At 42.4% G+C, this 57369-nt stretch carries 65 protein-coding genes (1 of these 65 only partly in view); 32 read left to right on the top strand and 33 right to left on the bottom strand.

Annotated elements, in window-relative coordinates:
• The 10 genes from nosZ to P0M28_RS30645 form a co-directional block, all read left to right on the top strand.
• A protein-coding gene (gene nosZ / locus P0M28_RS30690) for a Sec-dependent nitrous-oxide reductase (protein ID WP_302211014.1) crosses the window boundary here: on the top strand, positions 1-1457 show its 3' portion. Its footprint begins 568 nt before the window's first position; 1457 of the gene's 2025 nt are visible here — the last part of the coding sequence; the start codon falls outside the window, past its left edge; the stop codon is at positions 1455-1457.
• 76 nt (positions 1458-1533) lie between these two features.
• Positions 1534-2160, top strand: a complete 627-nt coding sequence (locus P0M28_RS30685) for a hypothetical protein (RefSeq protein ID WP_302211013.1) — start codon at positions 1534-1536, stop codon at positions 2158-2160.
• Between the two features lie 16 nt (positions 2161-2176).
• Positions 2177-2587 carry a hypothetical protein gene (locus tag P0M28_RS30680; RefSeq protein ID WP_302211012.1) on the top strand — a complete coding sequence of 137 codons (411 nt, stop codon included), beginning with the start codon at positions 2177-2179 and terminating at the stop codon, positions 2585-2587.
• Position 2588: 1 nt separating this feature from the next.
• Entirely contained in the window at positions 2589-3842 is a 1254-nt protein-coding gene (gene nosD / locus P0M28_RS30675; RefSeq protein WP_302211011.1) for a nitrous oxide reductase family maturation protein NosD, read from the top strand.
• Positions 3829-4566, top strand: a complete 738-nt coding sequence (locus P0M28_RS30670) for an ABC transporter ATP-binding protein (protein WP_302211010.1) — start codon at positions 3829-3831, stop codon at positions 4564-4566. The genes nosD and P0M28_RS30670 overlap by 14 nt, the downstream gene beginning before the upstream one ends.
• Positions 4538-5305 carry an ABC transporter permease subunit gene (locus P0M28_RS30665; protein ID WP_302211009.1) on the top strand — a complete coding sequence of 256 codons (768 nt, stop codon included), beginning with the start codon at positions 4538-4540 and terminating at the stop codon, positions 5303-5305. Before P0M28_RS30670 ends, P0M28_RS30665 begins: the two co-directional genes overlap by 29 nt.
• Before the next feature lie 13 nt (positions 5306-5318).
• Positions 5319-6032, top strand: a complete 714-nt coding sequence (locus P0M28_RS30660) for a Crp/Fnr family transcriptional regulator (protein ID WP_302211008.1) — start codon at positions 5319-5321, stop codon at positions 6030-6032.
• 79 nt (positions 6033-6111) lie between these two features.
• A complete protein-coding gene (locus P0M28_RS30655; RefSeq protein ID WP_302211007.1) occupies positions 6112-6351 on the top strand; it encodes a hypothetical protein in 240 nt (79 codons plus the stop codon).
• Positions 6352-6837, top strand: coding sequence for a hypothetical protein (locus P0M28_RS30650; protein ID WP_302211006.1), 486 nt, complete (start codon positions 6352-6354; stop codon positions 6835-6837).
• A 159-nt stretch (positions 6838-6996) separates the two neighbouring features.
• Entirely contained in the window at positions 6997-7173 is a 177-nt protein-coding gene (locus tag P0M28_RS30645) for a Tn3 family transposase (RefSeq protein ID WP_302211005.1), read from the top strand.
• 461 nt (positions 7174-7634) lie between these two features.
• On the opposite strand, the gene P0M28_RS30640 is transcribed toward P0M28_RS30645, so the two are convergent.
• The 10 genes from P0M28_RS30640 to P0M28_RS30595 all read right to left on the bottom strand — a co-directional run bounded on the left by P0M28_RS30640 (position 7635) and on the right by P0M28_RS30595 (position 17609).
• A complete protein-coding gene (locus tag P0M28_RS30640) occupies positions 7635-8483 on the bottom strand; it encodes a DUF932 domain-containing protein (protein WP_302211004.1) in 849 nt (282 codons plus the stop codon).
• 233 nt (positions 8484-8716) lie between these two features.
• Positions 8717-9382: a hypothetical protein gene (locus P0M28_RS30635; RefSeq protein ID WP_302211132.1), complete on the bottom strand. Its 666-nt coding sequence runs from the start codon at positions 9380-9382 to the stop codon at positions 8717-8719.
• Positions 9383-9396: 14 nt separating this feature from the next.
• The gene (locus P0M28_RS30630) at positions 9397-10389 is read right to left on the bottom strand and encodes a site-specific integrase (RefSeq protein ID WP_302211131.1); all 993 of its coding nucleotides are present in this window, start codon (positions 10387-10389) and stop codon (positions 9397-9399) included.
• Between the two features lie 2 nt (positions 10390-10391).
• Positions 10392-10808, bottom strand: coding sequence for a hypothetical protein (locus tag P0M28_RS30625; RefSeq protein ID WP_302211130.1), 417 nt, complete (start codon positions 10806-10808; stop codon positions 10392-10394).
• Positions 10809-10878: 70 nt separating this feature from the next.
• Complete coding sequence (locus tag P0M28_RS30620; RefSeq protein ID WP_302211129.1) at positions 10879-11220, bottom strand: hypothetical protein; 342 nt, start codon at positions 11218-11220, stop codon at positions 10879-10881.
• Positions 11221-11740: 520 nt separating this feature from the next.
• Positions 11741-13522: a hypothetical protein gene (locus P0M28_RS30615; RefSeq protein ID WP_302211128.1), complete on the bottom strand. Its 1782-nt coding sequence runs from the start codon at positions 13520-13522 to the stop codon at positions 11741-11743.
• Positions 13523-14279: 757 nt separating this feature from the next.
• Positions 14280-14864, bottom strand: coding sequence for a hypothetical protein (locus P0M28_RS30610; protein WP_302211127.1), 585 nt, complete (start codon positions 14862-14864; stop codon positions 14280-14282).
• Between the two features lie 4 nt (positions 14865-14868).
• Positions 14869-16419, bottom strand: a complete 1551-nt coding sequence (locus P0M28_RS30605) for a hypothetical protein (RefSeq protein WP_302211126.1) — start codon at positions 16417-16419, stop codon at positions 14869-14871.
• 603 nt (positions 16420-17022) lie between these two features.
• Positions 17023-17340, bottom strand: a complete 318-nt coding sequence (locus P0M28_RS30600) for a hypothetical protein (protein WP_302211125.1) — start codon at positions 17338-17340, stop codon at positions 17023-17025.
• Between the two features lie 74 nt (positions 17341-17414).
• Complete coding sequence (locus tag P0M28_RS30595) at positions 17415-17609, bottom strand: hypothetical protein (protein WP_302211124.1); 195 nt, start codon at positions 17607-17609, stop codon at positions 17415-17417.
• 197 nt (positions 17610-17806) lie between these two features.
• Here P0M28_RS30595 and P0M28_RS30590 point away from each other — a divergent pair, with 197 nt between their 5' ends.
• The 11 genes from P0M28_RS30590 to P0M28_RS30540 all read left to right on the top strand — a co-directional run bounded on the left by P0M28_RS30590 (position 17807) and on the right by P0M28_RS30540 (position 23494).
• Positions 17807-18997 (top strand): hypothetical protein, encoded by a 1191-nt coding sequence (locus tag P0M28_RS30590; protein WP_302211123.1) that lies wholly within the window; start codon positions 17807-17809, stop codon positions 18995-18997.
• A 152-nt stretch (positions 18998-19149) separates the two neighbouring features.
• Positions 19150-19434 (top strand): hypothetical protein, encoded by a 285-nt coding sequence (locus P0M28_RS30585; protein WP_302211122.1) that lies wholly within the window; start codon positions 19150-19152, stop codon positions 19432-19434.
• Positions 19424-19678: a hypothetical protein gene (locus P0M28_RS30580; protein WP_302211120.1), complete on the top strand. Its 255-nt coding sequence runs from the start codon at positions 19424-19426 to the stop codon at positions 19676-19678. The genes P0M28_RS30585 and P0M28_RS30580 overlap by 11 nt, the downstream gene beginning before the upstream one ends.
• Before the next feature lies 1 nt (position 19679).
• The gene (locus P0M28_RS30575) at positions 19680-20228 is read left to right on the top strand and encodes a hypothetical protein (protein ID WP_302211118.1); all 549 of its coding nucleotides are present in this window, start codon (positions 19680-19682) and stop codon (positions 20226-20228) included.
• A complete protein-coding gene (locus tag P0M28_RS30570) occupies positions 20225-20500 on the top strand; it encodes a hypothetical protein (RefSeq protein ID WP_302211117.1) in 276 nt (91 codons plus the stop codon). The genes P0M28_RS30575 and P0M28_RS30570 overlap by 4 nt, the downstream gene beginning before the upstream one ends.
• Before the next feature lie 32 nt (positions 20501-20532).
• Positions 20533-21009, top strand: a complete 477-nt coding sequence (locus P0M28_RS30565) for an XF1762 family protein (protein ID WP_367281931.1) — start codon at positions 20533-20535, stop codon at positions 21007-21009.
• Positions 21010-21192: 183 nt separating this feature from the next.
• Positions 21193-21471, top strand: a complete 279-nt coding sequence (locus P0M28_RS30560; RefSeq protein WP_302211115.1) for a hypothetical protein — start codon at positions 21193-21195, stop codon at positions 21469-21471.
• Positions 21468-22055 (top strand): hypothetical protein, encoded by a 588-nt coding sequence (locus P0M28_RS30555; protein ID WP_302211113.1) that lies wholly within the window; start codon positions 21468-21470, stop codon positions 22053-22055. The genes P0M28_RS30560 and P0M28_RS30555 overlap by 4 nt, the downstream gene beginning before the upstream one ends.
• A gap of 36 nt (positions 22056-22091) precedes the next feature.
• The gene (locus P0M28_RS30550) at positions 22092-22535 is read left to right on the top strand and encodes a hypothetical protein (RefSeq protein ID WP_302211111.1); all 444 of its coding nucleotides are present in this window, start codon (positions 22092-22094) and stop codon (positions 22533-22535) included.
• Between the two features lie 36 nt (positions 22536-22571).
• Positions 22572-23228: a DUF6166 domain-containing protein gene (locus tag P0M28_RS30545; RefSeq protein ID WP_302211110.1), complete on the top strand. Its 657-nt coding sequence runs from the start codon at positions 22572-22574 to the stop codon at positions 23226-23228.
• A 35-nt stretch (positions 23229-23263) separates the two neighbouring features.
• On the top strand, positions 23264-23494 hold the full coding sequence (locus tag P0M28_RS30540) for a hypothetical protein (RefSeq protein ID WP_302211108.1): 231 nt from the start codon (positions 23264-23266) through the stop codon (positions 23492-23494).
• Positions 23495-23884: 390 nt separating this feature from the next.
• Here P0M28_RS30540 and P0M28_RS30535 read toward each other — a convergent pair whose 3' ends face one another.
• The 16 genes from P0M28_RS30535 to P0M28_RS30460 all read right to left on the bottom strand — a co-directional run bounded on the left by P0M28_RS30535 (position 23885) and on the right by P0M28_RS30460 (position 39130).
• Positions 23885-24997: a replication initiation protein gene (locus tag P0M28_RS30535; protein WP_302211107.1), complete on the bottom strand. Its 1113-nt coding sequence runs from the start codon at positions 24995-24997 to the stop codon at positions 23885-23887.
• Between the two features lie 800 nt (positions 24998-25797).
• The gene (locus tag P0M28_RS30530) at positions 25798-26070 is read right to left on the bottom strand and encodes a hypothetical protein (protein ID WP_302211106.1); all 273 of its coding nucleotides are present in this window, start codon (positions 26068-26070) and stop codon (positions 25798-25800) included.
• Between the two features lie 261 nt (positions 26071-26331).
• Complete coding sequence (locus P0M28_RS30525; protein WP_302211104.1) at positions 26332-27345, bottom strand: helicase associated domain-containing protein; 1014 nt, start codon at positions 27343-27345, stop codon at positions 26332-26334.
• Between the two features lie 14 nt (positions 27346-27359).
• Complete coding sequence (locus P0M28_RS30520) at positions 27360-27767, bottom strand: PH domain-containing protein (protein ID WP_302211102.1); 408 nt, start codon at positions 27765-27767, stop codon at positions 27360-27362.
• A gap of 9 nt (positions 27768-27776) precedes the next feature.
• On the bottom strand, positions 27777-28061 hold the full coding sequence (locus tag P0M28_RS30515; protein ID WP_302211101.1) for a hypothetical protein: 285 nt from the start codon (positions 28059-28061) through the stop codon (positions 27777-27779).
• 47 nt (positions 28062-28108) lie between these two features.
• A complete protein-coding gene (locus P0M28_RS30510; RefSeq protein ID WP_302211100.1) occupies positions 28109-28735 on the bottom strand; it encodes a hypothetical protein in 627 nt (208 codons plus the stop codon).
• A gap of 13 nt (positions 28736-28748) precedes the next feature.
• Entirely contained in the window at positions 28749-29486 is a 738-nt protein-coding gene (locus tag P0M28_RS30505; protein ID WP_302211099.1) for a hypothetical protein, read from the bottom strand.
• A 79-nt stretch (positions 29487-29565) separates the two neighbouring features.
• Complete coding sequence (locus P0M28_RS30500; RefSeq protein ID WP_302211097.1) at positions 29566-30813, bottom strand: hypothetical protein; 1248 nt, start codon at positions 30811-30813, stop codon at positions 29566-29568.
• Between the two features lie 25 nt (positions 30814-30838).
• Entirely contained in the window at positions 30839-31690 is an 852-nt protein-coding gene (locus tag P0M28_RS30495) for a TrbJ/VirB5 family protein (RefSeq protein ID WP_302211095.1), read from the bottom strand.
• A 6-nt stretch (positions 31691-31696) separates the two neighbouring features.
• The gene (locus tag P0M28_RS30490) at positions 31697-32287 is read right to left on the bottom strand and encodes a hypothetical protein (RefSeq protein ID WP_302211093.1); all 591 of its coding nucleotides are present in this window, start codon (positions 32285-32287) and stop codon (positions 31697-31699) included.
• Positions 32288-32308: 21 nt separating this feature from the next.
• Positions 32309-33307, bottom strand: coding sequence for a conjugative transposon protein TraM (gene traM / locus P0M28_RS30485; RefSeq protein ID WP_302211092.1), 999 nt, complete (start codon positions 33305-33307; stop codon positions 32309-32311).
• Position 33308: 1 nt separating this feature from the next.
• A complete protein-coding gene (locus P0M28_RS30480; RefSeq protein ID WP_302211091.1) occupies positions 33309-34160 on the bottom strand; it encodes a DUF4138 domain-containing protein in 852 nt (283 codons plus the stop codon).
• Between the two features lie 6 nt (positions 34161-34166).
• Complete coding sequence (locus tag P0M28_RS30475) at positions 34167-34793, bottom strand: hypothetical protein (RefSeq protein ID WP_302211090.1); 627 nt, start codon at positions 34791-34793, stop codon at positions 34167-34169.
• The gene (locus P0M28_RS30470; protein ID WP_302211088.1) at positions 34794-36038 is read right to left on the bottom strand and encodes a hypothetical protein; all 1245 of its coding nucleotides are present in this window, start codon (positions 36036-36038) and stop codon (positions 34794-34796) included. It abuts the gene before it with no gap.
• Positions 36038-38488, bottom strand: a complete 2451-nt coding sequence (locus P0M28_RS30465; RefSeq protein WP_302211086.1) for a TraG/VirB4 family ATPase — start codon at positions 38486-38488, stop codon at positions 36038-36040. The genes P0M28_RS30470 and P0M28_RS30465 overlap by 1 nt, the downstream gene beginning before the upstream one ends.
• A gap of 291 nt (positions 38489-38779) precedes the next feature.
• Positions 38780-39130: a hypothetical protein gene (locus P0M28_RS30460; protein ID WP_302211085.1), complete on the bottom strand. Its 351-nt coding sequence runs from the start codon at positions 39128-39130 to the stop codon at positions 38780-38782.
• A 445-nt stretch (positions 39131-39575) separates the two neighbouring features.
• Here P0M28_RS30460 and P0M28_RS30455 point away from each other — a divergent pair, with 445 nt between their 5' ends.
• The gene (locus P0M28_RS30455; protein ID WP_302211083.1) at positions 39576-41291 is read left to right on the top strand and encodes a toprim domain-containing protein; all 1716 of its coding nucleotides are present in this window, start codon (positions 39576-39578) and stop codon (positions 41289-41291) included.
• 325 nt (positions 41292-41616) lie between these two features.
• On the opposite strand, the gene P0M28_RS30450 is transcribed toward P0M28_RS30455, so the two are convergent.
• Together P0M28_RS30450 and P0M28_RS30445 are read right to left on the bottom strand one after the other, a co-directional pair.
• On the bottom strand, positions 41617-42111 hold the full coding sequence (locus P0M28_RS30450; protein WP_302211081.1) for a hypothetical protein: 495 nt from the start codon (positions 42109-42111) through the stop codon (positions 41617-41619).
• Positions 42112-42115: 4 nt separating this feature from the next.
• On the bottom strand, positions 42116-42862 hold the full coding sequence (locus tag P0M28_RS30445) for a ParA family protein (RefSeq protein WP_302211080.1): 747 nt from the start codon (positions 42860-42862) through the stop codon (positions 42116-42118).
• Between the two features lie 707 nt (positions 42863-43569).
• On the opposite strand from P0M28_RS30445, the gene P0M28_RS30440 reads away from it, so the two are divergent.
• From P0M28_RS30440 to P0M28_RS30420, 5 genes are read left to right on the top strand one after another with little or no spacing between them, the layout of a single operon-like run.
• Entirely contained in the window at positions 43570-43965 is a 396-nt protein-coding gene (locus tag P0M28_RS30440) for a BfmA/BtgA family mobilization protein (RefSeq protein WP_302211078.1), read from the top strand.
• A 1-nt stretch (position 43966) separates the two neighbouring features.
• Complete coding sequence (locus tag P0M28_RS30435; RefSeq protein ID WP_302211076.1) at positions 43967-45226, top strand: DUF5712 family protein; 1260 nt, start codon at positions 43967-43969, stop codon at positions 45224-45226.
• A gap of 3 nt (positions 45227-45229) precedes the next feature.
• Entirely contained in the window at positions 45230-47176 is a 1947-nt protein-coding gene (locus P0M28_RS30430; protein ID WP_302211074.1) for a type IV secretory system conjugative DNA transfer family protein, read from the top strand.
• A gap of 49 nt (positions 47177-47225) precedes the next feature.
• The gene (locus tag P0M28_RS30425; RefSeq protein ID WP_302211073.1) at positions 47226-47591 is read left to right on the top strand and encodes a hypothetical protein; all 366 of its coding nucleotides are present in this window, start codon (positions 47226-47228) and stop codon (positions 47589-47591) included.
• Positions 47592-47595: 4 nt separating this feature from the next.
• Positions 47596-47886, top strand: a complete 291-nt coding sequence (locus tag P0M28_RS30420) for a hypothetical protein (protein ID WP_302211072.1) — start codon at positions 47596-47598, stop codon at positions 47884-47886.
• Positions 47887-47893: 7 nt separating this feature from the next.
• Here P0M28_RS30420 and P0M28_RS30415 read toward each other — a convergent pair whose 3' ends face one another.
• The 4 genes from P0M28_RS30415 to P0M28_RS30400 all read right to left on the bottom strand — a co-directional run bounded on the left by P0M28_RS30415 (position 47894) and on the right by P0M28_RS30400 (position 49890).
• Positions 47894-48898, bottom strand: a complete 1005-nt coding sequence (locus tag P0M28_RS30415; RefSeq protein WP_302211071.1) for a hypothetical protein — start codon at positions 48896-48898, stop codon at positions 47894-47896.
• Positions 48895-49125, bottom strand: coding sequence for a hypothetical protein (locus P0M28_RS30410; RefSeq protein WP_302211069.1), 231 nt, complete (start codon positions 49123-49125; stop codon positions 48895-48897). The genes P0M28_RS30415 and P0M28_RS30410 overlap by 4 nt, the downstream gene beginning before the upstream one ends.
• Positions 49126-49268: 143 nt before the next feature.
• Positions 49269-49460 carry a hypothetical protein gene (locus tag P0M28_RS30405; RefSeq protein WP_302211068.1) on the bottom strand — a complete coding sequence of 64 codons (192 nt, stop codon included), beginning with the start codon at positions 49458-49460 and terminating at the stop codon, positions 49269-49271.
• Between the two features lie 22 nt (positions 49461-49482).
• Positions 49483-49890 (bottom strand): hypothetical protein, encoded by a 408-nt coding sequence (locus P0M28_RS30400; protein ID WP_302211066.1) that lies wholly within the window; start codon positions 49888-49890, stop codon positions 49483-49485.
• Positions 49891-49935: 45 nt separating this feature from the next.
• Here P0M28_RS30400 and P0M28_RS30395 point away from each other — a divergent pair, with 45 nt between their 5' ends.
• The 5 genes from P0M28_RS30395 (at position 49936) to P0M28_RS30375 (ending at position 55892) form a co-directional block, all read left to right on the top strand.
• Positions 49936-50184 carry a helix-turn-helix transcriptional regulator gene (locus P0M28_RS30395; RefSeq protein ID WP_302211065.1) on the top strand — a complete coding sequence of 83 codons (249 nt, stop codon included), beginning with the start codon at positions 49936-49938 and terminating at the stop codon, positions 50182-50184.
• 428 nt (positions 50185-50612) lie between these two features.
• Positions 50613-51806, top strand: a complete 1194-nt coding sequence (locus P0M28_RS30390; protein ID WP_302211064.1) for a hypothetical protein — start codon at positions 50613-50615, stop codon at positions 51804-51806.
• Between the two features lie 21 nt (positions 51807-51827).
• Positions 51828-54119, top strand: a complete 2292-nt coding sequence (locus P0M28_RS30385; protein WP_302211063.1) for an ATP-binding protein — start codon at positions 51828-51830, stop codon at positions 54117-54119.
• Between the two features lie 71 nt (positions 54120-54190).
• A complete protein-coding gene (locus P0M28_RS30380) occupies positions 54191-55102 on the top strand; it encodes a bile acid:sodium symporter family protein (RefSeq protein WP_302211062.1) in 912 nt (303 codons plus the stop codon).
• Between the two features lie 103 nt (positions 55103-55205).
• Complete coding sequence (locus P0M28_RS30375) at positions 55206-55892, top strand: thermonuclease family protein (protein WP_302211061.1); 687 nt, start codon at positions 55206-55208, stop codon at positions 55890-55892.
• A 127-nt stretch (positions 55893-56019) separates the two neighbouring features.
• On the opposite strand, the gene P0M28_RS30370 is transcribed toward P0M28_RS30375, so the two are convergent.
• Complete coding sequence (locus tag P0M28_RS30370; protein WP_302211060.1) at positions 56020-57369, bottom strand: FG-GAP and VCBS repeat-containing protein; 1350 nt, start codon at positions 57367-57369, stop codon at positions 56020-56022.

The following is a 57369-nucleotide window of genomic DNA, read 5'->3' as shown; positions in this document are numbered from 1 at the left end:
ATACCTATCAGGAGAACTTCAAGGGATTGATCAACTACGTATCGGTTGACCCGGAAGAAGGGCATATGGAACTAGCGTTTCAAATCGAGATGCCCGGCTATAATTATGATTTAGCTCGAAACGGTAAAGGAAAATCCCACGGCTGGAGCTTTCTGACCACCTACAACTCCGAGCAGGCACACACGCTGCTGGAAGTGAATGCTTCTCAGAAGGATAAAGACCTGCTGGCCATTGTGAACTGGAAAAAAGCGGAAGAATACCTAGAGCAGGGAAAAGGCCAAACTCGGGAAACTTCCTTTTATCATAACCTGATGGACGAGAGCACCAGCATCGTCAATTCTACTGAAGTAACCGAAACCACTATCCTGAACCCGCAGGATTGTCCCGGTATGGTATACTTCATTCCGGTGCCTAAGTCGCCTCATGGCTGCGACGTAGATCCTACCGGAGAGTTCATTGTGGGTAACGGTAAGCTATCCGCCGACATGTCTATTTACTCGTTTGACAAGCTGATGGCCGCCATTGAGAGCGAAGACTTCGCGGGAGACATCAATGGCATTCCGATCATCAACTACGAGTCGGGCTTGCACGGCATTTTGCAGAAGCCCGGCTTAGGTCCACTGCACACTGAGTTCGACGGAAAAGGCAACGCTTATACGACATTCTTTATCTCCTCGGAAGTAGTAAAGTGGGACGTAGAAAGTCTGGAAGTGCTAGATCGTCAATCTACTTTTTATTCACCCGGTCACCTGGTGATTCCGGGAGGGGAAACGCGCAAGCCGGAAGGAAAGTACCTGGTAGCCATGAACAAAATCACCAAAGACCGTTATCTGCCTACCGGGCCGGAATTAGCCCACAGTGCTCAGTTGTTTGATATTAGCGGCGAAAAAATGAAGCTGGTGCTGGATTTCCCTACCAAAGGCGAGCCACACTACGCTCAGGCTATTTCGGCGGGGAAAATTGTGCCTAACGTAAAGAAGTTCTACCGGATTGAAGATAATGGGCACCCCCGAGCGGCGAAAGGGGAAGGACAAGCCCGCGTAGAGCGGGAAGGTAAAGAGGTACACGTATATATGACGGCTATTCGTAGTCACCTGGCTCCCGATAACATTGAAGGCATCAAGATGGACGATGAAGTGTATTTCCACATAACGAACCTGGAGCAGGACTGGGATGTACCGCACGGTTTTGCGGTACAAGGGGCTACTAATGCGGAGCTGTTGGTCATGCCCGGACAGACTCGCACCCTAAAGTGGAAGCCCTTCAAACCAGGAGTATTTGCTTTCTACTGCACTGATTTCTGCTCGGCGCTACACCAAGAGATGTCGGGCTACGTACGGGTATCCCCAGCTAATTCGGATGTGCCGCTGAAGTGGGGACTCAACAATGAAAATACCACGGCCACCAATATGCGAGAACAAGCTGAACAGCAACTTGCCCAGCGGGTTGATGATTAATAGCGTCTAATTCTTGAGAGAAACCCTTCTTTATCTAAGTAAGAAGGGTTTCTTCATCATTTTCTACACCCAATTTATGAACTTACTAAACCAGTCACAGCGGATTACTACTCAACGGGGTGCCGCTCGGTGGCTTATGTTACTGGGGGTGATACTGCTAGGGGGGTTATTTTTATTCCCTTTATGGCAGATCACGCTAGAGGCCGCTCAGTTTCCCGGTGGCTTACGCCTCAATATTTGGATCGACCGCTTTTCAGGAGATGATGGCACTGATAGTATCATTCAGAACATTAATATTCTGAACCACTATATCGGGATGCAGTACATTGAGCCAGATTCTATTCCCGAACTTGTATACTTCCCTTACGTCGTCTACGGTATGATGGCTTTGGGAGTAGGAACGGTGCTGCTGAACAAAACCTGGGGTTACGCCACTTGGTTGGTTATCATGGTGGTGCTTGCCATTTTGGGGGTCTACGATTTTTATCTTTGGATGTACGACTACGGTCATAATCTGGACCCAAACGCTCCGATTAAGGTACCCGGCATGACCTATATGCCCCCGCTAATAGGCGAGAAAGACTTGCTTAACTTTTACGTGAAGTCTTATCCGCGTATGGGTACGATCTTCATGACACTATCTATTTTACTAGCAGCACTGGCCACCTGGGTAAGTATCCGTAAAGAGAAAGTGCATGTTTGATTTGCTCAAGAAGTGGATGATAGGGATTATAGTAGGGCTACTTGCCAGTTGTCAGACTGAACCAGAACCTATTGCCTTTGGGAAAGACCAGTGCCACTACTGCAAGATGTCGATAGCCGATCCTAAGTTTGGGGCGGAGCTGATTACCGACAAAGGGAGAATCTATAAGTACGATGCTACTGAATGTGTCGTGAATCAATTGGCTGAAGAATCTACCCGGTATCAAATGCTACTAGCAGTGGCTCATAACAATCCGAAACAGTTATATCCAATGGATTCGCTGGTGTTTGTTATTTCACCGGAGTTTCGTAGCCCCATGGGAGCCAACTTAGCAGCATTCTACCGTCCTACTACGCAAGACTTGCCATCAAATACCCAGCTACTTTCCTGGAACGAAGTGCGTTTGTTATTGAAGAATCGGAAGTGATATGAGAATCTGCATCGTGCTGATAATTATGCTAAGCGCCTGGCTAATCCCTTCAGCTAATGCCCGAACATTAGTGGTAGGAATAAACGAGTCATTCCAAATCATTCAGGAAGCAATCCGGGAAGCTAATCTTCATGATACCGTTCTGGTACGGCCTGGACTTTACGCGCAGCATTCTATCGTCATTGATAAACCGCTGCACCTGATTGGCGAAGGAAAACCCCAACTCGATGCGAAGCATCAGGCGGTTGAGTTATTTGTGGTGATGGCCGATTCTGTGGTGATTGAAGGGTTTACACTCCAGAATGTAGGGGTTAGCTTTTTAAAGGAACTAGCCGCCATCAAGGTACGTCAGGGCCACTACGGTAGTATCCGTAACAACGAGATTATCAACTGTTTCTTTGGAGTATATCTGGAATACGCTACCCACTATCAGGTAGTGAATAATTATATTGTAGATCAGGCCGACGATGAAGCCTCGGCAGGTAATGCGATTCACGTTTGGAAGGGCGATTATCTGGAGATTACCCATAATACGCTTAGTGGTCATCGCGATGGTATTTATCTGGAGTTTGTGAATAACAGCCAGATTCACCATAATCAAAGTTACCGAAACCTGCGCTACGGTTTGCACTTTATGTTTTCCAACAACGATGCGTATTCAGCAAATGAATTCCGAGAAAACGGAGCCGGAGTGGCAGTGATGTTCTCCCGGGAAATACGCATGCAGCATAACCACTTTTCCCATAACTGGGGCGGGGCTTCCTACGGTTTACTACTAAAAGAAATCAGCGATGGAGAGATCAGTGGCAACTACTTTGTGCGAAATACTATCGGTATTCTGGCCGAAGGTGCCAACCGAATTATCATTAAGAAGAATCAGTTCTCATTGAACGGTACCGCTCTGGATATGAAGGGCAACAGTCTGGACAATGAAGTGCTCGCCAATAATTTCCTGGCTAATACCTTTGAGGTAGTCACCAACTCCCAAAACAACAATAACCACTATGAGCGCAACTACTGGAGCGGCTACGTGGGCTACGACCTAAACCGAGATGGCTCCGGCGACGAACCCTACCGCCCAGTGAACCTGTTCGCTCGCATTACCGACCAGATTCCGGCGGCGACGCTGATGCTGCATAGCTTCTTTGTGAGTCTATTGGAGTTTAGCGAGCGGATTTTCCCCACAATCATCCCGGCAACCTTGACTGATCAGTACCCTCAGATGCAGCCCTATGCTTATGATCAAAATTGAAAACCTAAGTAAAAACTACGGTCAGCAGCATGTACTTCGCTCGGTATCGATAGAACTCCGCACCGGACAATGCGTAGCGATGATCGGTCCGAACGGGTCGGGTAAAACCACGTTAATAAAAGCCATTTTAGGGTTAGTACTACCCGGTGAGGGGACAATTACCGTGAATGGGAACAACACTCAAACGGGCTATCAGTACCGCAGCGACATCGGCTATATGCCCCAGTTAAGCCGCTTTCCTGAGCATCTGCGGGTAGCAGATTTATTCACTATGATCAAGCAGTTGCGAGCGGATGTAAGTAATTACGATAATGAGCTGTACGAAGAATTTGGCATTGAGCAAATACATCACAAATCATTGGGTTCGCTATCGGGGGGGATGCGGCAACAGGTAAGTGCTGCTTTGGCCTTTTTATTTGATCCACCCATCATCATTCTGGATGAACCTACCGCCGCCCTGGATCCGCCATCCAATGAGTGCCTGAAGAGTAAGATCAACCGTAGTGTGCAGACCGGAAAGCTAGTGCTGGTTACTTCCCACATTCTTAACGATTTGGACGACATTGCCACCCAGATAATTTATTTAATGGAGGGCCAAGTGCAGTTTTTTGAATCGATGGAGACCCTGCGGAAACAGACTTCCGAAACCCAGCTTAATAAAATCATCGTCCGGCTCTTAACCCAAAAACAACCCGATGCAGAAAGTAAGCCAATACATCATTAGTGACCTACTCCGGAACCGGCTCATTCAGGGGTACGTACTGCTGTTGGCCACGGTAGGTTGGGGTATCTTCATGCTGGAGAGTCAGCCAGAAAAGGCTTTATTAATTATTATGCAGGTAACGTTATTTGCTTTGCCACTCATTGCCTTAGTATTTGCTGTGGTCTACTTTTACAACTCCCAGGATTTTATCGTATTGCTGCTGGCGCAACCCATCGCCCGAGCTACGGTCCTCGGGGGCTTTTATCTAGGATTATGCGGAGCTCTTGTAGCTGGATTTCTGCTAAGTATTGGCTTGCCGCTACTATTATTCTATCCTGCTGCTGAGAGTTTGTTGCTTATACTTAGTGGTGGGCTACTCATCTTCGTTTTTGTAGCGATTGCCTTGTTCATTAGTACTGTTGTATCTGACAAAGCCCGTGGCATGGGATTAGCCCTGTTACTGTGGGCGTTCTTTGCCTTCGTATACGATGGGTTACTACTGTTCTTTATGTACCACTTGGGCGAGTACCCGATTGAGCCAGGCGTACTCACGCTATCGTTCTTCAACCCCATAGACATCGCTCGCATTACGATCATTATGAAAACCGAAGCTTCAGCACTTTTAGGATTATCAGGAGCCTTATTTCGTGATTTTTTTGGCAGCTTCCGAGGGGTTATTGTCTCACTGGCAGCGCTATTGCTCTGGATTGCTATTCCTTATTATCTGGTGCACCGCCGGTTTTTACAAAAAGATATGTGAAAGTGATTACGTTATGAGAAAGCCGCTTCGTCCTTCTATCGCTTATCAAACTTGTCGCTCCTTGGGGACCTCATCGTTCAGTTCGTTATGCAGCCACCAACTCACGGCTATTTCTAAGGGGAAGTCGTGCACCGTTTACAAGAAAGGGCAAATCTTATTCCATGAAGGCACTCGACCTTTGGGGGTTTTTTGCATTAATCAGGGTAAAGTAAAAGTCTATAAGTTGGGTTACGAAGGAAAGGAGCAGATTATCAGTATCGCACGCAACGGGGGGTTGTTAGGCTACAAAGCCTTGCTGGCAGAAGAGAGCTACGGAGTTTCAGCCGAGACACTGGAAGAGTGCACTATCTGCTTTCTTCCCAAATCAACATTTCTACAGACCCTGCAAGAATCCTCTCAGCTCAATCAGCAAATTATGAAGCAGGTATGCCAAGAACTCGGGCTGATGACTGAGAACATTACGAACCAGGCACAACGTTCAGTGCGAGAACGCCTAGCAATTACATTGCTCGAGCTTAAAGACACCTACGGCTTGGATACCCATGATAACGGTAGCATTGAAATTAATCTCACTCGAGACGATCTGGCAAATATTATAGGTACAGCGACCGAAACACTCATTCGCCTGCTAAATGAGTTTAAAAGCGACCAATTGATCTCCACCCAGGGACGAAAGATACGTATTGAAGACCCTGCCGGACTAGTTCGTATAGCGAACCTCTACTAACAAAAGGGGTAACCTGACTTTTATCATTTTTTTTGAATGCTCAAACTCCCACTTTTAACGAGAGCAAATTTTTTAACCGATGAGCAGGAAAAGAATAGTATGGTGCCGGGACCGGACGGGAACCGTAGAAGCACTTACAACTTTTTATTTTGGTACTGGTCAGCATCAGTTAGTGTGTAGCTCTTCTGTAGAAGACTTGATGGGATTACCATCTACGCCTCTCGATGCTTATTTCAGCGACCATCACCTCCCATCTGTCAATTTGGCCAATGACTTTTCTCTAGCGCAAAATGGTAGTACCAATTTCTGCTTCCAGTAAATGAAGCAGGAAGCTCAGTCTTCTAGCTTACTGATTATAGCTAATACCCACTACAAGAAGTATATTAAAAAGTCAGGTAGCAAATTACCCTATGATCTCGCTTGCCCAGCACTGGTAGTACCTGAGGGCGAAGAGCGTATTGAGCATATTTTTCTGATAGACGATGGGCAGCCGGATACCCATCGGCGGATTAAGCAAATTGCTGATTTATGCTTAGCAATTCCTACTACCTTATTATTAATCGATGAGCGCTGTTATCCGTTATCCCGTCGAGATGAGAAAATGTGGGTTAGATATTTGAGACTTCATTTTGCCAATTTAGCTATATACCGGATTATGGATCAAGTTGTGGATGTTCCCATTCTATCATTGATGTTGGACGACTATCAAAATGTATTACTCATAGAATCTCACCATTCATTGGTACAGTTGATAAAACCCCTTAAATCATTTAAAAGATTTCGATTAATTACCGCAGGAAAATAAGCCTTTATATAGCTTCTTGGGTGAGCACTAGTTAAGTATAGACTCTGTTGACAGTCCGAATCCTATTTTTCATATAATTAGTGAGGGGCGATTAACTATGTTCTATCAGAGTGACAAAAACCCGCCTATTTCTACCGATAATTCCGTCCCTTTATGTAGATGAACCCTATTATCTACTGGCAGGCCAAAGAGATAAACCGTATTCTGATCGACATTAAACAGCAAGACGGTTTGACAGTAAATAACGAACTAATCACACATATCAGCCCAATTGGATGGGAGAATATTATTCTCTACGGTGAGTACATTATTGATCCGCATCGGATTAGGGCGTAGCAGTTGCATCGTCATTAAATCCTTAGCGTGAAAAAACACACGAATATGGGAGTTACCTATATACGGCATCAGGGGTGAGCTGGCACAGAATGAGTGGCTAAGTCTATTCGATAGTTTCACGAATGAAGCACAGCGTGATTTCCCGACTATCTGGCAGCAGCAATGCCGATATGTTAAGCTACTAAAAAGTAGCAACAACTAGCAAGTCATTACAGGGTATGGCAAGTAATCGTATGACCACAATCCGGCGGTCAAAATATAATGGCTGAACAGAAGGATTTCTAACTGGAAATATTTATAAATATAAAAATTGACAACTAATAATTTTTACAGAATACACAATTTATGCGAGTCACGGATATATAGCAATTGCAAAAATTTCTAATTAGAAATTTTAAAAAGTAGAAAAATTTTCAAAATAACAATTCGTATGAAATTCTGTAGGGTTTACCGATAGGGTGCTATTGTATGTTAGAAGGAAGCTTCCAATGTTGTTGCATTGTTCTAAGCACATTACGATCAATTCGTTCGCGCTCATCAGGTAATAGTTTTCCACGAGAATGATAAAGCGCGTGATTGAAACCATTGTACACTAACCAGCTATTCAGAGGAACGCCTAATTGTGCTGCTTCTTTCTCCGCGATAATGGGGGCCTGGTCAACGAGGATAGCTGGATACTTCAACTGCTTACGCTTTCGTATAATTTCAGTAATCTCTTCCAACTCATCGGGAGTAACCCTACGATCAGTCATACGCTTAAAACGCTCAACGCGGTAGGATATATCCTCTAATTCATCAAACACTAATTCATAGTCTGGTAATTGGGCACCAGTACGGTGCTTAGTGCTACTGGCAATCACTTCCGACATGCCCATCATACCATTACTACAAATCAATCGATAGAAGGACAGTGAAACCGTTTGGCGCATAGAGCCATCATAGCTATTCCGAATTTCAATACGCGGGCGTAGTTTGTCCTTTTTAGCGATTGAATACTCTTCTTTGATCGTAAATGAAAGATAAAATCTACGGTCATCGTAGCTCCGAATTAATGCCTCATAGCCTTCACTACCAAATCGGTGATCTAGCCCTTCAACCAGGGGGGCGAGAAGTTTTTCATTAGGGATCAGCTCGTAGCTGTCTGGGCACAATTGTAGAATTTTTGTAGCTGTTTCGTCGGTGCGATAAACTGCATGGGTAAGGTCGTCTGCAAAGTCGTAGTCAGGAAATAAATCAGCCACCGGCCGCTTGTCAACAGGAAAGCAAATTTCGTCCAATGATGAGTGATATTGCAGTGTGGTATCTTTCATTAGAAAAGGATGATTTACTAATCAATATCATAATTTGTTTACAGCTATGCAAATTTCTACTTAGAAATATTTTCAGATATAAAAATCTCATGTTCTGGAAAAGCTTCTTCTCCTTCTAGTTGCCCTTTCCGGATTGGACACTTAATATTTGTACAGCGCAGCCCTGTTTCTGTGCTCGAATTTTTGTGATATAGTTAAAGTTATGTTAATCAATTATTAAAAAATATTTGGACTCATTTTTCCACGGTCATCAATATTCCAGAGATTGATCCTTCAGGGACACCATGTTTGCTAACATCATAGTAGAGTTCGCCAAAATAATCCTTAACATTGGTAAACAGATATTCTTCATCTAATACATCAACGTAGAACCAAGTTACTCTAAGTTTAGAGTTCATATCGTACGGTTTAAGAAAAAACTTATTATCGTGAAAATCATAAAATAATCTCTGTTCATTTTGATATACAGAGAAATAGGTTCCTAAATCCGCACCGACTTTCAATCCATTAAATAACTCAAAATCTGTATTGTAGGTTGATATCCAGGTTATCTTTTCCTGATCATCTGCGTACCAGTTAACAATACTCGTGTCGTTTTTAGATATTGTAGTCAAAATGCCGCCCATATGATAATCTGATTTGAATTCATATCCTCTGTATAATTCGTTCGCTTCTTCGGATTCCATCCCCACTTTAACACCACCTATTGAGTTTCTAGTAATCTTAAAATTTTGATCATCTTTACGAGATTCTAAGTGTCGAACAACGATTGGGTCTTCTTCTGAACCTTTTTTATTCCCCTCTTGATTTAGATAGGTGAGGATTCCCACGACTACTCCAGCTAGAGCTACAACAATTGCAATTACTTCTGTGGCTTTAATTTTACTTTTCTGAATCATTATTTCATCTTAAACTACAATCCCAATTTTGTCCCAGCATTATGGCTCCGGGCATCCTCAAAACGAGTATACCTACGAATCATGGCTTCGGTCTTATGATGGGTTTGCGCCATGATCTCCGAATTACTAGCTCCATTCTTTTTTGATACAGTCACAAAGCTAGCCCGTAGGGTATGAGCTGAGAAATGGTTTCCGAAATGCTTAGCTACAATCAGGTTCACCGTCTGATCGGTGAGCCGCTGAAGCCCGAACCGATCTCCTCGACGCATCCGGAGCAGTAGGGGCGAGGCTCCCGGCTCATCGGGCATAGCCCCACATTCAGTAATCCGTTGTAGGTACCGTTTGGTAGTCCGGACCGGGCAGAGCCCTGGGTGGGAAGCATAGAAGATTGCCTTCAGTTGACCAGCGGCCAACTGATCCGTTTTACTACGCCGTACATCGATGAGAATACCTTCTTCATCAAAATTCAAGTCATCCACATTCAGAGCAACCAATTCACCGCGTCTGAACGCCCCGGTAAAACCTAGCAGCAGCACAACTTTATCTCTGAGCTGACTGTTCACGCTCTCGTCCAAAGACAGCAGCACTTTCTGGAAAGTTTCCAGGGTGAACGCCGGGGCCTGATGCTGCTTGATACCTAATGAGCGCTTTATCCCGTCCATGGCCGTTCGAACCAGTTTGCTAGACGTCGGGCTTTCCATTCCCTGAAGTTCATGGAATGACGAAAGCATAGCTAGCCGACGTTGGAGAGTGGCCACCTTATATCGATCCGCCAGATCACTAATGTAGTTTACTACCTGGTCGGCGGTGGCTGGAAAAGGGGGAACTCTCTGATTCTCGCACCAGCGTGTGTAACAATTCAGATCCCCTTGGTATGCACGAACGGTATTCCCTGATTTTTCAATGCCAATTCGCAGAAAGCGCGCGGCCGTGGCCGTTACTGCCGGAGAAGGTTTAGAAATTCGGACAGGGATATCAGGTACGTTATTCTTGCCGGTTGAACTCACGGTTACTTCGGTTCATTACTCGATGTAGCACCTTTCTTTTCATCGGAAATTGGAACAGGCACATTGCCTTGGCCGCTCTGCTGCCAGAAATTATAATCTTCATCCGAAAGGTTCCTCTTCATCCAATCATCCATCCCGATATCCCTTCTTTCCATCACGTGCCGGGTGAAAGGAACGTGGGTTCGGCATTTTTCAAAACCCTCAGCCTCTTTATTGCGCCGGATATTCTCGGGCAGCCCTTCTAACCAATGTTGGAAGTCCTCTTCAGTTGGCTCTTCCAGAATGAGAGCCTGCTGATGATATAGATAGGCAGCATTGCCCACACGGAAATTTTGCTCAAAGAAGGCTCGCTGCTCGGGTGGGCAGTTTCTCAAGAATTCGGCTTGATTTTTTCGGGCTTCAGGACTAGGGTGTTTCATGAGCTCACTGTTGTTACATGGGGCATAATAAAGCCTCTATCTACTTATCCTGTTGAATGGTAAATTTTGATTAATGAAAAAATCCTTGAGCTACTTTCAGGTTCCGTTTAAATTCCTCGGGAATTGCATCCTCACACGTAACCTCAATATTATAGTTTCGCACAGTCTTCACTAATAGTAAAGACTGCTTAAAATTCAAGGATGGAAATCGAAAGAACAAGCGCTGCTGGGCGGACCGTAACAAATCAAGATCCGCGTTAGTAGGTTCAAGCCGATAATCCTCGGTAGCAGCTAGTCGACCGATCCGTCCGTCAGCCAGTAGCGATTCGCGCAACGCTGAAAGGCGATCTAGCTGGTGAGGCTCAATGCTACCTGACCAGGCAAAGTTTTGGAGAAAGAACGTAGTATCCATATAAGTATAAGTATCGTGGTTGGCTGATCGGTCATTGAGAGACCCGTAATTCAAGTGTTCATAAGCTACGAAAGCTCGAGGCGAAGAACAAGTATTCAGCGAAAAATAACTATTGATAAGTAAATGTTATCGCTAGTTATTTTGATAAAGGTAAAAATTAACACCAACGCTCTGAAGTGATTCTGTTTATAATGTGCCGTATGCTTGCGCAACACGAGTAGGCGCTTCATCCTTTCCTAAAATAGCTGGACCACCAATAAAACTAGGAAAGCTTAGCTTGTGGAACTGAACGTAATTCAATATATAGGGGTCGTTTGGGGAAAAGTTTCTATCGAAACTTCGGTTATGTTCAATTAGAGGTATGGCAAGCAATCGAGTAAAATCCGCCATTGGGCTAAAAAACTTTTGTTATTTAATCCCAACATGATTGGAGTTGTATTAGGTTTAAAGATTGGTTCCGTCAGCATAAATGGGCGTTATGCTTTTCGTAATGGACGAAGCCTTAATTACGATGAAACTTTTATTCCACTCTAATTAGTAAACTATCTTGAATTGACTCAAAGCGATTTTGAATAAAGCTAAAATTAAATTGATTTTGGCCATTTACACTGAACTTCTCAATAGCAGGAATAGATAAGTTATCTCTTCTCAGTTCAAATCCACCCACCAAGCCATATTCTACACAATTGCATTCAGAATTTAAAAAAGATCCTTCCGGACATCTTATTAATTCATCGCAATTACTATAGAAACTATTGTCCAGGTCAGTTAGCGAACCTGTCAATGCGCAATCACAATTATCATAAGGGCATCTAATTAATAAGTCGCAACTAGCTTGATTTGTAATTGCATCACTAGGGGCGAGGCACTCATTAATATCATTCAGTAATTCACTGTAACCTCTATCCTCGCCCGAATAATCGGGAGTGGGCATTGTGAAATCGCGAAACCTACCAAAGGGCTCATCATTCGGCAAACTTGACGGGCGGCAATTTTCTGACGAGGAAAATGGATCTGGCCTCGGAGATTCCTCAGGTATGTTATCGTTTTCTGCCGGGTTATTTTCATCTGCATCTGACGTCTGAGGAGCCGGAATGGGATTACCTTCCTCATCTTCGTACCATGACCAGGTTTCCTCCTCTCCATCGACCTCTACGATTGCATATACTTTATATTTGTTCTTACCGACTTTTTCTCGTGCATACGTAAGCCTGCCAGTGGAATCAAATTGACCTTGATAGTGCTTGACAGCACCAGTTTTTTCGTTTATTTTTCTCACCTCTACGTATTTCGAACCATCTGCATATGTTTCCCTATAATAAAAATCGCCATTCTCATGAAGGATAACCTCTGTGCTCTCACCTGTCCTATTGTTTGTTTTTTCGTATACGTGGCGTATGCTTGTACCCGGATAGTAGTCCCCGTATGTTGTAGTGCTTATCTCCCCAACAGGAGTACCTTCCCCGTCATATAATATTTCAGAGTCGCTACAATAAAAATCACATTCATCAAATGTTCCGCTTATACTTACCCCTCCATTTTTTTTCAAATCTACTTTCCATTGAATATCGGATTTTTTCTCAAGCTCACTTGGGTAGGTATTTTGGCCGGTGTTATTTGCCAAGATACAAGAAAACGAATCCTCCAATTCACGTACTGCTTTATGTAAGTCATTGTTCGTGTTGTTATATTTTGATAAAGCTGCTAAAAGGCATGTTCCACCGCGTCCAAAACCTGCATTTAGATTTTCTATAATCTTGCATAAAGCGGATTCTCTTTGTGAATATTCCTCACTATTCATTTTGTTCTTAGCGGAAGTATTCACTACTTCCCTTATACTTAAGGGACTCCGATCAGGATTAGAATTGATATCAAAATCATCTCTTTGTGAGGAACATGGAGATAAATCAAAAGCTTTTTCAATCAATCCCAATAAATCTGTACTTTCAGAAATGTTCAAATTATCGAAATGCTCGGCTACAGGACTAAAAATTAGTTCTCCTGATAGCACGCTAATATTTTTATCGTAAACACCAATGAAATCCGTGTCCTTAAGGACAATCTCAGAAACAGAATCTATTTCTACAGGATATTTGTAATATTGGCTTGCTAGGTTTTCAATGATATTTTTTGATTGAACCGTTTTTATCCTATTGTATCTGATTACTAAATCGTATAAAACTGACCTGTATGGATTAACTCCATAAATTTCAATCTTTGACTGGATCAGTTCAACAAAAGGGTCTAACTGGTAAACGGGAATTTTATTTAGGTAATCAATTAGCTGAATTGATTTGGCCAAAAAACTAGAATTATCTTGAATATGTAAGAGGGTTAACTGATTCAGCTCACTGTCCAAAACGTTCAGGATGGATTGTTCAATCGGTTCAATCTTGTGGATATAATTCGAGTTTTCTGAATTTACTCTCGAATTCTCTGTCGTTTTCAATACTTTACAAGCGGTAACAGAAACTACTAATGAAAGACAAAACGAAAAGACAACATTCGTAAAATATAATTTCATTATTTGACAAGGCATATACTACTGGCGTTTGATAATTGAGTGACTGATAAGGTAGGTGGTGCATAATTGAAATTTCGCTTCCACTATAGAGATTAGTGTAGCCAAGGAAGATAAGTGTAATCAAGGACGGTAAATTCTTTTACCATTGTATTTTAGGGTTTGTTGAATTTAAGCGAGCCAACCTAAAAATGCAATGTCAAAAATGTTACAGAATAAGAAATTTTATTTGGAATCAGGAATTTAAGTGTCTCTGCATAAGCGGTGGCTGGCACCCAGACGAGTTTTATAAGGATTTTCAAGTAGAGAACTTAAAGCCCAACTCTATTCTTATGCTATTGAAACATCATACTTCCCTTTAGTAAGATGGAATCGGAATATGTAACTAACAAACACTAAAAAATTTCATGAACATGAGTTCAAGCTCAATTTATTTAACATAATTTTAGTTACAAAACATTAAGTCATTCCCTGAAATAGATCTACACCATATGTTCATTTACATATCGTCCTTATGTAACTTTCAGCTACTGCTTCTTTATATTATCTCAGCCCAGTTCTTAAACTTTTCCTGCTCAATTCTTTCTACCATAATTGGTTTAACATGTTCCAAATAGGTATCATTAAGGTTTTTTATCAAAGGCCATATCTCCACAACCCATTTAATCAAATCTAGTAAACCACCAGCTACTTTACCTTTTAATTCCTCCTCCCCTTGCTCAATAAAGTTGTTCGCTTTCTTTTCGGCATCGCTTAACTGATCTTCATATTTTTTACTTGCATCAAAAAATGTAAATCCGAAAATTGTTTTGACAGAATTTATGTCCGTCGCCATTGTATCTAGAGTAGAATTGAATGCTTCCTTTACAGACTGGTAATTAGCAATCATACTAGAATCAGATTCAAAAACTGAGAAATCATAATCTTCTGGAAGTCTTTGCAACCTTCTAACAACAGACTCTACAGTTTCTCGCTTTTTCTCAATACTCTCAAGAAATTTACGCTTATTAAATCTCTTAGTAAATTTCTTAATTTTACTAAGATCAATCTCCGAAGTATCTTGAGAATAACAGGGTGTTACCAAGATAGATAAGAAAAAAATTAAGAAGATATTTCTAAACATTGACTTATTGGCTAGATTTAAAGAATATGAAATCACCTAAACTGTAATCGTAATTTTTTCCAAGCATCGGATATTGATCGCTATTTCCCCAATCTCTAATCATAGAAGAGAAAAGTTGTTCCGAGGTAAAGGTAAATTCTTTCATCCTTCTCAGATTTAATATAAACTGATCAGTAAAGTCTTTTACAGGTACCATTGCGTCATCATACCCACTAGTGATCACGGTATAGGCCCTATGATTACAGACTTCAATCGGTTGCTTAGCGTTAGAGAATTGTGGGGTACTGCTGGTAAGAAAAGGATTATCAAAAATCTTACCCGCATGACAAACGTTAAGGCATAACAATATTTTATCAACTTTCAGTTTATTGAAGATAAAATATAGTTCATCTAGATAGATTTTACCAATAGGTGATTTTATACCCACAAAATCATCACTTTTGTACCCATGACCTGTAATGTAGATAAAATAACTGTCTTCAGTCTCTGCTTCTTTCTGTATATCCTCTACTAATCGATGAAAATCATTAGTAGATATGTCGAAAATAGTATCAATAGTACTAAATTGATAGTTCTTACTTTTAAGTACATTGTATAGTTCAATAATTTGCTCCCTAAATTTTGCAGTTGAGTCATTCGTAGAATTTCCAATCAGAATTGCTCTACTTTTTCCTACCTGATCAGCCAAACAATCAAAGTCACCAACCCGAATCACTTTTGTTTCACCATCAATATTACTCGTGGGTACCATGCCAGTGTCGCCTCTAGAGCCACCGCTTCCACCACCTTTACTAATGTACGCAAAGCCGATTTTATTTCTAGCAGGCTTACCACCTGGTCCACCAGCCCCTGCACGACCAGGTATTCCAATTTCCCCAGCTTTATTCTCTATGTTTATTGAGTTCTTAATACCATTATCGCCAAAATTTGGATCATTACTACCCTCTCCAGCAGCTGAATAGTATATCTCGACATTGCCGCCTTTTCCACCTCTCCCACCGTTTCCGCCATTCCCACCTTCACCACCTAAGCCACCTCTGCAATTCTTCGAAACATCTGCATTCCCACCGGGTCCGCCATGTCCACCGTCTCCACCATCACCGCCGTCTCCTCCACTCACATCAATATTCAAGCTACCTATCTGAACAATATTTAAAACCATCTTTATGTTAACCCCATCTCCACCGTTGCCACCATGCTCACCATTATGACCAGGAACGCCATTTCCACATTCTGGCCCTTGTGATCCATCTAGAGCTCGAGTTCTATTTTCACCAGGCTCCCCAACTCCAAAAATTTGACATCCTATACCTATTTCTGCACGATCAATTTCGACATTCCAAGAAGAGATACCTGTTAGTAAAATCACTGAACCATCTTTCATTCTAAGTTTACTCCATCTTGATATAGGTTCTTGAACTAACAAAGTATCATTCTCGCCAATAGTTATTGATTCTTTAATAGCTGAACTCAATGAAACAGATGGAGCAGCGAAAAGTATACTCGATTTAAGTAAAAGCAAAAGAAACGCGCGACTTAAAGTCTTAGATTGCATCCTTGTATTACTATGTTGCCCCAACAATGTATAAACAATATTATAATTCAGCAAATATGATCATTTTTATATATGCATAATTATATAAATATTCATTAGTTTGTATTGGTAGTGATAAACCTTTTCATTGCAACAAATTGTGCACTCACTATAACATATCAAGCATAATCACCAACCATACTGCTCCTCTATCACTAGTATCTATCTTGACTACTCAGATAGCAAAGTCCGCTTTGCCTAGCCAAAAAGGCGTATTGATTGAATATTTAAGTGTACTAGCGAAAGAACATCAAGGTTAAGCCTTTCCCATACCGGAGTATGAAAAGTCCCCTGTTCTCTATTCCAGGTGAACTCAACTTCATTGATCCGTAAATCGGACCGGTTCCAGGATCAACGAGGGTTTGACTTCAATTTACAGAATAACTTACCATAATTGGGGTAACACCCGCCCTTTTCCATCCCAGTAGCAGTGAGCTATGTAGCGTATGATTGATAGCGTGCATAGCTAAAGTGTAAACCTACCCCTGAAATAACTTAAACACAGAGAGACAATAAGGAGAAAAGGTAAGCTGCCCTACGATGGGCAACCCGAAGAGGGACTAGCTAGCCAATATACTCCAACGTTTTAATGACTCGATGCTTTTCATTAAACTGAGTAAAATCTAAATCAAGCACGTCATGCGCGGTAAGCAACATCGTTCTTTCTGAGAAATGAGAGTACTTATAAAAAAACTCAAAAGCCCCCATATGCTGGGCAGGTAACTCACAGTAAAAGCTCCGCAGTGCTTTGGCCTTATGATACGGATTATCAATGCCATCTTCCCGAGAATCCCAGGCGTATTTCATGGCTTCTCTAAGCGCAGCATAAACTAATGCAAAACGGTCGATCCGCTGTTGAAAGTCAATCTCAAGTGAATTCATAGTCGAAGTAAAGAAGGGTAAAAACGATAACGTACATCGCTATCTTCATTACTAATATAGTAATCAAAAGATTACTATAAAAGCTCTTCTATTATTTTTTTTCTTACTTCGTCAATTTTATTTAGCTGTTCCTTAGAGAATTTTTTTCCTCCGCGATTCGCCATTTTATTGTAAAAATCATTCTTTGACTGGGGATTTTCACCCAGTACAGCCCGTGCTACCGCCGCTTTATTAATAAATTTTGAATTAAGCCACTCAGGTGAGTTCATATTTTTTTTGGTAAATATCGGGAATCTGCTCTAAATAAAAAAGTAATCAAAAGATTACTCAAAACCTTGTTTAGTAATCAAAAGATTACTAACTTTGATTATATCAAAAGCAGTAACGCGGGAAAGTCAATACCATAAGGCAGAGCACTCCTAGTTACTTTTCCCCTTTAATTTATCACCACTTAAACCCAGCAATTATGTCTGTATTCCGAAATCTATCCCTCGAGCAATTAATGGATAAACTACAAGAGCTAGATCGACGCCGTGTCGATTTGGTTGTTCCCCCATCGCTACTACAGATGTCAGCGAGTGATTTGCACATAAATGCTTCCGACTACGTTCGTCATTATGCTACCGATCAATGCATCCCGGATCAAGTAACCATTCGACCTAATTCGGTAGCGCACCGGCAGATCAGCGACAAACTAGGAATCCCTAAACGATACTACGACCGGATGCGAGCAGAACATCCGAACTTGTTGGATGACAATGTAAATGGGTGGCTAACCAAAAGTGAACAACCCTACTTGCTTAGAACCTATCGTGATGATGATAGTGACGCTGGACAGCCGGTAGCTACCGGCCGTGCGCTGTTGTCACGCCGGTTCAAGTGTATTGATAACATCCATTTGCTCATGTCTGTACTAAGAGCTATTCAGCGCGAGAAATTAGCCGTTGTGGTAGAGACGGCGGATATTACTGAAACCAAAATGTATGTTCGCTTTGTAGCACCGGATGTAGTAGTAGGAGCAAACGGACTACTGAAGGGGTACAAAAACCCCAAAACACTAGAGGTTGGAGATGGAGTGATGGCAGGTTTTACGTTGCGAAATAGCGAGGTAGGAATGGGGCGCTACGAGATTGCTCCCCGTGCCCAAGTATTGGTTTGTAAAAATGGAATGATCCGTGAGAAAGATGTGTGGGGAAAAAACCACCTAGGTACCAAACTGGATGAAGGAGCGATTGATTGGAGCGAAGACACGTATAAACATGCGCTAAATCTCATCCAAAGCCAGGTAAGCGACTACGTAAGGCACTTTGCCAGCGAAGAGTATTTAAGCAAATGGCTGAGCGAAATTACCGAACTAGGCAACTACCAAGTCAAGCACCCAATTGCGTGTATAGAGAATGTAACCCGACACTTTAGCGTGACCGAAAACGACACGGAAAGTATACTGGATTATTTCACCCTGAGTAATCAGAATACTGCATTCGGTGTCGCTCAGGCTATAACCTATCACGCACACCAAATAGGTGACCCCGATAAACGAAATGATTTAGAAAGTCTTGCCGATCAGGTACTCGTTCAGGTTCCTAAGTGGGATAATCGCCTACCAGCAGGAAACACCAAAATAGTAGCCTCACCCCAATACGGGCTAGGATTGTAGGTTGTTTAGTGGTTTGACGCAAATAGCCTCCTTCCATAAGTAAGGTTGGAGGTTATTTCTTCTCTTCCAAACAATTCAAGTTAATCGGCAACTTCAAATTTGCCGATAGCGAATCACTTTGAACATATTGACGTACTCTAAACCGTTATTCAATGAACAACGCACAAACCTACGCTGTTCGTATCGTTATCGCCCAGCGTTTGGGCTACCATCCTAATCACGTTCACCTCATTGATTTATCGATGCGAATACCATTTCCGGTAAGCAGTTCCTTATTAATGGAAACTGAAGGGCGGCGGTGGGTAAAACAAATCATCGCTGATAACAAGGTGAAGGAAGGCGAAGCCATCTACCAGGAGCTAGTGCGCGAATACCCCATCTTGGAAGAAAACCAAGAAATTTCTGCTTCTAAAAATAGTCGGTACAATGGTCGGTAAAATTGTTCTCCACCAAACTGATCAATGGTCATTTCCTGGTATTGTGGAAGGCGAGTGGCCAGGAGGAGGCTACCGTTGTCGAGGTTTCCGCGATTGCGGTATTATTCCCAACGCAGTTTATACAGCGGAGGAACTAAGAGAGCTGACAGCCGAAGACTTCGACCAACTTTCTAACCATCAAGTAGAGTGCCTCATACTCCTTCGGGATAGGCATAATGCAAACCATAGTCAAACAATTCTTTAGTATGATTATTCTACACTATCATTTATACATAGACGATCAGTATAAAGCGAAAACGCTTCGAAAGCGATCACTGCAAGGAAATCGTGTGTTTGCCGGTTCTCATGCCCAAGAGGATTGCACTAAGTTTTGTGAACGGCTTCACCAGCTACATAGCCAGTTACACTACCGTTATTCCCCTTACAAAGAAGAATTTCCCCGCCCCTATCCTACCCTACTAAAATCGCCCCGGTTGGATTCTGGAATGGGTAAATACGAAAGGAAATGGAAGTCCAATAAGATTGCTCGGCTGATCAGTGACTCACCGGTACACTTGTCTATTCGTATAGATCACATACCCTTACCGTCTTCGGTCATTGCTGAAGTACTTCGCCAGCTGAGCGAATACCAGAATATCTACGATGGAAGAACAAGTAACAGCGTTTGGGGAGAACATCTGGGTACGCATCATTGGAAAGCCTTTAAGCGAAATGGCTACCAATTCCCTTTGTATAAGTTTGGTGCCTTTGATCGTCAAACGCTAGCCACCAGCATACAAAAAGCTTCGGTATGAAACAGCGGGATATAAAAGGAGGAGCCTGTTTTTGCCACAAAGGCCAGTGCTTTAAAATCGAGGCGACTAAGGACAGTGACAGCCTCTTTATTTATAAAGGAGTAGGCTACCTACGAGACATGATAGCCACTGTTGATGTAGTTACTCAACGAAATATGTATGTCTACACCTACTGGATGGGTGAGCGTATTGAAAAGTGTATCCCCCTACAGGAGATGAGTTCGATTACTCAATATCAATACGAAGAAGACAATCCCTTCGCCCATCCTTAGCGACCGGGCATCAATCACTATTCAAATAGCAAATGCATCTGTTTTATCAACGGCCAAATCAGTTGTTCGTGGAACCTGTCATTCTGTCTGTGGCAAACGCATACGTTTCCAGTCATCACCGGCACTGCGGACCCGTCGTCGGGCATAAATTTTCACTAGGTTGTTTCTGGAATGAATCACTGGTAGGCGTGGCGATTTGTGGAAGACCAGTAGCCCGGCATCTTGATAACGGTAGTACGATAGAGGTAAATCGTCTGTGTAGTTTATCCCCAAAAGAAGATGGTAAGCGCAACGTATGTAGTAAACTTTACGGAGCCTGTTGCCAGTACGCTCAATGCTATGGTTACAGCCAGATAATAACGTATACTTTGGTATCAGAGCGAGGGACTACCTTGAAAGCAGCGGGGTTCGCCCTGGAGGCCGAAAAGGTAGGTGGTACCCGGTGGAGCGGCAGGCGAAAACACCGCTCCACCGAATTAAAGAATCGTTGGTCCCGTCTTATTCACTAGCAGCTTATGGAACAGTCCACGCTCATACTAACCCCACCAAAAGCTTCAAAGCAGTCGGACAAAGTTAGCGACATCCAACGTAAACTATTGCGGGGGAAACAGGCGGATAATTTGTTCACTATTAATAGCATTTCCTGAGGGCGAACATCCGCGATGATGGCCGCTACGAATACTACAGCTGATATGAACATCTTCGCCTTGGTACAAACGGACTACCTTGAGTTTCATTTTCATGATGAAGCCATTCGCCGCTACGTTTGGAATAAGCTGGATACTGATTTAGTCTATGCTACCTTAGAGAGCGATGAAACTATTCGTTCGGTCATGGAACTGGAACAATACCTAGGGAAAGAAATTTTCATGGTCTGTGGCGACTCCCTGGATAAGATCATTGATAGGCGGAAGTTTCTTCCGAACGCTCGAGCTCGCTTTTGTACCGCGCCACGTCGGCTACTGAAATGAAGATCAAACCCATCTACGAGTTTCTGAAGCATGGGTATCGCTGGTACCGGGATCATCCGGACGTGGATCGCTACGAAGCGTACCTATATAATGCCAGCACTACCTTTTGGCAAACTGACACTCCCCTGATCCGGATGAATATTGGATATCGGTTAGATGACATAGAGCGGGTGCTAACTTTCAAAGAAACTTTTAAATATCCGGATGGCATTCATACGGAAGGTCGGCACGCCGGAGAAAAAAAATGGCGGACTCACCACTGGCGGATCGGACACTTTCCCGTGATTACTATAACCCAAGCGGAGGTGATTGACTATTGGAAAAACAAACCAGTCCGATTTCCAGAATTCAATAATTGTGAGTTTTGTCGCTCGGCGATCCGATTTCATCGTCCTGTCCACCAATTACAAAAGCAGTTTAGGGAGCGACCGCGAAAAGGTAAATTTTGGATGATGATGGAGAATCGATACAATGCTACCCTTCGCTTTGATTATTCTCTACAACAAATTAAGGAATTGCCCTACACGGAAAGTCTGGATTTTACCGGACAAAGCATGTGTAATTCCGGGGGTTGTACGGACTGAAATTTATCGGTATTTTTAAATTAACTAGTAAAAATCATGGTCAAAACACAACTAACTTTATCGTCTTTGATTGATCAGTTGGTGCCTGAACAGGCCTCGCCTACCTTTCAGCAGGTGGAGGGAGCCATACAGGATATTCTTGTAGAGAAAATAAATGTGCTCGATGACTTACTTTATCAGGATTGGCACCAATTACGAACAGGGATCAAGCGAAGAATCATTATGCAGCAAGCGTTACTCAGTTGGTTACCCCCACTTCTATTATCGCTTGGCTGCTTATATCTTTCATCCATCAGTTCCGGCCCGGGTGCAATGGTATTACTGGCTGTATCATTAGGGTTTGTTTCATGGTTTTTCTTTCAAGTACTCTATAGAAACCGATTTGACCAGTGGCGAGAGCAGAAGATACCCAATATATCCCGGGGTGATCTAAGGACATTTTTATTAAAAATTGATGCCGTCTTAAGTACGACGAGTTAGCATCAAACCTATCATTTAGGCAAAAAAGAACGAAGCATGGAAGAATTTACAATTAGCCTCCAGTGTCAAAAAAGGAACTCTCAAGATATAGAATTTTTACAGGACTGGAATAATGAACGGTTTTACTATCTTAACCACCGACGCCTCTCGCTTGAAAAGAGCCTACAGGTGTTAGATAAGTCTCCTTCTGGATTTGCCCATGGTTATGGGGGCAGTGGTCCCGCTCAGCTCGCCCTAGCGATTTGCCTAGAACTCTATGGAAAGGATATGGCGATCCAATTATTTCAAACCTTTAAACAACAGTTTATTGCCCCACTACCTGAGGGTGAATTCACGACTACCTTTTCTGTACCAGCAAAACTCGTTGATAATGAACCTGATCCAATAACCTCAGTTGAGCATTCATTTCGCGTAGGTGATCTGGTAGCAGTAGACAGGCGATTTAACCCAGAGGGGGGCGTGGGTTATATTTATCAAGAGTATGAAGGAAGCCACGGACAGCGAGGGGTTAGCCTCCTTTTGGCCAATCAAAAAGAGCTAGGAGGCTTTTCTTTTGATGAACAGCAGGACTATCTAACGTTCATAGAGCACCGATCCCCAGTGTATCAATTTAGAAATATCGCTCAGCTCTACCGTGACGTACGGGAGGGGTGGTTTGAGGAAACGTTTAGTAGTGCTGAAGCCAGCATTTAAGAAGTAAGATCTTCAGCTAAATCAATCAAGAAAAAATGAGCACTAAAGAAATTCACGCGGCCATCATCACAAAATTGGAAGCAATGCCGTGGTTGTTTACCCCGATAGAAAGGGAAGCTATTCCCAGAGATGAGCAAGTGGTTGTGAAATGTAATAATGGATACGCCGTTCATGTGTACTGGTACAGTGAGGTTTGTCAGCAGGCTTTTCGGGAATGGCAGCCGATCGCCTGGGCTAATTCTTCTGAGTTGGATACGGTATGGTAAAGATTTCTTCGTGATAATCACTTGTGCTACCTTGAAACTATTCACCTGAGTTTAAGGGTACTATTCCAAAGCGCTAGCAAGTTCGACACCTTGTCTTGATTATTTCCTTTTACTGAGATTATAGGTCATTCCTTACCCCAACCAATGCCATGAAATAGAAAAGACAACCAGTACCAATATTTAATATTATCATTCAGAACCCAAGAGGAAAGCTAAAATCTAAACCCGGAATCCCTAACTGACTAATCAGTAAGGATAAGCCCACGTATACGGCCCATCCCCCTAGTATTAATGACCAAACCTGAAGATTACTCAGTTCATTTTTTTTCTCCTTATTGAAAAAATTTTTGCTGAGCATGGCAGTATTTGTTTAAATCCTTTCATTACAAATTAGCTGTACCTAGATACACTTTCCATAAATGAATCAAAAACAATTTCCGTGTTAGTCTCCTCAGTGAAAAAGGTTGATTTTTGGTAGTGAGCCTTTTTTAGTGTATTCTCATTGTAGACTTGACGTAACTCATTTATCTGCTCATCACTGAAATTCCAGTAAGCTTGTATTTCCCCCCAGTACCCGTTTTTTGGGGTTGGAGTAGGTTTAACTACCGTCGTAACCGGGATTTGTAGCTCCGTTTGAATCGCCATTCGTTCGTACCAACCATCCTTAAGTGCCTTTATTATGAACCCTGCTTTGCTCTTGATTTTCTTCTCTGACTGAGCGTGTAAAATAACGTTCTCCACGTCCTGCTCAGTGTACACCCCTTTCCGTACCTGGTCGCGGATGTGGATGACAGCATTATGTTTCATTTGGTATAAGTGCAACTGATGCTCAAACTTATACGGGGACTCATTGATGATATTTCGGATCACTTGCGCATCACTCTCAAAAGTAAATGTAAGAGAATTGATTCTCCGGCCTTTTCGTTTTGTAGTATACTCAAACTTGGCCCAGGTGTTCTTAAATTCCTTCTGGATAGGATCGAGAATGAATTTCCGGAAATTATCCCATCGATTCTCGTAAGCACCAGGACAGCCAAGCAGCCTTTTTAGCTCTTCTAAGGTTACTTCAAAACTATGCCCCTTCCAACTGTGACTAATAATCAGCCAGTACATATGGATAGACGCTTTGTGATTTAATCTTCGGACAGTACGGGCGTCACCAAGATAGAACTGTTGGTAGCGCACCAGAAGTTTTTTAAAAGTTCTTCCCAGAACAATTTTTACCTGGCTACCTTGGTAGACAATACGATCAAAAGGTGAAACCGAAGCAACATTCCGCTCTCCGGTAATCTCATGCATTTTCTTCTTATCCACTCTAAAAACGAACCCTTGCATGCGGCTAGCGATCCGCTCTACCTCCTGAGAAATAATCTTCTGGATGTTACGAGCGTCTCGGGTCTTTGAAATTAAATTGTAGTCAATGAAGTATTCGTACCGATCCGGTTCGGTCCGGTGGTTAAAACCTAGTACTTCATGGAAAAGCTTCAGAGACTTAAGATCCATTTCGACATCTGAGTGCGCTATCAAAGCTGGCTTGAAAATGGAAAACTCTTCAGATATCAGTTTGCGATTGACGGTTTCAGGGTATGCCATAGGACAATTTTAATTTTAAGAGATCGATATGCAAATATCACTAACAATTACACCATGATTTACTAGGGTTTAACTTGGAAACCCTCCTCACCCCAGGCTTAGCGATTATTAACATTCAATCAATTGCGTTACTTTTTTTGGTATTTATTATTATTCAATTAAACATTCTTAATAAACAGGGTAAACCAGGTACTAAAAAGGTCAAAAAAGCCATGCTGCAAAAAATATGTCATAATTTACTAGGGTTTTAACATCTAATTAACTGATATTCAGCTATATAAAACTTCATGTTTTACTAGGGTTTTTAGCTAATTCTAGTTCTATTCCACTCAATTTCATTACTATCTGCTCTCATAAAGTATTACTAATCAGCCTTTTATAAACTTGTCATAATTTACTAGGGTTTTAGAGCCATGCAGCATAATCGACTAGGGTTAAGCCATAATCGATTAGGGTGTAAAACTACTCTTTAGCATAATCGACTAGGGCGAATGCCATGATCGACTAGGGTGAATGCCATAATCGATTAGGGTTTTGCGTAAATAAGTAGCTCATAATCAAGTAGTTATGTCGCCTATATTGGCTGTTAGCTAGTTGTTTTTTTTATATGCATCCATGTATTTCGAAATTTTTTTGATATTGAATGAAATAGAAATAATTTTCCGCGCCATGATTTACTAGGGTTTTCCAAATCAATAAGATGTTTTTCACTAGGCGGCCAGATCGATCCTATGTTCTTGGTGATCGAAACTAAACACATGAATTTCCCAAGCCGCTACTTGTCTGCCTTGTTGGGCTAAAATTACAGATTTGCAAAAGCGGGTTAAATCTTGGAAGTAGGTGAGCTGCTCAGTAATTGACTCAAAGTAAAATGTCAAGCAGATTGGTTTACTGATCCATTTGAGTAGATAGCTCTCAACGCTCACCCAGTCCTCGAAGGAAGGGGCTGACGTTTGACCTTGATAAGTGAGTTGGGTGATCATAGTGATCGTGGTTGCGTAGGGTAGATATTTTAGGAAAACTCGCGATTTTAGTAACTGCTGACAATACTTAATCCTAAGTATTTTACTACGCATTATTAAGTATTTCCCGAACAAATCCTTGATTTCGCTGTTGACGAGCAAATATTACTACTTACTCATTCCCAGTCTGTTGTACTTTCGTAGTTATTTGTTCAACAGTTCAATTTGACTAGGGATATAGTAACGATCTGACTAAGCGTACCACTCCCCTCTTCCTTTCTATTAGCCCTCATGGTGAATATCCAGTTGACGGAGAAGCACACGCCGGTATTCCTCTTTTGGGCGTTTAGCTTTCTGTTTGTAAATCCACCGATATAGCCTTTTATCATGAGTAATGCTAAGATTGCCGTGCTCCTTGTAGAAAGCTTCCACTTGCCTAAAGTTATCCATCCACTGTTGGTCCCTTAAGCTTTTAAGATTGCTGTTAAAAGCAAAGTCAACTTTGCTAAGCTTATCCAATTTATCCTTCGTGAGTTTAACTCTTTGCGCTCTTTGGCTTCGGACCCAATCAGCCAGACGCCTGTTAGGATAAGTTTGTGGAACACGACTGTGTCCGTGTTCGTGGTAAAATTGAGTAAGTTGCTGGTAGTTATACTCCCACGTCAAGTCTTTTTGCAATTGCATGTCAAAAACAAAGCCCAAAGATTCAAGACGATCAACCTGTTCACTGCTGAGACGATCAGCAAATTTCCGTTGACGGAAAACCCACTGAGCGAGCTGAGTATCTGAATACGTACTCGGAACTAACACATGGCCGTGTTCTGCTTTATATTGGCTCAACCGCTTGTACATGCCTTCCCAACGCCGCTGTAGGTTCGGGCTCCGAGGCCCATCTACAGAATCTATCCAGGTAAAATTTAAATCATCTAGCATGGCCACCTGCTGGGGACTGAGCTTATCTTTTTGACCTCGCTGACGGTAGGCCCAACTGCCCAACCTTTGGTTGATGGGATAATCTTCAGGGAGATCAGAGTGACCGTGCTCTTCAAAAAATTGTTTTAGGGCAGAATAATTGAACATCCACCGGCTGAAGCGATTGCCGGCTTTCCAGTCAAAATTCCGACGATCCAAGCAATGTTTTTCAAACTCACTAAGCCGATGAGGGTGCTTGCGGGCCTGGGTAACTAAGGTGTAAAGTCGTTTGAATTCAGGGTAGTTTGGAACGTATGCATGATGGTATTTTTGATAGAACCTTTCAAACAAGTCACACAGCTCGTTTTTACTACCTGAATTCACTACCTAATTATTTTTTATGGATCATCAGCGGGTGTGGTATCCCGAGACCTTTTTTGAAGATCAATTTGATGCAATATAATATTTTCTGTTTCTTTTAGGTTAACTATCCCCTCAATTCTAATTTCCGGAACTAGGTCATTTTCAGTGAGTACCGTTAGGGTATGCAATCCGAGTACGTTCGCAAAAGAACGTTTTATCTGAAGGGACTTAATCCGAAACAAGTAAATTTCTAGTTCTTTATTTGGCCATATACCGGTTCGGGCGTAGAGTTTTCCCCCTTCAATTCGGTATTCAGTAGAACGGGTTTTTAGGTAGGACCAAATTACCCAAGGAAGAGTCACTAAGGTGAAGGAAGAAAGAAATATGCCAATATTAGTGCCCTGATGCGGTTTATATTTCCAAATGATTGTCGGCTTTTCCATACTAGGTAATTACTGTTTTGCTATGGCCTCGCCGGTAGGCACAGCCTTAGACTGGTTTTCTTCTTCATCAGGTGCAATAATGCCAAGCTCATACCTAATTTTTGTCAGTAGCGACAGGCTCTCCTGCTGCTGTTCTTTGGTAAGTAGCGATAAATCATAATGATCAAACAACTTCTGAAAATGTAGGGCCATGCTACGGCTAGAAGGCGTGGGAGCTTCCTTTATCAAGTTCTCATAGATTTGGGCGTATTCTTCCATCATCCCAGCATACTGTTTCGGCCAAAGCTTATACATTTTCTTGAAATTTAAATAATACTATTGCTTATCAACTAGCTGAAAAATCAAAAATTAACGCGCAGGCCAACACTTGTTTGCTGATCCCACGGTTCATATTGACTGCTTATCAGATATACAAGACGATGACGAGCTAATAATGTGAAATATCTACTTACGTAAAATTCTAGCAAAGCATTCGCATGCCCACCAAACCGAATTCTACCATTCATCTCAACCGAATTAGGGTCAAACTCCGCAGGGTTGTCAAGTTCGGCCAATCGTACTGAGTCCGTCGAGAAGGTGTACGTGGAAGTGCTACCCTGCTGATACGTTTGCGTCAAGCCGAGTCCAATATTAAAATACATTCGTTTGAATGCTCGCAAAAAACTATAGTTGAGTGTTTCGTGCAGATATACATTTTCTACGTTATATACTACAGTGGCATCATACTGTGAAACAGCTTCGTCCCTCTGATAACTCCCTCGCTCGTACCCGCCCATAAATTCCAGCTGTAACCGGTTGTTAAAAAAGAACTGGTATCCTATTCCATAGAGATCACTAAACTGTGATTGAAGTCCATATTCGGCCTGTATACCGTGGTGGCCTTGATAGTGAAGTTGTGCCAGGGTAGGAAAAGAGTTAACAAGATATAATACTGCCAGCAAGAGTCCGGTTTTGAGGTGCATAATCATAAGTAATCAATAGTTAATTAAATAATTCTTTGGAGCGGAGATAGTGGAATAAGCGGTTTTTTTGCGCCATCTTCACCGCGCCTTGGTAATTTGAGATAGCCAGCAAAATACTATCACTTTTCTCCACGAAGCGGTAACTTAATACGGTGTATTGCTGCGCTATTTGTTGAAGCTTGATGCGTTCGTAGTCAGTGACTGCGTACGCATTATCTGTCATGACCCAATGATGAAGTTCTTCCCCTTTGTTGCGATACAGTTCCCCCCATCGACGGTACATACTAGCCGTCTGCATCGCCCGTTTGTCGGCAAATTCGCTGTATTCCATACGAAGGTCGTTAACATCAATTACATGCTGATCCAACGCTTCTACGGTGCTGGGAAGAGCATCAGCAAAGTATATTGTGTTGGTGAAAGCGGTCGCTGCCTGGGCTACATGATCACTTTTATAGAGCTGGCGTAGCACTGCTTCAGATCCATTTCCAGGAACACCAGCCACGTAAGCATCAATATCAGTCTTAATGTCGTGAACGAAGAGTAGCTCATCCTCAATATTGGCCATCCCTAGATTACGAATAGTATGGACCATCTGCTTGATCTGGTCCAAGCTATCCTGAAGAGCATGGATTTTATCGTAAGTTTCATCGATAACTTCTTTGGTCTTCCGAATTTTTTCCCACATGATGTTTTCACCCAGGGAAGATGCCGCATTGTTGATCTCCTCTTTCCGGTTTTTCTTATCTTTAACAACCATGCATTTACCTGCTGATAATAAAAGGGCTATGCAGAGGTAACTTACAATCCTTAAACCGGTGATAGATGAAATCATCTTGCTATTCATGAGCGAATTGTTGTTCAACCTGACGATAGGTTCGGTATAGTTCAACAACCTCCTTTTTATGCATGGGATCATGGGGCATTGCGTGGAGTTCCATCAGCTGCTCAGCATGCGCTTTGAGCTCAACGCTTTGCTGAAGGTAGTTTTGAGCAATTTGATGGGCCTTCATTCGTTCACCATCAGTCATACGTAGTGCCTCATCCTGCTGAAGCTTTTCGTTCAAGTCTTGCCCATATTCTTGATATCGATCAGCCAGTTGCTTATACGTCAATGCTAGCACCTTTTGCCGTTTTTTAACCATCTCATGTAGTGTGAACTGATTGATGACAGTATGAGTGGCTATTTCTTTTAGCTGGCCAAATGACCGGGGTAGAGGTAGTTCAGTATCTAGGGTAGATACCTCTTGATAAAGTTGTTTGCCTGCTTCAAACGTGGATTTCCCAGACTGATAGATGTCTTGTATCCCCTCGGCATACCGCAGTAACTCATCAGGTATCTCCAGTTCAAGAGCATGGGCTAACTCCCAATCTAAAACAGACATCTTTAGAAAACGAATAATACCAACTTCTTTCAATAGTCGTACATTTTCTCGCTGAAGTTCCCACTTGCCCTCAGCATTTTTTTTAAAGAGGTTCTGCATGATATTCTCGGCGGCCAGCTTTACCCAGTATTTAAAATTTCGTCCTCCTTCTTTCTTTTCCTTTTGATTTTCTTCCACTGGGTCCCATACAGGTACACCAGGGAATGGTGGAATCACAGCATCCAAAATAGCGGAGTTCTTTTCTTTGAGCGCCTTAAGAACTGGCTCAAGTGCAAGATACAGTGCTTCTAGTGCAGCATCCTTAGCAACATCGGTGAGTTCATCTTCGAGTCCATCTAAATAGGTGTTCAACCTTTTCATGTATTGTTTTTCCGACTCTAATACGACTTCTCCAGTTTCGGGATCATAGGTAAAGGGGCCGTGTCGCTGAGGAATATTCATTCCTTCCTCTTCCGCCATCTCATAGGCTTGTTGCCGGATACCCTTTGCATTATCTTCCTCGTAGTAATCTTCGTACTGCTCGAACTGATCTTTCCAATCGTTTTCCCCCCAGTTGGCCCACTCGTGTCCGGACAGTGGATCATCACTATCGAAATCGGGATCCTCCATTTCGGGTAGCCAATCAAAAGGATCATCCGGACTATCTTGAGCCAATGCTATAGAAGTCCAGCTGATACACAGCATTATAAAAAGTAGGCGCATAAGTCTGATTAATTAGGTGGACGAATTATCCGTCATCATCTTCTTTGGTTGCGAACAGCCTCCGAGTGCGCATGTAAGTATCATACATATTCATTACCTGATCACGGACCGGAGATATTCGCTCGACTTCTTTCTGTATGATCTGATCGCATAGCATGCGTAACTCTAATGCCTTTCGAACGTACGAGGCCGATGTTTCTAATAGTTGAATGCGCTCACCCTCTGTCATTTTTAGAACCTCATCTTTACCAATACCAGGACCTATTCCCTTCTTCAGTAAAGAGTTTAGCTTATCAGCCTTAACCAACATTACCTCGGCGAGCTTATTGTAAGTCAATGCGATCTGAATTTTCTTCTTGGCAGCCCCATAAGCATACACTTCTTTATTAAAGCTTTGGTCAGCCGAAGTAGCATAAAGATTATTGAGACCATTCGGAAGCTTATCGTCAATACCATATTCAAAAACATGCTGAAGCATTTCAGCTCCTATAGAAACATTTGCATTCCCATAACCTACAATCATCGGATGATCTCCTTCAACAATACCATTGACAAAATCCCCGAAATTCCCTGAAATACTGGCTGCTGCCTCTAACTCAAATTGAATGTTACTAATGCCTAAGTCGTCGTTCTTGATAATAGATTTCACGATACTTAAAGCATCATCAATTGTCTGCTGAAGTTCACGGATATTGCTAACGGTTTCTTTAATGTCAGAAGCTATTTCATTTGCCTCCTTAATGACTTCATTGGTCTTTTTCAATATCCCTCCATTAACTATCGTTGCTGCGATATCACCGGGATCCAAGACGATGAATTGAGCGGAAGCTATATAATATGAGAGAACAAATATTGTAATAACGATAGCCTTTTTCATAGCTGTTTAAATAGGTACAAACTTTAGTCTATATGATGGTACACCAAGAGTTGCATCAGGAAAAGATCCATTAATAACTATACTATCTTTCGTGAGATGTGAGATCGTCCAATCCATAATATAGCGGCCACGACTTGTGTTGCCACTACGTGGTTCACCAACGTCAAGAAATTTATTGATGGCATCAATATTTTGAAAATCAGCCATTCCCTGAGTGAGTGAGTCATTCAGATCGTATATGATGGCTTGGTTCAGGCCTGACGGTTCAAATTCATTGCAGCTTATCTGGTGATCATCAATGCTCACAACTAGGTTTCCATTTAGAAGGCTCAATCCGTAACGATCATCCTGTCGGCAGTCGGATTGATGCTCTATCAGATCAATAAACGGAATTGTATCATAGGGAAAAAAAGCACTATCACTGAAGAGAAATTCATCTCTAATCCATACACGAGAATTGATATTAGCTTCAATAAATAATTCTCTATCATCTGGGTTATCAGGTGCAACATTATCCATTGGAGCAGGGGTTGGTTCATCATCATCTCCACAACCTACGAGTAGTAGCAAACATGAAAGGTAAATCAGCTTTTTCATAACATCGTTTTTCTTGTCAAATTACTGATTTTTTGCCAAGAACACGGGATCACCGTCACTGAGACGAACTTCACGTTGTCTTCTGCGCTTATTAATTACAATAGCTCGCGCTACATCTCGAGCAATGTCATAGGGAATGTCAGCTACTCCCCGGTTAGAAGATCGATACGCTGACTGGGTAAGGGCCTGCTCAGTATCACCGTTTTTAGGGTTTTCCAACAGAATGCCGTGACTGTAGTCATTATCATAGACATCGTAGGAAACATCATAACGCCCAATCCGATTGACCGATACGTAAATAGCATCGTTAGTCAATCTTGCCCGGCCAAAAAAGATAGTTCCTTTATTAATTTTGTGATTATCTAGACTAAGCGTTTCGCCCAATTGCAGTTTAACCCGAGAGTTACGTCCAATGGTCTGATCGCCGTAGATAAAGGCTGGAATATATCGTACCTCATGGCTACTAGCTAACCTCACAGATGCGAACGGATTTCGAATTTGAGGGATAGCCTCAACGGTATCAACGGAGGTAGTGTCTACGGGAGGCGGAGAAGCAGCAGGTATATACACTTTGACAACTTTTACCGGGGCGGCAGTCGTATCAACTGTTGCGGTGTCTATCAGAACTTCTTCCTCTTCTTCATTTCCATCGTCAAAATAAGTAAGGTGCCCATAATCAGTTGATATGATATCCCGACCGTTCACCGCTTTTTCGTAGCGATCCCTGCTTTTGACATTGTTCTTTCGCTTAATTGCGTTAAGAGCTTCTTCAAATTTACTTATTTCTTTCCCTGGCTTTTCCTGTCGGGGCTCAACATAGTCTCCCAGATCAACATTCAATCGCACCGTCTTCCCACTATAATAACCGTACAGCATGTAGAAGCCAACCACACCTACAACGATCCCGACAATTGGAATCCAAAATATATTATTTACCACAAAGGTTTGGGCGCGCTTCCATAGAGGGGGTTTACCCTGTTGAAATCGCTCCGGATGTTCGACTTGCTCTACCCTATCCATGCTAAAAAAGGTTTGCGTTAGCCATTAGCTGAGGCGGAATTTCAAGTTGCAGGGAGCGGATACCTGAGGTCTCCCGAATGGTCACCATTACCGCTCCCTGATCACCAACCGCATAGACAGGAATCGCTAAGTAGTAATCGTGTTGATCGTACGGCCGGACATCTACAATACTACCTTCTACCAATGGTTCCACGGGTACCTTATTTACTTTCTTCTTGCTGAGCAACCGTTTTCGGTAAAATTCGGCATTTTCTACACTGATGCTTTCAATCCGATACACTAAAGCAGATTGATTTTCCAAACGAAGCTTAAGGTAAATGGCTGAATTATCTACGCGCAAGTTCGTGAGTGACCAATCCACTTTGTTATTAGATACCCCAACATCTAAAATTTCTCGTTTCTGTTGATCTAACTGATACAACCGCTCTTCAATTAATGAAATATCCACTTCGGGTACGTAGTTCTCCCGATCGTAGGATGCTGCTTTATTGAGCGTTCTGTCCCGTTGATCGTATAGCAGTTTCGTAGTCACGTCCCGGAAACACACCACCCCCACATACGCTTTTTTGCCTGCCTGTACAAAAATGCTTGTTTCCGTAGCTGTGTCGGATCGGGCTGTAAGATACACTGCATTTTTCTCAGCGCGAGCTGCAAACCCTCGCACTAAAACTACATTTTCAGGAATTTCCATACCATATTCACGTTCTCCTCCTAAATCTAGTAGGGAAACTTCTTCATCGAATACCAGGTAGGCATGCTGGTCACTATTAACATAAATGGTATCGGTTGCCATTGCGTTCTTTGACACACTGATAACCATCATTACTAAGGCGATATTGAATAATAATTTCATGATTATTTATTTAGCTGCTACCGCTTCTGGGTGCAAGATGAAATCTAGGTTGGTTATCTGCAATCCGTAGGGATTGTTCTCTGAGCGATAGGTATCCACGACCTGATACTCTAAGGCTACTGACAATTCACTCTTTAGCTCGGATCCGATGAAATGCTGCTGTTTAAAGTAAGCTCTCACTTGGGGCATAATCCCTTGAGAAACCGTCTTAATTGAATCAATGGTTACCTCTGTCCGTGATCCCCAGCGAATGTAGCCATCTCGGACTCCCTTCTTTTTACCTGGTTCACCCTCAAATTGCGCTACAATGAGCACACCATCTTTTTTATTAATCAAGTTCATGGCCTTGCTGATACGCTCTTCATACGTTTCGGCATCATGGGAGAACATTGTTTTGATAAACTGTTCAGAGTGCTTGTTTATTTCCACTGGATGTACTTCCCGCTGCGAGGCTTGGGTAGCCTGAAATGTGCCATTGGGGGTAGAAACATAAATTATTTCTTTATGTTGGTCTACAATGTTCCGATACTGAAAATAGTAAAACACGGTGCTAGCTACGAAGCTAAATACACTAAATACGGCGACGAATCGCATAGCCTGGAATGCCCGGCTGTAGTCTTTAATTGTTTCCATTTATTTCTCTTTTTTAGGTCCTAATTGGTACTTAGCTTTTTGATCTGAACTAAGCGTTTCTGAACTTGACGCCGGTGGTAGTGCCGGGGTGCTGGTAATGTAGCGAGGCTCCCGACGATAGTTACTTTGTCGGGTTGGAGTACTTCCGGGGTTCAAATTACCACTGCTAGACTGCACTGGAGTTGCGGTAGCAAAATATTCCTTTTCCGGGCTGGCGGTTTGACCGGAACGCGATGGTGATGAAGTATAAGCTGTCCGCACCGGTTTAGCATTCGTACTACCCATAGTAATCAATCCGGATTTTTGGGCAGCACCATTACTAGGCGCGTTCGTGGTCATCGCCGCCGCAGGCTTCGCACCTGATGCTCCCGAAGGCACCGAGGGTATTCCAGCCGCTAAGCGACCTAGTATGGCCGCCGTAGTCAAAGGTTGCATAATCATTTTTTGTCCGGCCATGGCCACGACCGTTTGACCGATCACGAGGGATGTTAAATATGGAACCATCAGATACATGACAGCTGTAAGCATGGTTAACATGGCAATAGACAGTTCTTCATCCCCATTAAACATATCAGCAATCAAGGCTACATTGAGCCCTTTCAAAACGACGTCCAAAATGGCAATGGTAACATTCCAGAAGCTGACGACTATAAAATTTTTAACCCAGTGGGTAGCCAATCCCCCCAGACCGGGGATCAAGCTTAATACCAGTGGAATTGGTCCCACGATCAGCATGAAGGCGTACACGATATTTTTAAAGGCAACCATCAACCCCCGAAGCATCCAAGCCAACGGCTGCATACTCAAGGAAAAGGCCAAACTCCAGAGATTTTGAAGCCAGCCAGTTGCCGTTCCCCATAGCGTTCCTCCCCAGTCACGGATAAGCTCTAAGGTGCTTCTGCTTTCTCCTTCCGGGATACCCACTTTTTCGTTAATGGCTTCCCAGGCCGCCGTATTACGGAATGCCGTCTCTGATTCTCCCCGGATTTCTTCAGACATTAAATAGAATGCATCCCCAATTTTAGGCCACAACTCATCATAGGAACCAATGGCTACAGCAATCACCAAAATTTGTATGAAATTGGTGATACCTAGACGAAATCCATCTACGAGCAGGCCTCGATATAACTCGTAGACAAACTTAATTAGAAATGATATAGCGAATATACCCAGGGCAACCTTAATGAAGATTCCAATCAGGTCTCCAACTAGAATTCCTAGGTTCCATCCTTCGAATACTTCCATTAGGCTGATAGTTTTTTCTCAACAAATTCTTCCAGGGCTAGAGCTTGACTTCCGTACTTTTTAAGTAAGCGGACAAACTCGTTTCGCTCTTCAGGTTTCGAGGAAAGTACAGCGTCCTGATGAGGGGGGGATTCCAAAGCGTATACGCGTGTTTGTTCACCCATCTTTATGCAGATGTCCCGAAAGTATCCACCGTCACGAAGCGAGAATAATAGGTCTCGCCCGTGATCGGTAAAGCCTAAGGCATCGGCCACGTCGTGGGCTAAGCTATTGTCAGTGTGTCTTAGTACAACCTTCGTTGCAGCATTGGCCAAGATCGCCCGAGCATGTCGTGATTTGATGATATCATCGATGTTCTGGGTTATGATCCAAATTGATCCATTCAATTTACGGATTGTTCGGTACATTCCTTGCATAAAATCTCCCAGCGTACCTTCTAGCATAGACCAGGCCTCATCTATATAAATGAATTTTTCATCATCAGGAAAATCTTTTAGCTGGTCCAGTACCAGTTGAATAATGAGTTGAGTGACCACTGGATAAATCATCTCGTCGTCCTGAACATTGGCCAGATCGAAACAAATAAGATCATGACTGCTTAGGTCCTGGTGAACCTCCGCATTGAGCAAGTCTTTTAAGTTCCCATCGTAGTACTTTCTTGTCACTAGAAGAAAAGCCTGCATGTCAAAGTACTTAAACCAATTCGCTACGTTTGTATTATTCTCCTCAGCTTGCAATAGGCTTTGACAGTACTCATAGAACGTACTAAAACTAGCAGTAATATCATGCTCACCCGCGTGTTTGTAATAACGCTCAATAATATCCAGAAGGATACTCTTTTCTACTTCTTCAATAGCGTCTATATTTTTAGCCCCTTTCCATATCGTTACGAGTAGTCCCATAATCATCTTAATCTTGTGATGATCTACCTCATAAATGCCTTCGGTAGTCTTGTTCGCCCGAAAGGGAGCAAAAGACATGGGTTTGGCCGGATCATACTCAAAATACGTCTGCTCGAAGGTATCCCCATTGAGCATCTGCATCATATTGCGATACGTCCCCCCCTTGTCAATAATCACTTGCCGTGCTTTTCGCTCTTTTCGTTGAATCATAAAGAAGCCGTTGGTATAGCTCTTACCGCCACCGGTCTCCCCTACGATGATGGCATTTTGATTACTCAACTTCGTATTGAAAAAGTTTACGCGGATAGGATTACCAAAGCGGTCACATATCAGATCACCTTTTTGAGCACTACGCGTGTTTGTAGTGAAATTAAAGTACTTACTCCCCATCATATCACTCATCAACATCCAGCGATAATTATTGAAGGCGTTTCCGGGGGCATTGGCAAAATAAAGGGCCAGGGTATCGGAGGCTTCAACGATACATTGAGAGCCAGCGATTCCCCTGATCTCTCGCTTTGCATCTTCTAAATATTTTTGGCGTATGTGAGGATCGGCATCATAGATCATTAAATTTACCGATACAGAAGCAAGACGTTGATTTTCTCGACGAACCATCGCTGTAAAAGCTTCAATGGTTTCACCACTAATATCATTGTCCTGGGTTTTTAGCCTACCTACTGTCTTGTTGAAAAAGTTATTATTATCCAGTTTCTTTAATCCTTTTTCGGTGTTATCCAATCGCAACGTCGTGGTAGTAATATGCGGTATTTGAAGATAATTGCCCAACATATACGTATACGCTGAGGTAACTCCGTGACTATTCACTACGGCATCATCAATAAATGCTCCCCGGTTTTGCATTGTCACGATATTCAATCGCTTTTCTCCTACTTGCACACCATCACGGTTCGCCGTAATAGCACATGAGTACCCTTCCGGATCATCGTTGAAATCAAGGGTAAAATAGTCGTTATACAACTTGAGTAAATCATTACCCAACAGTCGTCTTAGCGTTACTCCACCCTTACCATCAATACCACGCATAAACTCGGTACCCAGCCCTTCAGTAGATCCTAGAGAACGTTCAATATTCCGGAAAATGTTCGTACCCATCATGCTTTTGGTAGCGACCATAAGCGTGTTTAACGGATGTACTGCGGACCGCCACTGACTGCCCTCGGTAGGGAATGTAAGAAAAAGATAGCTGCGATGATGAAGCACTATATGGTCAGAGAAGTGCTTATTTAACTTCATTTCAAAGAATTCTCTGCTATCAGTATCTCCGACAAAATCTTTATGATAAAATATATCTGTCTTTTGGATAGTGGTTTCATCAGGGAAGTTCCCTAACTGCTGTACCAGCTGGTTATTGAATGATCCGTAATCAGCGGGAGACCAAGTTTCCATTTCGGCACCATGAATTTCAAAACCTATACTGATCCGGCCATCTCGAAATACAACTTTATCATTTTCTATGGCTATCACTGGGAAAGCATCAGTTAGACTCCGTTCTTGTTTACGAAGCTTCCTCATCAGGTTGATCATAGTGATGTAATTTTGTGTGAGTTACTATAAGGTTTTTCTTCGTGATTCTCCAGGCTAGTCTACTCTGTATATAGTAGGGTGTGTTACTTTTGTTGCTTCTTCGTAATAAGTAAAAGGCTAGGAGAGCAAGGAACAGTATCGCCCAGAATGTCCAGGATGGCAAGTCAATGAGCTTACCAGCAAAATTGGACATCATAATGGCGGTACAAGCCACCAGAAGAAGCAATTTCCAATCTTCAAAGGAAATTCCTAAGACTCCGGGTGGCTCGTCCAATTTTTTAAAACTATCCATCATCCGCCGGCTCCGCCACCAGAACCACCGTTGTTGCCAACGATATTGACAGTTCCATCACCACCGCCGATCTTGTGCGCCCAGGTCACAATCTCGTCTAATCCCCCCCAAAGTACTAGTGCTACGACAAATACAGCAAGTGCACCTCTCCATCTTGGACTGCTAGTGACCACATAAAAGATGACCGCAATGAAAGCAAAGACGATGACCGTTGGAATAAGAATATTCGCCCAAGCCTCAACGTCTTCCCCGAGGGTATTGAACTGATCCACGATTTCGGCATGAGCCGATTGCACGGATGCTACTCCCAGCAATATCATCGCCATCAAGGCTCTGAATCCGCACCTCATACCGCCGAGCATGCGAAAGGTTCTTCCGCATAGCGATACTTTAGGTTGGTTTGCTGGATTGGTTCTTTGTATCAAAGAACCGGACTGAATCAATGGTTTTTGTTCCATAAGATTACTGTTTTAATTGTGATTGAAATTGAGAAAAGTTTTCTAGCCGCTCTTGCATATTTGATTTGGCTTGCTCTTGAAATATTTTTCGGAAGGCCCTTTGTCGCTGCTTTCGAATGGGAATTTTCTTGACCCCGATATCTTCATCCGTACATCGGTACTGGATATTTCGTATTCCCTGGTAATTTTTAAGTTTCTTGCCTTTTGATTTCCAAAACACAATAAATAGTTTTATAATTGCTTTGTAAACATACTGATTTTTTTTTTTAGCTTCCAAACGTTACTCAAAAAAAATCTCAAAAGTTGATGTATTCATCTTTCAAAAAATACAAGCGCTATGAACGATAATAGGCTTAAGGACGAGTTAAAGGACTATAGACAACGTATTGACATCACTGAATACCTTACACATCAAGGATATGAAGTCGATAAGGATCGGGACTCTAGGAAGCATAGGGCCTACTCACACCCGACTACAGGTGATAAAGTATATGTTCCAATTAACAAAGAATATAGAAATCCTAGTTATTACGTAAGCCTATACGATCCCAACGATAAGGGCACGGTGGTAGATTTTGTCATGAGTCGGCAGCGAACAGATCTTGATGGGGCTCGTCAAGCCTTAAAAATGTATCTGGGCGATGTGTCGAGGAATGAGTCGGCCCCAGAATCAACTAAAAGGGAAAAACAGTCTAGCCAGGATGATGAGGCCAAGAAACGGCGTCAAATGTTCATTGTCGCTAAGATTGTTGAAGGGGAAAGTGGGGCTAATGAACCGTTTCTTGAAAACAAGTTGCTAGGTCATGATATTCGGAATCATACTGCATTCCATAATGAAATCAAGCTAAATGACGCGCCGGATGCTCGTTTTGTGGCGTTTCCTCTAAAGGACGATACTGGAAAGGTCGCCGGCGTGGCCATGAAGAGTCCGCATAAGGTACGTTTTTTAGGTAACCGGGATGGACTTTGGGTATCCTCCCCTACCCGACCCGATACACCAGTTGATAGAATTGTTATTACCGAGGATCCGGTAGATGCGATGAGTCATTACCAACTTCATGGGAAAGAAACCAACGATAATCTAGTATACTTAAGCCCAGCTGGTAATCCCTCGAACAAACAATTAGAAATCGCGAATCATTTTGTATTGGCTTCTGGAGCGCGGTCAGTTACCTTGGCTAATGACGATGATGTAGCAGGCCGACGTTATGACCAGCTCTACAAGGAAGCTTTACAAAGCACCAATGTCCCAATTCACACTGACAAGTCCAGTTTCAAAGATTGGAATGCAGATCTATTTGCCCAGCGATTGTTCCATTCTAGATTGAACGATCCTACTTATCAGCATCCTGAACAGGCATCTTTGAAAGATAAAATCCCTGCACCTGATTCAGTAAATGAAATTGTACGAGATCGTGACAAAACGAAATATCCTGAACTTTCCAATAACCCAAATCTTAACCGTTACTACGTAACTCGTCAGGTTGATGGTAAATCAGTTGAATTTTCACTAGCAGAGGTTGCCTATGTCAACCGCGATCGGAAATTTGGTAAAGCTATTGGGACGGATATTGACGAAGCATTCGTTGCCGAGCAATCATCCAAGTCTAAGCAAGTTGCTGTAAGTGTAGACAATGACGTAAAGCGCTTATCACTCGGTTCCCATCAACCTTCTAAAGATCATCAGATGTCTGAAACTTTGAATAAAATTAAATCGGGGCAAGAAGCAATACAAGACGTTGATACCCACCTTCAACGGGCTACTGAAATGAAACCAGAAGCTCGTCAATCTTCCGCCAATACTAATGACATGTCTGATAGCCGGTATCGCTCACTGAAAGAGCAATACAATCATAAACTCGATGGATTAGTAGTTTCTAATTCGCAACACCCAGATAGTCAACGAATTAATCAGCAATTAAGCTATTACAAAAAATATCCTCATCTACAGGAAAATGATGTACAGAAGTTTGTCGAGGCAGAGAACGTAGTTAAAGGAAATCAACTCGATAAAGGTAAATCATATGGCAACCAAAAAGAACAAGGGCTTTAGAACAGGTCTTCAGAATTTTCAATTCCTACCACATAGCATACTACATGTTACTATTTACTTCAATAAAATTTTATAGACATGAATACTTTAGCGAATTTACTACCCATTGAAGAAATTGATGTTGAACTTGTTGTTGATACCGCATACGTAGAGCAAGAGCTCAAAGTTGAAAATCTTCGTGTTATCCCTCCTACCCACTGTCATATATGCCAACATTCTCTTCGTTCAAGCTGGTCTTATTGTCCCGCTTGTGGCTCATTGATACATAAGTACTCACAGTAACTGTTACCTTTTCTCCTTTTTGTGAAAGGCTATCATTCTTCTGCTATATATCCAGCGTTATTTTTCCTGACTTTTTTTGCTTGGTTACATAGTCGTTTAAGGCTTCTTCAAGAATCTTATAGACGGGTTCCCTAAGTAGAGCTGAAACAATTGCTATTCTAGCATGAGTGGGCTTCAAACAGTTAAGAGTTGTAAACTCTTTTATTGGCTGCTCCATTTCAACTGTACCGGCCTCTTCTACTTTGGCTTTCTTCCGAGTTCCCTTTCTCTTAGCAACTGGTGCTTTTTCGGAGGACTTTTTCTCATCATTTGTTTTGATATCGGTAGGCTGTGTATTTTTATCTTCGTCAACACTTACTGTAGAGTTACTATTTTCTACATCAGATTCTTTCTTTTGGTCTGCATCAGCGATAGCTTTGGCAGCTTCTGTTTCTTCCGGATAGGATTCCTTAAAGCTTTCTGAGAGAATATTTCTGGTTAATTTTTTTCTACCGCGGCTTGCGCTAGGTAAATCTGCTACGACTGATTTTTTGGCCATGATATCAAATGTTAAATTTCTCAATAAATTCCTCAGTGAAGCTCTTCAGCTCATCCTTTATTGTACGGGGTACATAATCGCCCATTATTTTACTTCCTTTCGCTAGATAACTATCGTACGTATTGTATCGGCTATAGATTACCATATCCCTTAGACCAGTATCAAATAAATTGAGGTTGATCGATCTACAGAATTGTTCTAACTCCTGTTCTTCTCTCCTACCGTCAAGCATATTTTGAAATCCATAAGTAGTGAAATCCACTCCCTGCTGTTTATAATATTCTTTAATCTTATGGACGCTCTCTAAGAATTTAGCTGAGGATAGTTTGTCATTTTGATCAGTTACAATAGGTACCAGTATTCCATCCAATACTGTGATTACGTCAAGTATATTTTCATCATCTGTTCTTCCCGGCATATCTACCAGTACCACATCGTACTGTGGGTTTTCCTTCAAATCCTCTATGAAGTCCGCTGCTGGATTAACCTCATCTCCGTTGCTATCTTTTTTTATCTCAACTCCATTAGCTGTTTCTACTAATACTCTAAATGGTTTAGCGATTAGTTCATACGGGAATTCTGCACAATAATCTTGATCTTGTCTTCGCACATCGGTAAGTGTCTGCTGCTCATCAACATCGAGCATTAGTACTTTTTTATTGTAGTCCCTAGAGAGAGTTACTGCCAATAATGCTGAGACCACGGTTTTGCCAGCCCCCCCCTTCTTGTTAGATATTGATAATACTTTCATTAATCTATGAGTTAATTGATTATTAGAATATTATAAGCATTAATTCATTAAATAATATAATCATGAATGTACTAAACCAGTAATATATTAATTTATGTAATTATAGATACGTTAATCCATGAATTCAATAAACTGTTAAAATAATTTTCTATAAATTAATGAAACCATGAAACCATGAAACCATGAAACCATGAAATCATAGATATAGTATACCATTAACCCATTAACCCATTAACCCATTAACCCATTAACCCATTAACCCATTAACCCATTAACCCATTAACCCATTAATCTATGGAGCGCAATCATTTTTAGACCAAAGAACTGTTTTAAGAGCTTACTTTAGGAATTGTCCATTTTAAGGCGTTTTAAGCGATGCAAGTCAAATATGGATATATACCCCATCAATAGCCATCGGACAGTACAGAGCCTTAAATAAGGCGGTCTGAACTGCAGATTGGGAGGTAAGCAACATAAGCGTCTGATGCGGTCAGAAAAAGAAAGAGCGTAGAGGGTGGCTATGAGGGTGTGTGTATAATGTGATACGAAGTATCAGCAAGAAGTAAAGATTACAAAACAACTCAATTACTATGTAAATAGTTGTTATTGAATACTTTAGAATGAAAAACATAGTTTTTCAGCTGATATTTTGTATACTATTCATTGCAAATTACTGATTATCAATTATATTTAGTAAAATTTTACGTATGACAAAGCGAAAACCGCTACAGATAAATAGTGCCCTGCACGCAAAGTATGGCGCAGAGGCAAAAAATCATCGGATGACATTGAAGAAATACGCTGAGGCGAGTATGGGGTTCTTTGCGAACCGGGGTATAAATCCATTAGAATACAGTCCAGGACAGTCGTTTGACCTGCTCCAGGTCATGAAAAAAAGCACGGATAGGATCATAAGTTACATCGTTCATCAGGAGCAAACCTTACTTTCAGACTTGACCGAGGAGGTCATTCGCAACCGTTTGTATCAGGATGCATTGCTAATTTTGCTATTAGAAGTCGCGGTAGAACCCAACCAACGAGAAGAGCGTATGCGGGAAATAAGTACTTACGTAGAGCAGAAAATCAAAGAGGCAAAGGCGTAATATGCACATCAAAATCATCAATCCTTCTAGGGACGGTCGTAAAGTTTACGACAATACTGGTTCAGTAGTCATGCTTGTTGAGTATCTTCAACACGAGTCTAAAGAGGAAGAAAGCGAGGATACTGACATTTTTTTCAATCAGCAAAATGATAAAATTTCTGCGAAGGAAGTGCGCGATGCCATTAACGGAAATACGAAAGGGGTTCGCACTGACCAGGAGAAGTTCTTAAGTATTGTGGTTAGTCCAAGCGAAAATGAACTCGCTCATATACAAAATGACGACGCAGCACTAAGGAAATATGTACGCCAGGTGATGAACAACTATGCTGAGACCTTTCGGTTAAAAGATGGAAAGAAACTGTCATCCAATGACTTGGTATGGTATGCTACCATTCATGAAGATCGAGATGTGAAAAACATTGACTTGAATAATTTAAGTTTCTTAAGCAAAGCCGAACAGGTGCGGGTAGGGCAGTTGCATGACAGCGAAGATCAGAATGACCGGAAAGAAATAGAACGAATATTTCAACGAGCTGTCAAACGTGAGTTAGGTAAACTCGATCAGACTGTCTTCAGCGTGGGGGATAAGAAGCCAGGTCTTAATAAGCATGTGCATATCATAGTAAGTAGAAGAGATCGCGATCAGCGATACATGCTTAATCCCAGAACTAAGAAAGCGAGGTTTCACATAAGGGGTTTTCAAGAACGCAGTGCTCGGCACTTCCAAAGTATGTTTGGTTACAGTAGGGATACTATTGAACCTGGTTTTTATAAGGAGCGTAGTGAACGAGATCATTCGTATTTTAGAGAGAAAATAGCCAAAGCAGTGGAACATATTAACCTCCATACCGGTAATGAGAAAATTGACCCACAACGACTACAGGACATTGGGGAAAAGTGCAACTACAGTAGGGCCTTCTTTGTGAACCTGACTAAACTGAAGTATCGCTTCGCTCAAGGAGATTTTACCCATGATCCTTACTTCTATGCAGAACGAGGAAGAGACCAAAAAGCATCAGAATATTTTCGTACATTAGACCAGCAATACCTTTCTGATAAGAACATAGGGTACCAGACAAAATTCCTATCAAGCTCCCAACTGGGAACAACCTCAGGAGCTAAAAAGCTGCTTAGCAAAATTGGGGGTGTAAGTACTGGCCCTGGCCTGATCAAGGAAACGTTATTACTCGATGAAGAGCGAAAAAGACTGAAAAAATATCACGAGCGTGGCCAAGGCAGCGATCGTACTGAACTTTCTTAGCGTATGTACTATCAACGAGAACTACTCAATATATTATTCTTTACCACGGTCATAGTATTGGCCTTGCTAGGTGCTGATTATTATTTGCTCGTTATTCACCAGGGGGGCATTGTGGATTGGTTGATTGAGCCGATCCAATGGCTTGAGCAACTGCTCTTACCGCTAAGAATATCGTTCATTATTCTGTGGATCTTGCTGCTTCGCGTAGCTAATCAAATACCCAAGTACAGGAAACCGGGCCATCAGCCCTTTTACATAGCTCCGAGGATACAGGGGGTTGCCTTTTTGGGTGCTTTGGTCTGCGGGGTGCTATTTATATACTTTGAATCAACTCCATTTCCTTTTGAGTATGGCTATCCATTCCTATTTGTTGCTACCATTACGCTGTTAATGTTGTGTACGTTTCTACACCCTGAGAAACACCAACGGGGCCAGGGTTTTGTGAAAAGAAGAAAAGTAAAGACGAAAGAGTCAATCAATTTACCCACTAAAGGGAAGGGCTATATCAACGTTACAGAACCCTACCGGCATACCATGGTTATTGCAGGTTCGGGATCGGGGAAGACTGAATCAGTAGTGAGGCCTTACATGCATCAGTATGTAGAAAATGGATTCTGTGGCATTCTTTACGACTATAAATTCCCTACCCTTACGAATGAGTTAAACACAATACTAATCAATAAGGAGAAGCGACGAAGGTGGCAAAAACCATTTAAAAAGGAATCCGCTCCTATGCCACTCTACATTGTGGATTTCGAGCGACCAGATCGATGCCACCGGTTCAATCCGATACGGCCGGATCAGGTTAAAAGCATCAATTATGCTGAAGAGATGGCGACCAGTATTTATCATAACCTTGACCACAGCGCCATTAAAGGAGCCAACGGGAAGTTCTTTACCCAGAGTGCTATTAACTGGTTTACAGCTTTGATTTGGTTCTATAAAGTTCGTCATCCTGAACAGTGCACTCTCCCTCACATAATCAACACGATACTATACCAGGACTTTAAGCATGTTTTTTCCATGCTACTCGTTGATCCTATCGCCGGTGATTATATCCGAAGCATTCTTACTTCTTTGGATGCCAATGCGGATCGGCAATTGGGGGGGCAGGTTTCTTCACTGCAAAATGAGATTGTACGTTTAAACACTCCTGCACTATGTTGGATTCTTACCGGTAATGATTTTGACCTGAATATCAATGACCCGGAAAACCCCAAACTGCTATCCGTGGGAATGAGTCCCCAGATACGTAAATCGTTAGCTCCTATCATCTCGTGTATATTCACGGCCGCTCTTCAGCAAATGAACGTGGCGGGTAAACATCCCTCTTTTCTAGAGCTTGATGAAGCAACGACGATGTACCTCGATGATCTCGATCATTTAGGAGCAGTTGCGCGTAGCAATAAAATTGCCCTTAATTTGATTGCCCAGGATACCGCAATGTTGGTAGAAAAATACGGACACCAAAAAGCGCAGACGATCATAGCCAATATGAATAACATCTTTTTTGGTCGTATTAATCACCCCGATACCGCTCGTATGGTCAGTGCTATGATTGGCAAAGAAGATCGGGAGATAATCTCAAAAAATGAGGGCAAAAATTATAAGAGTGGGGGACAAAACATTGGACATGGGTTCTCAATTCAAGAGAGACCCATCATTCGCCAGGAAGAGGTTCAGACACTCAAAAAAGGGGAGTTCGTTGGTAGAACAACTGACGAAGCACAGCCCTACTTTTGGGTTCGTTTCAAGCGGCATCGTTTTAAACGGTTGCACACAATTAAACCATTTGTACAGTTTGTTCACAAGTCCAACGGAAACCCGATCGAAGATACCAATATTATCCTCCAAGAACATTTTAATAAAGTCAAAAAGGAGGTAGAAACTATTGTTACCAACTATCCTAACATTTATGGAAGCGAAGCACAGTCATCCGAATCGGCCTAGGGAAGCTGTTGACCTTATTTCGGAAATTAAGAACAACAACCTCCCATTTTTGAAAGACCATTCTCTAGCTGAAGTCATCTGGGAGAATAAAAGAATGGTATCCATCTACTTTCACCGAATCGAGGGATATGTTTTAGCGACAACGCACTTAAACGCGGTTCAGGATACTTACGCTGTGGTTGTTGATGGTCAGGCACTGTATGCTTACAACGTAGGGAGGTTTCCCTGCAAGGATGTATACCTATTTGATGAAGCTCATTATCTAGCCCTGGAGCATAAGGCGGACCGATATCAGTACGTTACCTACTCATGTCTGCGAGGAGATGGACTTCCGGATGACTTGCTCATCATGCTCTACGATCAGCACAGCAAGACGCTCAGAGAGGAACTTTATGCCAAAGAACTAGCTCATTAGTTATATGTTGAAGAATAAACCAACCTCTTTGATTCCTTATTTGGTTCTAGCATTGGGTATGCTTATCGTTCAGCCAATAATCTCATGGTACCGGGATTTCACAGCAGTAGAGATGGTTCGGATTGAGTATTTACCGGAAGGGGCGAGTTCTCCTGTTGTGTACCGGGTGGAGGCTACATCTGTTCAGCAGGTAGGGGAGTGTATAACTTTTCCTACCACGAGGGATGAATATGATGAATACATTACCCTTTGTGAGCGCTTCCAACGAGTAGTAGAGCCTTCGGAACGGAATTAAGTTCTGCCTACTCCAGCTCAGCTCCAAACCCCTTTCCCTGACTACCGCCTTTTCCTGATTGCTGTTGCATCATTTTGCTGTAGCGGTCAGCATCTTCATCACTAAGATTGGGGTAGTTAATAGAAATTTGATTTCGTAGATCCTTGGTTGAGCGGGTAGGTTGCTTTACCCAAGGGGTACGTTCTGGGGGTGTTCTTTCTAACACGCTTTGAGGATCGAGTCGTTCAGACCGATAGTGCTCAGAGGAATTTCTGAGGTACTGAATGGCTTCAGCTCGATAGGAAGCATTCCCGGAAGTTATAGCGCGTTCAAAATCAGCCGCTTTCTTCCGGGGAAATCCTGCGAACTGGGTGTATATATCTTGTCGGATCTGCGAAGGGTGATAGTCAGAGGGATAGTTTTCGGTGAGTTTGTTGTATATACGCAGCATGTCTGAAGGATAGGTATGATACTGCCCTCGAGAAACTGCGGCAACCATTCCTTGCGCATACAAGCCCCGTTTAGATAGCTGGCGTTGGAGTACAAAGGACGTCTCTCCCGTAGAAACGGAATCGTCTAGGATAAACGCCGAGGGCTTATTCTGGGCTATTCCTTTGATCTTTGCCTCGTTAAAAATAAACTGTCGGGGATCATGGGCCAGGTTCCCATAATTGCCTTTCACTTTCGACTGAAAATCATGATCAGTCTCTATAATATCTTGTTTGAGGTTGACGAATTCCAGATCAGCACGACTCTTTTGAAGGGCTTTTGCAAGATCAGCAGGAATCGTATTGTATCCCGAGGTGGAAGGGGTTACAATGATGGTGCTTCCGGTGGGAATTCGTTCTAGCGACTTCTGCATACCAGGTACAAATTCCTTTACGGCTTGTTTGATGTACCTTGCTTTTGGATTGTGTTTGAGTTCCAGTTTCAGAAGACGGAGCCGATCACGATCGAGTTGGGATCCCGAGCCACCCGAGAAAGGGACATTAAGCGCAGGATCAACGGCAAAGTGACCCTTGGTAAGGCTCATTGATGGGTTTTTACCTCCCAGTCAGGATAACGTTCAGCCAGACCTTGATTGGCCTGCTGTACCCTCCAGGCGCGGGCCGCCCGGCGGTCTTCTTTAGGAATCTGCCGGTACTGCTCTAGGGTGATTTTACCTTCGTGTAGCTCGTCCATCAGGTCGAAAATTCTCTGGAACTTAGCTGGGGGCATCACCCCTTCGACAATCAATGTGTTTCCTTGGAGCTCGGACATAATCTTTAGTTTTATAGCTCAATATACGAAAAATATGGCAAATTTGTTAGCGATTACCGCCTAGAGCTTGCATCGAAAGCTTGACTTTTACTCTCATTGCCTTGGAGCCGGAGATTATATTCGCGTCTTATTAGTAAGATCCGCTAGGACGGTTCTTCCTTCGTACTTTCTGGTTGATCGCTACCATCGGCAGTAATGTGGGATTTGAAAGTCTGAATCAAGCGTCGGTATCCTTCATGCATGGTAATATTGCGAGTGTCTACCTCCCGCATCGTTATCTCAACATCCATAATAAACTGTGTTTGCGATTCTGTAAGTGGGTTGCTTTCATTCATAGGAATAGGGGTTAAGGTACAATCAATCGGGTCTGAACGATCCGGTTTCGTAAGAAAACAGCAGGAAGTATTTTCTTTCAATGAAATCCACCACATCCACTAAATACTGCGGTGGCTCCGCATCACTTCCGTGAACCACCCGATAACTCTTCCAATAGTGCTCGCAAAGCTGCGTTAACGCAGCTGAAAGCTCAGTACTTGTATTTGTTGAAGAATACGGGGTAGCGGGGGGACGGGGCTTATAATTATTACTATCCAGATCGTACGACAAGTTATGCTCGTGGTATAGGAAACGTTGAATTACGATAGTGTAGAAGGGTGGGAGAGTCGGTGCTGAAATCCTATGATCTGGTTTAAGCCCAAAATAGCTAATCATTAACTGGGAAAGTTGGCGTACTTCTTCGTTTGTCATAACCAATATCATCTTCATAGTTAAATAAAAAATACTAAAAATCATAGGACTATTTGCTGTTCTATGGCCCATGCTTTCCTGTTTTCTTGTGCTATGGAAAACCAGGAAAAGCTAAATGAGATGGTCGGGAGTCGGATCAGGCAGGCAAGGCTAAACCTCAATTATACCCAGTCTGATGTTGCCGAACGCGTTGAGATCGACATTACCCATTACTCCCGCATCGAACGTGGTAAAAGCAACCCGAGCCTGCTGGTAGCCTACCGTATCTGCCAACTATTGCAGATTAGCCTGGATGACCTGTTCACTGATTGACTGCCTCAACATAGAATTACAACGAAGCTAGTTGACTACGCTAGTAGAGTCAATACTTAATGCTAAGTATTTCCGTCCTTATAATTAAGTAATATTCGCCTCTCAAATGATATTAGTATAAAAATAATTACATATTTTAGGCCAGATGAAACCAAGCAGACCAATAATGATGTACATTTAAGGTATCTTAAAAGTGATAGCTTATGTAATAAAGGTCATAGGACTATTTGCCTACTTACCTGTTAATAGATCAACAGTAACAATACTATGCAAACCCTACCTATTTTCCAGCCGCCGACTACTGCGCTTACCACATCAGCAAGACGTATTCAATTTGAATGTTATCAACTATTTAGTGATTCCGATTGCTAAACGGTCAACGACTATTCGGCTATTTACCAATTAACTATACCCTAACCGTTGTGTCCATGAGTACCACTATAACCAGTAGCCTGACACTTGAGGCAGTCCGAAGTTCGGAACAAATTGAGCAGTTTAGACTACTTCCTTTCACTATTTATCAAGATGATCCCTACTGGATTCCCTACGTCCGTCAGGAAATAGAACAAGTATTTGATCCTAATAAGAACCCCTTTTTTGCCCATGGGGAAATTGAACGATGGATTTTAAAGAATGCTTCTGGAGAGTGTATCGGCCGCGTTGCGGCTTTTATCAATCACCGTAATGCACAGACGTTTCAGCAGCCAACTGGAGGAATGGGGTTTTTTGAGTGCATTGAAGATCGTGAGGCTGCATTCACGCTATTTGATCGTTGTAAAGATTGGCTAGCAGAGCGGGGAATGGAAGCCATGGACGGACCCATAAATTTTGGAGAGCGGGATAAATTTTGGGGACTGATCATAGAAAACTTTGAGCTAAGCCCTTACGCAAACCAGGGGTATAACCCAGCGTACTACGTGAATTTCTTTGAAGAATATGGTTTCAAGATTTACTTCAAGCAGCTCATATTCAACCGCTCGTTTCACGACCCATTGCCCCCCATATACCAACGTCATACGCAGCGTCTGCATCAGCAAGGGGAAGTGGAAATCAGGCACTATGAAAAGAAAAAAGCCCGACAGTACGCCAACTACTTCATGGAAATATACAACGATGCCTTTAGCGTACTAGATAACTTCAAACCAATTACGGAAGCGCAGGTGTTTACGACCCTGGAACGCATCAAGCCGATTGTAGATCCGGACGTGCTGATGTTTGTCTTCTACCGGGGTAAACCCGCTGCATTTATGATCGCGCTACCTAATGTGAATGAGATTTACAAAAAGGTAGGAGACAATATGAATTGGTGGGGTAAACTTAAATTTCTTTACTACAAGCAAGTATCTCCTCCCAGTACTGTTTTTGGGGTCACTTTTGGCGTCAAACCGGAATTCCAGCGAAGAGGGTTAGAAGGATTGTTCTTTGAAGATATCCTCAACCGGGTTGCCTCTACTGACAACTACAAGTACGATAACTATATTGTTAGTTGGGTTGGGGACTTTAATCCGAAAATGATAAGGGTCATGGAAGCCTTAGGCTGCAAGAAGGCGCGCACGATGGCGACCTACCGAAAGCTCTTTGATGAGAATGCATCCTTCGAGCGGGCTCCGATTATTACCTAATTCATCACACCATATACCATTATGCAGCAGTCAGAAAGCCTTATTGATCCTATCGTACTAGCGATCATCGTTGTTGAGATAGTTGCGTTTTTGTTCCAGTTCCTTTATTACCTAGAGCGTCCCAGTGACAAATCAAGGCGATTGTACTTGATACTGCTGTTCATGCTCATTGTCTACAACATTACTGGTGGACTGGTACCCAATTATGACTCCTCTATTCCATTGGAAATACAGTATACTATTGGTCATATCTCCGCGATTGCCATGAGTATGTATTTCATCTATTATATCTATGAGACATTCAACCTAGCGCATCTTCGGTGGCTGTCAACCCGAGGGGTTTGGTATTTTCTCTTCGTTCCATTTTTAGTTTTTGATGTAGTATTATTTGCCACCGGAGATATCAGGTTTAGTCAGATGATATTACTCCCCATACCAACGCTGTACGGATTGTATTTTGTGTACAGAGTTATCCGCTTCCTAGTCCATAAATACGACCAGACAGAGCCTTCACAGCGGCGGGATTACCGAATCTACTTATTTTCAGTGATCAGTGCTATCTCATGCTGGGTACTGCTGCCTTTTATTATATTTTTCAATATGAACAACGTGATCGAGCACGTGTCTACCAACCTCGGCTTGATGTTCATGACCGCAGTGTATATACAATCATTGGTTCGGGATGCCCAAAATGAATACCAGCGATTACTAGTATCGGAAAGAAAGAACAAGGAGCTCATCAGTAGCTTAGAGGAAACCAACGCACTGCTTTCCAACACGATTAAGAATCGAGAAAAGGTCATTGAAGAGCGTACTGAAGCACTAAAATTAGCCATTACTCAGCAACGGAATAATTTTGTCAACTTAGCGCATGAGACGAAAACACCGCTTACGCTGATTCATAACTATCTGTCGGACTACATTGCAAAGTACGGGGTAAATGAAGAGCTATCGGTCATACGCTATAATGTAGAAAAACTAATCACGGATATTGTAAACTACTTTGATATCGAACGACTGGATAAAGGAGTAAATATTTACGATCATGAGCAAACGGCTAATTTTAGCGGTATACTTACTAACGGGCTATCACTTTTCAAACCCCTAGCAGCAAATAAGAAGATTCAGCTGTTAGACGATCTGGAAGAGTCAGTTCTAGTGCAAGCAGACCCGGATGCTTTAGTACGCATCGTCAATAATATCGTAGAGAATGCGATCAAGTATACCAGCGCTGGGGGAAGAATCTCGGTGATGCTATATACAGAAGAAGGTAGGGCTGTATTTAAAGTATCCGATTCCGGAAGAGGAATACCCAAGCACCTTCGGGCAAAAGTACTACGCCCTTACTTTCAGGCAAGCCAAAAGAAGCGAGGTAGTGAAGGAATTGGTATGGGCCTTTCAATCGTCAATAAAATAGTAGAAAGTCTATCCGGTACGATTGAGCTAAGCAGCAATACCGTTAGGGGGCTCATCGTAAAAATTAGTCTTCCCGTAAATGAAGATGCTGATCAGATAGTGGATATTGCTTCGCCAAGAGTTGGGCAATCAAAAATACTACCGGATGTGGCACCGGTTCAGGATGTAGTAGGCGATACCCAACGTCCATCAATACTAGTGGTGGAGGATCACGTATCCATGCTTCGGTACCTAACCGATAAGCTATCGGAGGAGTACAATGTGTACGCCGCACTGGACGGCAGAGAAGCTTTACAGAAACTCAAAATGATTGACCATTTGGATCTCATCATCTCGGATGTTATGATGGACAATGTTGACGGGTTTAAATTTGGCGAAATTATCAAGCGTAATCCAAATTACAGCCATATTCCATTGCTCTATTTAACCGCGAAATCGCGAGGTGCTAATGAAATGATCAGTCTCAAGCTAGGGGCATTAGGGTTTATTGAGAAGCCTTTTAAGCTACCGATATTGTTGCAAAAAGTACGATCAGTTATTGAGAACTCACGTAACCTAAACCGAGCACTGATCGGACAAATACAGTCGGGATTTCGCCTCAATCATAGCAATGGGCAATCGCATTTTAATCCGTCTGATGATAATGGGCAAACCACGAATGGCGTAATGAGCCATTCGGTAGACTTAACGGTTACTTACAAAAAATACGATCTATCGAATAAAGAAGTTGAAGTGGTAGAACTTCTTAAGGAAGGATTTACCAATAAAGAAATTGCTGACCAAATGAATATCTCCGATAAAACCGTAATGACCCATGTACGAAATATTTTTACGAAAATAGGGGTCAACCGGAGAGGGGACGTTATCAAAAAACTGTACGAAGAGGCCCGCAACTGATCAAGCGGTAGAAAAAGGATCGCTCGTGTAGGTTGTCTAAGGAGGGCAAATTTCGGTTATTTGCGCCCTCTATGGAAAACCTCGATCAACAAACGCTTCATTTCAGCCAGGAAAACCTGTGGGTGCTCAACTTCTGCCTGGCAGTTATTATGTTCGGTATCGCTCTTGAGCTTACTGTAGCAGATTTTAAACGGTTACTCACCCGCCCCAGGGCGATCACCGTAGGCCTGCTTGCCCAGGTCGTATTGCTACCTCTGGTTACCTATCTGATTGTACTGCTAATTCAGCCTACCCAGAGCATCGCTCTAGGCATGATATTAGTCGCCTCGTGCCCAAGTGGCACATTATCTAACCTATTATCTGTCCTGGCAGGAGGGAACGGCGCACTTTCAGTAAGCCTGACGGCTCTCACGACACTAGTTTCATTTATTACCTTACCCCTGAATTTTTCACTTTGGTCAGGAGTATATCTGCGCGGCCAAACTACGCTGCAAGCAGTGGAAATTCCGGTATTTCAAATTCTCACTACGCTGGTATTCATTGTTTTGATCCCATTGCTCTTAGGAATGACGTGGGCCAGCTGGCGACCCGGCATAACGAAAGCCATCCTGAAGCCGATTCGAGTAATCTCTGTCATCATATTTTTGGTGTTTATTGTTGTAGCCCTGGGTAACAATTTTGATAACTTCTATCGCTACATTCATTTGCTATTCATGATCGTTCTTATTCACAATGCTGCTGCCTACTCACTGGGTTATGCAGTAGCAACCGGATTGGGGTTAAACTACAAAGACCGACGTACAATTAGTTTGGATACTGGAATACAAAATTCCGGATTAGCCCTGATTCTTATTTTTAATTTTTTCGATGGAAGGGGCGGAATGGCTTTTCTTGCCGGATGGTGGGGTATATGGGATATGATATCCGGACTCCTATTAGCTTGGGGTATGTCAAGATGGAGGATTCTGAACACTAACACTTAAACCCTAGTATTTTATGGCATTGAATTAGTTGGAAAAACTTACGGGACAAACCTGCTACGTTTTTTCATTTTTTTGCTGTCTACCTTCAGGCGAACTTTGGCCAATGGTTATTTCTTTTATTCTCTGGTGGAACCTGCTCGCTGGAACGCTCATCGGCATTCCTACAGTCGTAGATGGAGATACCATTGAGATTCATGGGGTACGCGTACGCTTACTGGGGATCGATGCTCCTGAAATTGGCCAGTGGTGTACCGATGTATCGAGTAAGCAGATCCGCTGCGGACAGCAAGCGGCCCTAGCACTTGATCGTTTCATTGCCGGCCGTACCGTCCAATGCCAGTCTTCAGAAGTTGATAAGTACGGCCGGCAGATTGCCACCTGCTTTGTAGATGGAATCAATATCAACGAATGGATGGTGGCACAAGGATACGCCCTGGCTTACCGAAGGTACAGTAGCGACTACGTAACTACCGAGCAATTGGCTCAAACCGAGAAACGAGGTATTTGGCAGTACCAGTTTGAAGAGCCTTGGAGCTATCGGTCGAGTAGGGGTAGGCAATCAGAAATAACCAAAAGCCAGCCGGGCCAGAAAATATCGATGAGCCGAGCTCCCGAAACATCGGCCGATTGTAAGATCAAAGGAAACATCAGCCGGTCCGGTGAAAAAATCTATCACACTCCAACAAGCCCGTGGTACAACAAGACGAGTATCGACGAAACTAAGGGAGAGCGCTGGTTCTGTAGTGAAGAAGAAGCACAGCAGGCTGGTTGGCGAAGAGTGAAACATTGATGAAGTATCAGGAGATTGGGTTCGTCAGCATAAGCGGACAGATTTTACAGTAGACTGATACCAGAGAATTACTTTACCTTTTTAGAGCTATAAACGAGAGGACTAAAAAAAAGACCAATTATATATATTAGTAAAGCAATTGAGTTGCTACACCACCATTTGGATTCGATCTTAGTACCACAGACCACTTTCTGCAACTGGCATAGGTGGGATCGTTACGTCCTCCACAACCTAATAGATTTGAATCAACGACGACTACTTCATACAGTTTCTGATTACCTGCCAGTGTAACATTAAATGGTTGATATGCACCAGATGGGCATGTACCAGATGAATTACCTTGATAGTTTATTTCACCTATTTCATTCCATCCAGTATTATCAGTTATATTTCTAATCCAAACTTTATATTGCGATCTATCAGTATCACAGTTAGTCAATAGTAAATTTGTAAATCCTGAAAGATCGCTTACATTGAATTCATTAGTATCGGTTGTTGATGTGCAGCCAGGGTCATCTAGATCGGTAAGACCATCACCATCATTATCGATTCCATCGTTGCATGCGGGTATTGGTGTAGTGTTATTTTCATAAAATTCTGGAAGTTCAAATATGATACCATTTTCTTCTATCTCACCTTCTGAGTATAAATATGTGTAAACAGCCCCGCCTCTGAATCTTCGTGTATTGTCTCGTAGCCGACCATTAAGATAGTAGGGAGCGGGTGAATCCATGGCACTTACAGCAATAAACGATTTATTTGATTGGCCTAATGCTATTGGACGGGGAAATAGAGATCCTGCATAAACATTCTGACGAAAGGGTGCCCTTGTATCGACGTACATTTTTAAATAACCTATGGGATCTAAAGCGTCATTTTTGGCAAAAAAAACGAATAAAGCTCCATAAGGTTTATTCCTTAAAAACTGGTTTGGGAGGTGTTCACCTGGCGCACCTACCACTACATCATCGTATCCATCATTATTTATATCCCCCACTGCTAAACTAGAACCAAACCCGTCCAGAAATTCGTCAATTCCTATACCTTCTTGGGATAGCCTGTTTATATACTCGAAGCCACCTCTTCCATCCCCGAAATATTGCAAAAAGGAGCCTCCACGGACATATCTAGGTGATGATGTGACTGTGGCAATGAAATCAGTATTTGTATCACCGTTAAAATCACCGCTTTCCATTTCAGATCCTATATCGCACGAAACATTAATACTTGGTTGCTCAATAAACTTTATGCTTTGTGAGGAATAATCTGATAGATACAATGTAATTGAACCTTTAAAATTTGAGACTAAAATATCATCGTGGAAATCATTATTAAAATCATCGACTACTAATCCATGACCAAAGTACCAATATTTAGGAATCTGACCATTGATTGTAGAATTGGCTAGTCCAATAATTACTATTAAACAACTCAAAAACCTTTTCCAAAAGACTTTTTCTAAAGGCAAAGACAGCAT

The organism is Tunicatimonas pelagia (assembly GCF_030506325.1).
Lineage (GTDB): Bacteria > Bacteroidota > Bacteroidia > Cytophagales > Cyclobacteriaceae > Tunicatimonas > Tunicatimonas pelagia.
The sequence above is the reverse complement of the archived record's forward strand: the minus strand, read 5'-3'. Positions and strand labels throughout refer to the sequence as shown.

What these genes read in the sequence shown, in the direction of transcription:
- P0M28_RS30480 (WP_302211091.1), bottom strand. Translation starts at nt 34,160, where the DNA reads ATGAAATTATTATTCAATATCGCCTTAGTAATGATGGTTATCAGTGTG.
- P0M28_RS30570 (WP_302211117.1), top strand. Translation starts at nt 20,225, where the DNA reads ATGAAACAGCGGGATATAAAAGGAGGAGCCTGTTTTTGCCACAAAGGC.
- P0M28_RS30390 (WP_302211064.1), top strand. Translation starts at nt 50,613, where the DNA reads ATGAGTACCACTATAACCAGTAGCCTGACACTTGAGGCAGTCCGAAGT.
- P0M28_RS30660 (WP_302211008.1), top strand. Translation starts at nt 5,319, where the DNA reads ATGAGAAAGCCGCTTCGTCCTTCTATCGCTTATCAAACTTGTCGCTCC.
- P0M28_RS30545 (WP_302211110.1), top strand. Translation starts at nt 22,572, where the DNA reads ATGGAAGAATTTACAATTAGCCTCCAGTGTCAAAAAAGGAACTCTCAA.
- P0M28_RS30410 (WP_302211069.1), bottom strand. Translation starts at nt 49,125, where the DNA reads ATGTCCGAGCTCCAAGGAAACACATTGATTGTCGAAGGGGTGATGCCC.
- P0M28_RS30605 (WP_302211126.1), bottom strand. Translation starts at nt 16,419, where the DNA reads ATGCAATCTAAGACTTTAAGTCGCGCGTTTCTTTTGCTTTTACTTAAA.
- P0M28_RS30380 (WP_302211062.1), top strand. Translation starts at nt 54,191, where the DNA reads ATGGAAAACCTCGATCAACAAACGCTTCATTTCAGCCAGGAAAACCTG.
- P0M28_RS30555 (WP_302211113.1), top strand. Translation starts at nt 21,468, where the DNA reads ATGAAGATCAAACCCATCTACGAGTTTCTGAAGCATGGGTATCGCTGG.
- P0M28_RS30540 (WP_302211108.1), top strand. Translation starts at nt 23,264, where the DNA reads ATGAGCACTAAAGAAATTCACGCGGCCATCATCACAAAATTGGAAGCA.
- P0M28_RS30560 (WP_302211115.1), top strand. Translation starts at nt 21,193, where the DNA reads ATGAACATCTTCGCCTTGGTACAAACGGACTACCTTGAGTTTCATTTT.
- P0M28_RS30685 (WP_302211013.1), top strand. Translation starts at nt 1,534, where the DNA reads ATGAACTTACTAAACCAGTCACAGCGGATTACTACTCAACGGGGTGCC.
- P0M28_RS30515 (WP_302211101.1), bottom strand. Translation starts at nt 28,061, where the DNA reads ATGTATAAGCTTTGGCCGAAACAGTATGCTGGGATGATGGAAGAATAC.
- P0M28_RS30655 (WP_302211007.1), top strand. Translation starts at nt 6,112, where the DNA reads ATGAGCAGGAAAAGAATAGTATGGTGCCGGGACCGGACGGGAACCGTA.
- P0M28_RS30375 (WP_302211061.1), top strand. Translation starts at nt 55,206, where the DNA reads ATGGTTATTTCTTTTATTCTCTGGTGGAACCTGCTCGCTGGAACGCTC.
- P0M28_RS30470 (WP_302211088.1), bottom strand. Translation starts at nt 36,038, where the DNA reads ATGGAAGTATTCGAAGGATGGAACCTAGGAATTCTAGTTGGAGACCTG.
- P0M28_RS30680 (WP_302211012.1), top strand. Translation starts at nt 2,177, where the DNA reads ATGATAGGGATTATAGTAGGGCTACTTGCCAGTTGTCAGACTGAACCA.
- nosD (WP_302211011.1), top strand. Translation starts at nt 2,589, where the DNA reads ATGAGAATCTGCATCGTGCTGATAATTATGCTAAGCGCCTGGCTAATC.
- P0M28_RS30450 (WP_302211081.1), bottom strand. Translation starts at nt 42,111, where the DNA reads ATGGCCAAAAAATCAGTCGTAGCAGATTTACCTAGCGCAAGCCGCGGT.
- P0M28_RS30575 (WP_302211118.1), top strand. Translation starts at nt 19,680, where the DNA reads ATGATTATTCTACACTATCATTTATACATAGACGATCAGTATAAAGCG.
- P0M28_RS30385 (WP_302211063.1), top strand. Translation starts at nt 51,828, where the DNA reads ATGCAGCAGTCAGAAAGCCTTATTGATCCTATCGTACTAGCGATCATC.
- traM (WP_302211092.1), bottom strand. Translation starts at nt 33,307, where the DNA reads ATGGATAGGGTAGAGCAAGTCGAACATCCGGAGCGATTTCAACAGGGT.
- P0M28_RS30460 (WP_302211085.1), bottom strand. Translation starts at nt 39,130, where the DNA reads ATGAGGTGCGGATTCAGAGCCTTGATGGCGATGATATTGCTGGGAGTA.
- P0M28_RS30440 (WP_302211078.1), top strand. Translation starts at nt 43,570, where the DNA reads ATGACAAAGCGAAAACCGCTACAGATAAATAGTGCCCTGCACGCAAAG.
- P0M28_RS30585 (WP_302211122.1), top strand. Translation starts at nt 19,150, where the DNA reads ATGAACAACGCACAAACCTACGCTGTTCGTATCGTTATCGCCCAGCGT.
- P0M28_RS30590 (WP_302211123.1), top strand. Translation starts at nt 17,807, where the DNA reads ATGTCTGTATTCCGAAATCTATCCCTCGAGCAATTAATGGATAAACTA.
- P0M28_RS30415 (WP_302211071.1), bottom strand. Translation starts at nt 48,898, where the DNA reads ATGAGCCTTACCAAGGGTCACTTTGCCGTTGATCCTGCGCTTAATGTC.
- P0M28_RS30420 (WP_302211072.1), top strand. Translation starts at nt 47,596, where the DNA reads ATGTTGAAGAATAAACCAACCTCTTTGATTCCTTATTTGGTTCTAGCA.
- P0M28_RS30565 (WP_367281931.1), top strand. Translation starts at nt 20,533, where the DNA reads ATGCATCTGTTTTATCAACGGCCAAATCAGTTGTTCGTGGAACCTGTC.
- P0M28_RS30435 (WP_302211076.1), top strand. Translation starts at nt 43,967, where the DNA reads ATGCACATCAAAATCATCAATCCTTCTAGGGACGGTCGTAAAGTTTAC.
- P0M28_RS30510 (WP_302211100.1), bottom strand. Translation starts at nt 28,735, where the DNA reads ATGATTATGCACCTCAAAACCGGACTCTTGCTGGCAGTATTATATCTT.
- P0M28_RS30550 (WP_302211111.1), top strand. Translation starts at nt 22,092, where the DNA reads ATGGTCAAAACACAACTAACTTTATCGTCTTTGATTGATCAGTTGGTG.
- P0M28_RS30620 (WP_302211129.1), bottom strand. Translation starts at nt 11,220, where the DNA reads ATGGATACTACGTTCTTTCTCCAAAACTTTGCCTGGTCAGGTAGCATT.
- P0M28_RS30610 (WP_302211127.1), bottom strand. Translation starts at nt 14,864, where the DNA reads ATGTTTAGAAATATCTTCTTAATTTTTTTCTTATCTATCTTGGTAACA.
- P0M28_RS30530 (WP_302211106.1), bottom strand. Translation starts at nt 26,070, where the DNA reads ATGATCACCCAACTCACTTATCAAGGTCAAACGTCAGCCCCTTCCTTC.
- P0M28_RS30670 (WP_302211010.1), top strand. Translation starts at nt 3,829, where the DNA reads ATGATCAAAATTGAAAACCTAAGTAAAAACTACGGTCAGCAGCATGTA.
- P0M28_RS30600 (WP_302211125.1), bottom strand. Translation starts at nt 17,340, where the DNA reads ATGAATTCACTTGAGATTGACTTTCAACAGCGGATCGACCGTTTTGCA.
- P0M28_RS30625 (WP_302211130.1), bottom strand. Translation starts at nt 10,808, where the DNA reads ATGAAACACCCTAGTCCTGAAGCCCGAAAAAATCAAGCCGAATTCTTG.
- P0M28_RS30370 (WP_302211060.1), bottom strand. Translation starts at nt 57,369, where the DNA reads ATGCTGTCTTTGCCTTTAGAAAAAGTCTTTTGGAAAAGGTTTTTGAGT.
- P0M28_RS30500 (WP_302211097.1), bottom strand. Translation starts at nt 30,813, where the DNA reads ATGCGCCTACTTTTTATAATGCTGTGTATCAGCTGGACTTCTATAGCA.
- P0M28_RS30640 (WP_302211004.1), bottom strand. Translation starts at nt 8,483, where the DNA reads ATGAAAGATACCACACTGCAATATCACTCATCATTGGACGAAATTTGC.
- P0M28_RS30475 (WP_302211090.1), bottom strand. Translation starts at nt 34,793, where the DNA reads ATGGAAACAATTAAAGACTACAGCCGGGCATTCCAGGCTATGCGATTC.
- P0M28_RS30635 (WP_302211132.1), bottom strand. Translation starts at nt 9,382, where the DNA reads ATGATTCAGAAAAGTAAAATTAAAGCCACAGAAGTAATTGCAATTGTT.
- P0M28_RS30465 (WP_302211086.1), bottom strand. Translation starts at nt 38,488, where the DNA reads ATGATCAACCTGATGAGGAAGCTTCGTAAACAAGAACGGAGTCTAACT.
- P0M28_RS30665 (WP_302211009.1), top strand. Translation starts at nt 4,538, where the DNA reads ATGCAGAAAGTAAGCCAATACATCATTAGTGACCTACTCCGGAACCGG.
- P0M28_RS30455 (WP_302211083.1), top strand. Translation starts at nt 39,576, where the DNA reads ATGAACGATAATAGGCTTAAGGACGAGTTAAAGGACTATAGACAACGT.
- P0M28_RS30535 (WP_302211107.1), bottom strand. Translation starts at nt 24,997, where the DNA reads ATGGATCTTAAGTCTCTGAAGCTTTTCCATGAAGTACTAGGTTTTAAC.
- P0M28_RS30405 (WP_302211068.1), bottom strand. Translation starts at nt 49,460, where the DNA reads ATGAATGAAAGCAACCCACTTACAGAATCGCAAACACAGTTTATTATG.
- P0M28_RS30580 (WP_302211120.1), top strand. Translation starts at nt 19,424, where the DNA reads ATGGTCGGTAAAATTGTTCTCCACCAAACTGATCAATGGTCATTTCCT.
- P0M28_RS30495 (WP_302211095.1), bottom strand. Translation starts at nt 31,690, where the DNA reads ATGAAAAAGGCTATCGTTATTACAATATTTGTTCTCTCATATTATATA.
- P0M28_RS30520 (WP_302211102.1), bottom strand. Translation starts at nt 27,767, where the DNA reads ATGGAAAAGCCGACAATCATTTGGAAATATAAACCGCATCAGGGCACT.
- P0M28_RS30445 (WP_302211080.1), bottom strand. Translation starts at nt 42,862, where the DNA reads ATGAAAGTATTATCAATATCTAACAAGAAGGGGGGGGCTGGCAAAACC.
- P0M28_RS30650 (WP_302211006.1), top strand. Translation starts at nt 6,352, where the DNA reads ATGAAGCAGGAAGCTCAGTCTTCTAGCTTACTGATTATAGCTAATACC.
- P0M28_RS30505 (WP_302211099.1), bottom strand. Translation starts at nt 29,486, where the DNA reads ATGGTTGTTAAAGATAAGAAAAACCGGAAAGAGGAGATCAACAATGCG.
- P0M28_RS30430 (WP_302211074.1), top strand. Translation starts at nt 45,230, where the DNA reads ATGTACTATCAACGAGAACTACTCAATATATTATTCTTTACCACGGTC.
- P0M28_RS30645 (WP_302211005.1), top strand. Translation starts at nt 6,997, where the DNA reads ATGAACCCTATTATCTACTGGCAGGCCAAAGAGATAAACCGTATTCTG.
- P0M28_RS30400 (WP_302211066.1), bottom strand. Translation starts at nt 49,890, where the DNA reads ATGAAGATGATATTGGTTATGACAAACGAAGAAGTACGCCAACTTTCC.
- P0M28_RS30595 (WP_302211124.1), bottom strand. Translation starts at nt 17,609, where the DNA reads ATGAACTCACCTGAGTGGCTTAATTCAAAATTTATTAATAAAGCGGCG.
- P0M28_RS30395 (WP_302211065.1), top strand. Translation starts at nt 49,936, where the DNA reads ATGGCCCATGCTTTCCTGTTTTCTTGTGCTATGGAAAACCAGGAAAAG.
- P0M28_RS30490 (WP_302211093.1), bottom strand. Translation starts at nt 32,287, where the DNA reads ATGAAAAAGCTGATTTACCTTTCATGTTTGCTACTACTCGTAGGTTGT.